This window comes from Gemmatimonas sp., from assembly GCF_031426495.1.
Taxonomy (GTDB): Bacteria; Gemmatimonadota; Gemmatimonadetes; order Gemmatimonadales; family Gemmatimonadaceae; genus Gemmatimonas.
On the sequence record NZ_JANPLK010000017.1, the window covers coordinates 57672 to 113530 of the forward strand.

At 64.8% G+C, this 55859-nt stretch carries 59 protein-coding genes and 2 tRNA genes (2 of these 61 cut by a window edge); 57 read left to right on the top strand and 4 right to left on the bottom strand.

Going from position 1 to position 55859, the window contains the following annotated elements; translation table 11 throughout:
• The 3 genes in view from RMP10_RS05455 to RMP10_RS05465 are tightly spaced (at most 4 nt apart) and all read left to right on the top strand, a layout consistent with a single transcriptional unit that may run on beyond the window.
• Positions 1–567: the 3' portion of a CBS domain-containing protein gene (locus RMP10_RS05455; protein ID WP_310569380.1), read on the top strand. The gene continues 381 nt to the left of window position 1, outside the view; 567 of the gene's 948 nt are visible here — the last part of the coding sequence; the start codon falls outside the window, past its left edge; it ends in the stop codon at positions 565–567.
• A 2-nt stretch (positions 568–569) separates the two neighbouring features.
• On the top strand, positions 570–1685 hold the full coding sequence (meaB, locus tag RMP10_RS05460; RefSeq protein ID WP_345785776.1) for a methylmalonyl Co-A mutase-associated GTPase MeaB: 1116 nt from the start codon (positions 570–572) through the stop codon (positions 1683–1685).
• A gap of 4 nt (positions 1686–1689) precedes the next feature.
• Positions 1690–3384: a methylmalonyl-CoA mutase family protein gene (locus RMP10_RS05465; RefSeq protein ID WP_309669810.1), complete on the top strand. Its 1695-nt coding sequence runs from the start codon at positions 1690–1692 to the stop codon at positions 3382–3384.
• Positions 3385–3391: 7 nt separating this feature from the next.
• On the opposite strand, the gene RMP10_RS05470 is transcribed toward RMP10_RS05465, so the two are convergent.
• Positions 3392–3829, bottom strand: coding sequence for a BLUF domain-containing protein (locus tag RMP10_RS05470; RefSeq protein ID WP_310569382.1), 438 nt, complete (start codon positions 3827–3829; stop codon positions 3392–3394).
• Positions 3830–3932: 103 nt separating this feature from the next.
• Here RMP10_RS05470 and RMP10_RS05475 point away from each other — a divergent pair, with 103 nt between their 5' ends.
• The 14 genes from RMP10_RS05475 to RMP10_RS05540 all read left to right on the top strand — a co-directional run bounded on the left by RMP10_RS05475 (position 3933) and on the right by RMP10_RS05540 (position 18049).
• Positions 3933–4688 (top strand): methyltransferase domain-containing protein, encoded by a 756-nt coding sequence (locus RMP10_RS05475; RefSeq protein WP_310569383.1) that lies wholly within the window; start codon positions 3933–3935, stop codon positions 4686–4688.
• Positions 4689–4765: 77 nt separating this feature from the next.
• Positions 4766–5179, top strand: a complete 414-nt coding sequence (locus RMP10_RS05480; protein WP_309669807.1) for a cobalamin B12-binding domain-containing protein — start codon at positions 4766–4768, stop codon at positions 5177–5179.
• Entirely contained in the window at positions 5176–6810 is a 1635-nt protein-coding gene (locus RMP10_RS05485) for an acyl-CoA carboxylase subunit beta (protein WP_310569384.1), read from the top strand. Before RMP10_RS05480 ends, RMP10_RS05485 begins: the two co-directional genes overlap by 4 nt.
• Entirely contained in the window at positions 6810–8180 is a 1371-nt protein-coding gene (locus RMP10_RS05490) for an acyclic terpene utilization AtuA family protein (protein ID WP_310569385.1), read from the top strand. The genes RMP10_RS05485 and RMP10_RS05490 overlap by 1 nt, the downstream gene beginning before the upstream one ends.
• 5 nt (positions 8181–8185) lie before the next feature.
• A complete protein-coding gene (locus tag RMP10_RS05495; protein ID WP_310569386.1) occupies positions 8186–8539 on the top strand; it encodes a hypothetical protein in 354 nt (117 codons plus the stop codon).
• Positions 8536–8691: a hypothetical protein gene (locus RMP10_RS05500; protein ID WP_309669804.1), complete on the top strand. Its 156-nt coding sequence runs from the start codon at positions 8536–8538 to the stop codon at positions 8689–8691. Before RMP10_RS05495 ends, RMP10_RS05500 begins: the two co-directional genes overlap by 4 nt.
• Positions 8692–8897: 206 nt before the next feature.
• On the top strand, positions 8898–11408 hold the full coding sequence (locus RMP10_RS05505; RefSeq protein WP_310569387.1) for a U32 family peptidase: 2511 nt from the start codon (positions 8898–8900) through the stop codon (positions 11406–11408).
• Position 11409: 1 nt separating this feature from the next.
• The gene (locus tag RMP10_RS05510; protein ID WP_309669802.1) at positions 11410–11607 is read left to right on the top strand and encodes a hypothetical protein; all 198 of its coding nucleotides are present in this window, start codon (positions 11410–11412) and stop codon (positions 11605–11607) included.
• Between the two features lie 71 nt (positions 11608–11678).
• Positions 11679–13472, top strand: coding sequence for an ATP-dependent DNA helicase RecQ (locus RMP10_RS05515; protein WP_310569388.1), 1794 nt, complete (start codon positions 11679–11681; stop codon positions 13470–13472).
• Between the two features lie 14 nt (positions 13473–13486).
• Positions 13487–14704 carry an acyl-CoA dehydrogenase gene (locus tag RMP10_RS05520; RefSeq protein WP_310569389.1) on the top strand — a complete coding sequence of 406 codons (1218 nt, stop codon included), beginning with the start codon at positions 13487–13489 and terminating at the stop codon, positions 14702–14704.
• A 472-nt stretch (positions 14705–15176) separates the two neighbouring features.
• The gene (locus tag RMP10_RS05525; protein WP_309669799.1) at positions 15177–16748 is read left to right on the top strand and encodes an Rne/Rng family ribonuclease; all 1572 of its coding nucleotides are present in this window, start codon (positions 15177–15179) and stop codon (positions 16746–16748) included.
• A gap of 129 nt (positions 16749–16877) precedes the next feature.
• Positions 16878–17195, top strand: coding sequence for a 50S ribosomal protein L21 (rplU, locus tag RMP10_RS05530; RefSeq protein ID WP_310569390.1), 318 nt, complete (start codon positions 16878–16880; stop codon positions 17193–17195).
• Positions 17196–17245: 50 nt separating this feature from the next.
• The gene (gene rpmA, locus RMP10_RS05535) at positions 17246–17539 is read left to right on the top strand and encodes a 50S ribosomal protein L27 (RefSeq protein WP_171224440.1); all 294 of its coding nucleotides are present in this window, start codon (positions 17246–17248) and stop codon (positions 17537–17539) included.
• Positions 17540–17674: 135 nt separating this feature from the next.
• Complete coding sequence (locus RMP10_RS05540; RefSeq protein WP_310569391.1) at positions 17675–18049, top strand: hypothetical protein; 375 nt, start codon at positions 17675–17677, stop codon at positions 18047–18049.
• Here RMP10_RS05540 and RMP10_RS05545 read toward each other — a convergent pair.
• Positions 18040–18738, bottom strand: coding sequence for a glycerophosphodiester phosphodiesterase (locus tag RMP10_RS05545; protein WP_310569392.1), 699 nt, complete (start codon positions 18736–18738; stop codon positions 18040–18042). The genes RMP10_RS05540 and RMP10_RS05545 overlap by 10 nt on opposite strands.
• A 146-nt stretch (positions 18739–18884) precedes the next feature.
• Here RMP10_RS05545 and RMP10_RS05550 point away from each other — a divergent pair, with 146 nt between their 5' ends.
• The 33 genes from RMP10_RS05550 (at position 18885) to RMP10_RS05710 (ending at position 48082) form a co-directional block, all read left to right on the top strand.
• A complete protein-coding gene (locus RMP10_RS05550; protein ID WP_310569393.1) occupies positions 18885–19439 on the top strand; it encodes an RNA polymerase sigma factor in 555 nt (184 codons plus the stop codon).
• Positions 19432–20151, top strand: coding sequence for a zf-HC2 domain-containing protein (locus tag RMP10_RS05555; RefSeq protein ID WP_310569394.1), 720 nt, complete (start codon positions 19432–19434; stop codon positions 20149–20151). Before RMP10_RS05550 ends, RMP10_RS05555 begins: the two co-directional genes overlap by 8 nt.
• Positions 20148–20738 carry a hypothetical protein gene (locus RMP10_RS05560; RefSeq protein WP_310569395.1) on the top strand — a complete coding sequence of 197 codons (591 nt, stop codon included), beginning with the start codon at positions 20148–20150 and terminating at the stop codon, positions 20736–20738. The genes RMP10_RS05555 and RMP10_RS05560 overlap by 4 nt, the downstream gene beginning before the upstream one ends.
• A gap of 63 nt (positions 20739–20801) precedes the next feature.
• Positions 20802–20885: transfer RNA gene (locus RMP10_RS05565), tRNA-Leu, on the top strand.
• A 120-nt stretch (positions 20886–21005) separates the two neighbouring features.
• A tRNA-Asn gene (locus tag RMP10_RS05570) sits at positions 21006–21077 on the top strand.
• Positions 21078–21286: 209 nt separating this feature from the next.
• Positions 21287–22774 (top strand): leucyl aminopeptidase, encoded by a 1488-nt coding sequence (locus RMP10_RS05575; protein ID WP_310569396.1) that lies wholly within the window; start codon positions 21287–21289, stop codon positions 22772–22774.
• Positions 22771–24708 carry a Plug domain-containing protein gene (locus RMP10_RS05580; protein WP_310569397.1) on the top strand — a complete coding sequence of 646 codons (1938 nt, stop codon included), beginning with the start codon at positions 22771–22773 and terminating at the stop codon, positions 24706–24708. Before RMP10_RS05575 ends, RMP10_RS05580 begins: the two co-directional genes overlap by 4 nt.
• A 43-nt stretch (positions 24709–24751) precedes the next feature.
• Positions 24752–25633: a YicC/YloC family endoribonuclease gene (locus tag RMP10_RS05585; RefSeq protein WP_310569398.1), complete on the top strand. Its 882-nt coding sequence runs from the start codon at positions 24752–24754 to the stop codon at positions 25631–25633.
• Positions 25630–26277, top strand: a complete 648-nt coding sequence (gene gmk / locus RMP10_RS05590; RefSeq protein WP_310569399.1) for a guanylate kinase — start codon at positions 25630–25632, stop codon at positions 26275–26277. Before RMP10_RS05585 ends, gmk begins: the two co-directional genes overlap by 4 nt.
• A gap of 3 nt (positions 26278–26280) precedes the next feature.
• The gene (locus RMP10_RS05595; protein WP_171224451.1) at positions 26281–26487 is read left to right on the top strand and encodes a DNA-directed RNA polymerase subunit omega; all 207 of its coding nucleotides are present in this window, start codon (positions 26281–26283) and stop codon (positions 26485–26487) included.
• Positions 26488–26578: 91 nt separating this feature from the next.
• Positions 26579–27784: a bifunctional phosphopantothenoylcysteine decarboxylase/phosphopantothenate--cysteine ligase CoaBC gene (gene coaBC / locus RMP10_RS05600; RefSeq protein WP_310569400.1), complete on the top strand. Its 1206-nt coding sequence runs from the start codon at positions 26579–26581 to the stop codon at positions 27782–27784.
• Positions 27774–28901: a uracil-DNA glycosylase gene (locus RMP10_RS05605; RefSeq protein WP_310569401.1), complete on the top strand. Its 1128-nt coding sequence runs from the start codon at positions 27774–27776 to the stop codon at positions 28899–28901. The genes coaBC and RMP10_RS05605 overlap by 11 nt, the downstream gene beginning before the upstream one ends.
• Positions 28898–30394, top strand: a complete 1497-nt coding sequence (gene dnaB / locus RMP10_RS05610; RefSeq protein ID WP_309669273.1) for a replicative DNA helicase — start codon at positions 28898–28900, stop codon at positions 30392–30394. The genes RMP10_RS05605 and dnaB overlap by 4 nt, the downstream gene beginning before the upstream one ends.
• A 10-nt stretch (positions 30395–30404) precedes the next feature.
• Positions 30405–31802, top strand: a complete 1398-nt coding sequence (gene radA / locus RMP10_RS05615) for a DNA repair protein RadA (protein WP_310569402.1) — start codon at positions 30405–30407, stop codon at positions 31800–31802.
• Positions 31799–32575, top strand: a complete 777-nt coding sequence (gene ispD / locus RMP10_RS05620; protein ID WP_309669275.1) for a 2-C-methyl-D-erythritol 4-phosphate cytidylyltransferase — start codon at positions 31799–31801, stop codon at positions 32573–32575. The genes radA and ispD overlap by 4 nt, the downstream gene beginning before the upstream one ends.
• Positions 32576–32581: 6 nt before the next feature.
• Complete coding sequence (locus RMP10_RS05625) at positions 32582–33259, top strand: L-threonylcarbamoyladenylate synthase (RefSeq protein ID WP_310569403.1); 678 nt, start codon at positions 32582–32584, stop codon at positions 33257–33259.
• Positions 33260–33283: 24 nt separating this feature from the next.
• On the top strand, positions 33284–33748 hold the full coding sequence (locus RMP10_RS05630; RefSeq protein ID WP_310569404.1) for a low molecular weight protein arginine phosphatase: 465 nt from the start codon (positions 33284–33286) through the stop codon (positions 33746–33748).
• A gap of 10 nt (positions 33749–33758) precedes the next feature.
• Positions 33759–34640: a shikimate dehydrogenase gene (locus RMP10_RS05635; RefSeq protein WP_310569405.1), complete on the top strand. Its 882-nt coding sequence runs from the start codon at positions 33759–33761 to the stop codon at positions 34638–34640.
• Positions 34637–35506, top strand: a complete 870-nt coding sequence (locus tag RMP10_RS05640; protein ID WP_310569406.1) for a phosphoribosyltransferase family protein — start codon at positions 34637–34639, stop codon at positions 35504–35506. Before RMP10_RS05635 ends, RMP10_RS05640 begins: the two co-directional genes overlap by 4 nt.
• 5 nt (positions 35507–35511) lie before the next feature.
• Positions 35512–36522: a type I glyceraldehyde-3-phosphate dehydrogenase gene (gap, locus tag RMP10_RS05645; RefSeq protein WP_310569407.1), complete on the top strand. Its 1011-nt coding sequence runs from the start codon at positions 35512–35514 to the stop codon at positions 36520–36522.
• Between the two features lie 137 nt (positions 36523–36659).
• The gene (locus tag RMP10_RS05650) at positions 36660–37856 is read left to right on the top strand and encodes a phosphoglycerate kinase (RefSeq protein ID WP_310569408.1); all 1197 of its coding nucleotides are present in this window, start codon (positions 36660–36662) and stop codon (positions 37854–37856) included.
• A gap of 49 nt (positions 37857–37905) precedes the next feature.
• Positions 37906–38661, top strand: a complete 756-nt coding sequence (tpiA, locus tag RMP10_RS05655; protein WP_310569409.1) for a triose-phosphate isomerase — start codon at positions 37906–37908, stop codon at positions 38659–38661.
• A gap of 137 nt (positions 38662–38798) precedes the next feature.
• Positions 38799–39179 (top strand): preprotein translocase subunit SecG, encoded by a 381-nt coding sequence (gene secG, locus RMP10_RS05660; protein ID WP_309669427.1) that lies wholly within the window; start codon positions 38799–38801, stop codon positions 39177–39179.
• Positions 39180–39186: 7 nt separating this feature from the next.
• Positions 39187–40299, top strand: coding sequence for a glutamine-hydrolyzing carbamoyl-phosphate synthase small subunit (gene carA / locus RMP10_RS05665; protein ID WP_310569410.1), 1113 nt, complete (start codon positions 39187–39189; stop codon positions 40297–40299).
• A gap of 121 nt (positions 40300–40420) precedes the next feature.
• Positions 40421–40765 (top strand): HU family DNA-binding protein, encoded by a 345-nt coding sequence (locus RMP10_RS05670; protein WP_309669425.1) that lies wholly within the window; start codon positions 40421–40423, stop codon positions 40763–40765.
• A 125-nt stretch (positions 40766–40890) separates the two neighbouring features.
• Complete coding sequence (locus RMP10_RS05675; protein ID WP_309669424.1) at positions 40891–41133, top strand: MoaD/ThiS family protein; 243 nt, start codon at positions 40891–40893, stop codon at positions 41131–41133.
• Positions 41130–41579: a molybdenum cofactor biosynthesis protein MoaE gene (locus tag RMP10_RS05680; protein WP_310569411.1), complete on the top strand. Its 450-nt coding sequence runs from the start codon at positions 41130–41132 to the stop codon at positions 41577–41579. Before RMP10_RS05675 ends, RMP10_RS05680 begins: the two co-directional genes overlap by 4 nt.
• Positions 41576–42571, top strand: a complete 996-nt coding sequence (gene moaA, locus RMP10_RS05685) for a GTP 3',8-cyclase MoaA (RefSeq protein ID WP_310569412.1) — start codon at positions 41576–41578, stop codon at positions 42569–42571. The genes RMP10_RS05680 and moaA overlap by 4 nt, the downstream gene beginning before the upstream one ends.
• A gap of 192 nt (positions 42572–42763) precedes the next feature.
• A complete protein-coding gene (mdh, locus tag RMP10_RS05690) occupies positions 42764–43693 on the top strand; it encodes a malate dehydrogenase (protein WP_310569413.1) in 930 nt (309 codons plus the stop codon).
• A 62-nt stretch (positions 43694–43755) separates the two neighbouring features.
• Positions 43756–44478, top strand: a complete 723-nt coding sequence (locus tag RMP10_RS05695; protein WP_310569414.1) for a succinate dehydrogenase cytochrome b subunit — start codon at positions 43756–43758, stop codon at positions 44476–44478.
• Position 44479: 1 nt separating this feature from the next.
• On the top strand, positions 44480–46393 hold the full coding sequence (locus RMP10_RS05700; RefSeq protein WP_310569415.1) for a fumarate reductase/succinate dehydrogenase flavoprotein subunit: 1914 nt from the start codon (positions 44480–44482) through the stop codon (positions 46391–46393).
• Positions 46393–47163, top strand: a complete 771-nt coding sequence (locus tag RMP10_RS05705) for a succinate dehydrogenase/fumarate reductase iron-sulfur subunit (protein WP_310569416.1) — start codon at positions 46393–46395, stop codon at positions 47161–47163. The genes RMP10_RS05700 and RMP10_RS05705 overlap by 1 nt, the downstream gene beginning before the upstream one ends.
• 82 nt (positions 47164–47245) lie before the next feature.
• A complete protein-coding gene (locus tag RMP10_RS05710) occupies positions 47246–48082 on the top strand; it encodes a c-type cytochrome (RefSeq protein WP_310569417.1) in 837 nt (278 codons plus the stop codon).
• A 39-nt stretch (positions 48083–48121) separates the two neighbouring features.
• Here the strand turns inward: RMP10_RS05710 and RMP10_RS05715 are convergent, their stop codons facing one another.
• Positions 48122–49480 carry a TonB-dependent receptor gene (locus tag RMP10_RS05715; protein ID WP_310569418.1) on the bottom strand — a complete coding sequence of 453 codons (1359 nt, stop codon included), beginning with the start codon at positions 49478–49480 and terminating at the stop codon, positions 48122–48124.
• 153 nt (positions 49481–49633) lie between these two features.
• Between RMP10_RS05715 and RMP10_RS05720 the strand changes: the two genes are divergently transcribed.
• Positions 49634–50254: a twin-arginine translocation signal domain-containing protein gene (locus tag RMP10_RS05720; protein WP_310569419.1), complete on the top strand. Its 621-nt coding sequence runs from the start codon at positions 49634–49636 to the stop codon at positions 50252–50254.
• Between the two features lie 21 nt (positions 50255–50275).
• Here RMP10_RS05720 and dcd read toward each other — a convergent pair whose 3' ends face one another.
• Entirely contained in the window at positions 50276–50830 is a 555-nt protein-coding gene (dcd, locus tag RMP10_RS05725; RefSeq protein WP_309669414.1) for a dCTP deaminase, read from the bottom strand.
• 273 nt (positions 50831–51103) lie between these two features.
• On the opposite strand from dcd, the gene ndhC reads away from it, so the two are divergent.
• The 6 genes from ndhC to nuoF form a co-directional block, all read left to right on the top strand.
• Positions 51104–51508, top strand: a complete 405-nt coding sequence (gene ndhC, locus RMP10_RS05730; protein WP_310569420.1) for an NADH-quinone oxidoreductase subunit A — start codon at positions 51104–51106, stop codon at positions 51506–51508.
• Positions 51505–52125, top strand: a complete 621-nt coding sequence (locus RMP10_RS05735; protein ID WP_345785777.1) for an NADH-quinone oxidoreductase subunit B family protein — start codon at positions 51505–51507, stop codon at positions 52123–52125. Before ndhC ends, RMP10_RS05735 begins: the two co-directional genes overlap by 4 nt.
• The gene (locus RMP10_RS05740) at positions 52122–52892 is read left to right on the top strand and encodes an NADH-quinone oxidoreductase subunit C (protein WP_310569421.1); all 771 of its coding nucleotides are present in this window, start codon (positions 52122–52124) and stop codon (positions 52890–52892) included. The genes RMP10_RS05735 and RMP10_RS05740 overlap by 4 nt, the downstream gene beginning before the upstream one ends.
• Positions 52893–53029: 137 nt before the next feature.
• Entirely contained in the window at positions 53030–54199 is a 1170-nt protein-coding gene (nuoD, locus tag RMP10_RS05745) for an NADH dehydrogenase (quinone) subunit D (RefSeq protein ID WP_171227564.1), read from the top strand.
• The gene (locus RMP10_RS05750; RefSeq protein ID WP_310569423.1) at positions 54196–54747 is read left to right on the top strand and encodes an NAD(P)H-dependent oxidoreductase subunit E; all 552 of its coding nucleotides are present in this window, start codon (positions 54196–54198) and stop codon (positions 54745–54747) included. The genes nuoD and RMP10_RS05750 overlap by 4 nt, the downstream gene beginning before the upstream one ends.
• Positions 54747–55859, top strand: partial view of an NADH-quinone oxidoreductase subunit NuoF gene (nuoF, locus tag RMP10_RS05755; protein WP_310569424.1) — the 5' portion only. It continues 216 nt past the right edge of the window; only the first 1113 of its 1329 coding nucleotides appear in the window; it begins with the start codon at positions 54747–54749; its stop codon lies off the right edge, out of view. Before RMP10_RS05750 ends, nuoF begins: the two co-directional genes overlap by 1 nt.

Genomic DNA, 55859 nt, shown 5'->3' on the forward strand with positions numbered 1-55859 from the left:
TTGCTGCTCACACCATTTCATGTCGTAGCCGATCTCGTGCGGCGCGTACTGGCGTCGGGACCGGCGTCGGCCACCGACGAAGATGGACGTGAGGGGCTCGAGGAACTGCTCCGCGACGGCGCGTTCGACGACATCAGCACGACGGAAGAGATGGCGATCATCTCCGGCGTGGTGCAGTTCGGCGACAAAGTCGTGCAGGACGTGATGTCGCCGCGCGCCAAGATCTTCGCGTTGCCCGACGGCCTGCCGGCGGCAGAATTGGCCCTGCGTGTGGCGCAGGCCGGGTACAGCCGGGTGCCGATCTATCGCGACACGCCCGATCAGATCATCGGGATGGTGCATGTGTTCGACGTGTTCGTGCGGAGTGGTGAGACGTTACCACCGATTCGTCCGGTCACCGTCGCCACGTCCACGAAATCCGCGAAGGAATTGCTGTTCGAGCTGCTGCGCTCGCGTCGACAGTTGGCGATTGTTCAGGACGACGGAACGGTCGTCGGGCTGGTGACCCTCGAAGACCTGCTCGAGGAGTTGGTGGGCGACATCCGCGATGAACACGACGACGAGTGATGATGACTGAAGCGATGGCTCGACTGATGGTGCAGTTTCGTGCGGGTAAGCCGGCTGCGCTCGCGCGTGCGGTGAGCATTGTGGAGAATCACCGTCCGGGCTTCGAGCAGATTCTCTCGACGGTGCATCCCACGCTCGGTCGCGCGCGCCGCATTGGCATCACCGGCCCGCCGGGCGCCGGCAAGAGCACACTCACCACGCGCTTAGCCAGACGCTATCGCAACGCGGGTTTGCGCGTCGGCATTGTGGCGGTCGATCCCACGTCGCCGTTCACCGGGGGAGCACTGCTGGGCGATCGCATTCGGATGGAGGAAGTCGCGCTCGACCCTGGTGTGTTCATTCGTTCCATGGCGACGCGCGGATCACTCGGCGGATTGGCGACGGCCACACGAGAAGTGTGCGACGTCCTCGATGGCTTCGGTATGGACGTGATTTTGCTCGAGACTGTGGGCGTGGGACAGAGCGAACTGGATATCTCGCGGGCCGCCGACACCACGCTGGTGGTACTCGTGCCGGAGTCGGGCGACTCCATCCAGACACTCAAGGCCGGCGTGATGGAGATCGCCGACGTGTTCGCCGTGAACAAGGCGGATCGCCCGGGCGCGGATCGCCTGCGAAACGACATCGAACTCATGCTCGGCCTCCGGGCCGGTGCGACGATGCAGAACGTTCCGGCCCACCATGGCGTAGATCTTCGGCACCTGCCGGACCGTGACGCCCTTCGGGACGCCATGAATCCGGCGCGCGCCGCTCGTGCCGCCGCCCAAGCCGAACAGTCCGAGCAGTGGACCCCGCCAGTGCTGCGCGTCATTGCCGCTCAGAACGAAGGAATTGACGAGGTCGTCGACGCTCTCGACCGTCACGTGCGCTATCTTGAGAGCAGCGGCGAGCTTCGGTCCCGTCGACGGGCTCGCCTGCGTGAGCGGGTGATGGAGGTGGTGGAGCAGCAGCTCCGTCGGCGGTTGTGGCAGGATGACGACACCCTCGCCTGGGTGGATGAACGACTCGATGCGCTCGAGGCTGGCACGCAGGTTCCCTTCGCGGTTGCCGATGCCCTCCGGGCTCGCAGTGTAGCACTTCTCACCGGCGCCGAGTACGCGCCGCTTCAGGATGGATGAGCGCATGACGACCATTCAAGAACTCGAGGATGTAGTCCGCCAGCAGCAGGAAGAGCTCGACGGATTGCGCCGTGAAGTCGGTCAGTGGCGGCAGCAGTACGACACGGGCCGCAAGCGCGACATCGCGTTCACCAATTCCGCGAACGAAGTGCCGCCGCTGTACACGGCGCTCGACCTCGAGGACACTGCGGGTTCCGCCTTCGAGTTGCCCGGACAGTGGCCGTTTACGCGCGGTATTCATCCCACCGGCTATCGCGGCAAGCTCTGGACCATGCGCCAGTTCGCCGGCTTCGGCACGGCGCGCGAGACCAATCAGCGCTACAAGTTCCTGCTGTCGCAGGGGCAGACCGGTTTGTCAGTGGCGTTCGACTTTCCCACGTTGATGGGCTATGACGCCGACCATTCGCGCTCGGAAGGCGAAGTCGGCAAGTGCGGAGTGTCGATTTCGTCGATGGCCGACATGGAGACGCTGTTCGAGGGCATTCCGCTCGACAAGGTGTCGACGTCGATGACCATCAACGGCCCGGCCATCATTCTGCTGTGCTTCTACATCGCTGCGGCTGAGAAGCAGGGCGTCAGTGCCGAGAAGCTGCAAGGCACCGTGCAGAACGACATCCTGAAGGAGTACATGGCGCAGCACGCCTGGTGCTTCCCGATCGAGCCGGCCCTGCGTCTGATCGTCGACGGCTTCGACTGGTGCGCCAAGCACACGCCGAACTGGAATACGATCTCGATTTCCGGCTACCACATCCGCGAAGCCGGTGCGACCGCCGCGCAGGAACTCGCTTTTACGCTGGCCGACGGCTTCACGTACGTGGAGCGCGGTGTCGCCCGCGGCCTCGACGTCGATGAGTTCGCACCCCGCTTGTCGTTCTTCTGGGACATCCACAACGATTTCTTCGAGGAGATCGCCAAGTTGCGCGCCGCGCGTCGCATTTGGGCGCGACATCTCAAGGAACGGTTTGGCGCGAAGAGTCCCCGCTCGTGGATGATGCGTTTCCATTCGCAGACAGCCGGGGTCACGCTCACCGCGCAGCAGCCGACCAACAACGTCGTGCGCGTCGCCTATCAGGCCTTGGCTGCGGTGCTGGGCGGCACGCAGTCGCTGCACACGAACTCGATGGACGAAACGCTTTCGCTGCCGACGGAGGAGGCGGTGCAGATCGCGTTGCGTACCCAGCAGATTCTGGCGTACGAGACGGGTGTGCCCAACGTCATGGATCCGCTCGGCGGTTCGTATTACGTGGAAGCGCTGACCGACCAGCTGGAGCGGGAGGCCGAAGCGCTCTTTGCGCAGATTGACGAGTTCGGCGGCGTCGTGAAGGGGCTCGAAGAGGGTTGGTTCCAGAAGAAGATTGCCGAAAGTGCTGCCCGACAGCAGTGGGAGATCGAGCAGCGTCGCAAGCTGGTAGTGGGCGTGAACGAGTTCGTCACCGACGAACCTGAACTCACGATTCCGATTCTGCGCATCGGCGAGTACGCCGAGACCGAGCAGCGCGAGCGTCTGGCGGCGCTGCGGGCCTCGCGGGACAACGCGCTTGTCACGGAGCGGCTGGATGCCCTCCGGAACGCAGCACGGGGCACCGAAAACGTGGTGCCCCGCATTCTCGACTGCGCGCGCGCCTACTGCACGTTGTATGAGATTCGCGCCGCGTTGGAAGATGTGTTTGGCGCGTACCGCGAACCGGTCTTTTTCTGAACGGGCACTACTCGCTCAGCAGGCGCTCCACCGTGGCCAGGTCGCGCAGAAATGCTGTGGCCTGCTGACCGCTCATTTGCGCCGGATCGAAGCGCCGCGATCCGGAGTGCTTAAGCAGCACCGTCTGTCGCGCCGCAGTGACCGCGTCGTTCCAGTCCACGATCTTCATCGACCACTCGGCGAAGTCGCGCGTGCTGATCTCGTCGACGCTCATCAACTGACAGTTCGAGTGTCGGGGATCCTTCGCGATATGATGGTACAGCGAGTTGACCGCAAGCCGCTCGCCTTCGAGCGCCTGCAGGAACTGGCCGCCGCCATAGCAGAGTATTCCCGTGATCGCGCGTTCGCGGTTGGTCTCGGCCGCCGTGTCCATGATCGTCATGAAGTCGCGGTAGCGAAGATCCTCGCGCGCATCGCTCGCATAGATCAGACGGATTGTATGCATGGCATTGCCACTCGCGTTCGAGATGGGTCCTTCCCGTCGGCGACCCCGGCGGCGGGATGGCTGGCGACTTGTGTGAGACCGTGGGGGTATCTAGCGTGTCCGGATGAAGACGACCAGTCCTTGGTGGGCAACCCACTTTGACGCGCAGTACCTTCACGAGTACGAGCCGCTGTTTGATCTCGTACAGGATCGCCGGGAGGTCTCACGGCTGCTCGACGTGCTCGAGTTGCCCTCGGGCGCGCGCGTGCTCGACTGCCCCTGCGGCCAGGGCCGCCACGCGCACCTGCTCGCGGAAGCCGGCTTCGACGTCGACGGGCTCGACTATTCCAAGCCACTGCTCGAGGTCGCCAAGCGCCGAGGCATCGGCAAGACGCTACGATACACGCAGGGCGACATGCGAGAACTCCCGGCCAAGTGGACCGGGCGCTTTGATGCCGTGGTGAACCTGTTCACCTCGTTTGGCTTCTTCGACGATCCGTACGACGACCGGAAGGTGCTCGCCCAGTTTGCGCGCGTTCTCAAGCCGGGCGGCCTCTTGATTTGGCACGGCGGCAGTCGAGATGGGGTCGTGGCGCGCTTTCTGGCCCGCGACTGGTGGAGCACCGAGGACGGTACCGTGTTCGGCCAGGAACGCCGCTTCGACCCACTGTCGGGTTTCCTCGAAATTACGTCCACCTGGCGCGGGCCAAAGGGTGACGGGGAGCGGACGCACCGCATCCGACTGTACTCCGCCTCGGAGTTGGCAGCCCGCATGCAGGAGGTGGGCTTGGTCGTCGAACAGGCGTTCGACGCGTGGACCGAGCGCCCGCTGACGCGTAAATCCAGCGAAATGCTGCTGGTGGCGCGTAAGGACGGGTGAGTAGCTTGAAGGGCGGCCGCGCGGAATCCTCGCGTCGGCAGCGCCCGACCCCCGGGTCCTTTCCCGTTTGCCCTCCGATGACTCGACCGATTCGCGTGCTCGTGGCCAAGCCTGGCCTCGACGGCCATGATCGCGGCGCCAAGGTGGTGGCTGCCGCGCTGCGTGACGCCGGCATGGAAGTGATCTACACCGGTTTGCACCAGACTCCCGAAATGATCGCCTCGGCGGCCATTCAGGAAGACGTAGACGTCGTGGGCCTCTCAATTCTGAGTGGCGCCCACATGACGCTCTTTCCGCGCGTCCGTGATCTGCTCGTTGAGGCGGGACGCGACGACATCCTGCTTACTGGTGGCGGGATCATCCCGAAGGAAGACATGGATACCCTCCAGCAGCGCGGCGTGGCCCGGCTGTTCGGACCGGGGACCAGCACGCAGGACCTCGTCGAGTACATCCGCGACTGGTTCGCGTCCCGTCAGCAGCAGGACGCGTGAGCGGGCGGCTACGCCAGCTCGCTGACGACGTTCGCGCGCTGGAAGCCCGCCTCCGACTCGGGGGCGGACCGGACAAGATCGAGAAGCAGCACAAGCAGGGAAAATTGACCGCCCGCGAACGTGTCGAGCGCCTCGCTGATCCGGGAACGCCCTTCCTCGAGATCGGGCTGCTCGTCGCGTACGATCGTTACGAAGGACAGGCCCCGGGCGCCGGCGTGATCACCGGCATCGCGATCGTTGACGGTCGTGAAGTGGTCGTCGTCGCGAACGACGCGACCGTGAAGGCTGGCTCGTGGTGGCCCGAGACCATCACCAAGATTCTGCGCGCGCAAGAAGTCGCGATGCGCTGCCGGCTCCCCATCATCTATCTCGTCGACTCGGCGGGCGTGAACCTGCCGTATCAGGGTGGCGTCTTCCCCGGCCAGTTCGGTGCTGCGCGCATTTTCTACTACAACTCCATCATGCGTCGGTACCTGCGGATTCCGCAGTTCTCCGCCGTGATGGGGCAGTGTGTGGCTGGCGGTGCATACCTTCCCGCGCTCAGTGATGTGATCCTGATGGTGAAGGGCACGTCGTTCATGGGATTGGGCGGACCGAATCTCGTGAAGGGCGCGACGGGACAGACGGTCGACGGCGAGACGCTGGGCGGCGCGATCACGCACACGGAGATCTCCGGCGTGGCGCACTACGCGCTCGACGACGACACGCAGTGCCTCGACAAGCTGCGCGAGCTCGTGGCACGGCTGCCGAAGCCGTTTCGCAGTGTGCCCGCGACATATCGGCCGCCGGCCGTGCCGCCGTCGGCGCTGTACGATGTGCTGCCCGCGGATCACCGCATGTCGTACGACATGCACGCGGTGCTCAAGGCGGTGCTCGACGACGGCGCCATCGACGAGTTCCAGCCGCACCTCGCCAGGGAAATGATCTGCGGCGATGCGCGCATCGAAGGCATCCCGGTGGGCATCGTGGCCAATCAGCGTGGCCTCATCAAGGGGCGGGCCGGTGAACGCCCGCGGTTTGGTGGCATCATCTACGCTGAGAGCGCGGAGAAAGTCGCGTACTTCATCGAGCGATGCGATCGGCAGGGCTTGCCCATCATCTTCGTGCAGGATGTCTCGGGTTTCATGGTGGGTCCCGATGCCGAACACGAGGGCATCATCCGGGCTGGCGCGCGCTTTGTCGAGGCGATGGCCTGCGCCCGCGTCCCCAAGATTGTCCTCACGGTCAACCACGCGAGCGGCGCCGGGTATTACGCGATGGCCGGACAGGGCTTCGATCCCGACTTCATCTTCAGCTGGCCGACCGGCCGCATGGCGGTGATGGAGGGAGAAGCGGCCGTCGGCGCCGTGCATGGCCCGGCGCTCGACGTGGCGAAGAAGGCCGGCGTCGATCCGTCGGCTGAAGTGCTCGAGTCGGCCGCGCAGATGCGCGCGGACTACGAAACGCAACTCGACGCCCGCTATGCCGCCGCGCGTGGCTTCGTCGATGCGATCTGCTATCCCGAAGACACCCGCACGATGCTGGCGCTTGCGCTGCGTGCGGCGGCCCAGAATCCGGGGCCGCATCTCGGTGCCTTCGTCCTGCCCCCCATGCCGACCTACGGCGCGCCGGTTCCCGGCACGGAGTACTGATGTCCGATTCATCGCGCGTCGTGCGCGTCGCCAGCGGTCAGGGCTTCTGGGGCGACTGGCTGGAAGCGCCGCGTCGTCAGGTGGAAGGTGGTCAGGTGGACTACCTGATGCTCGACTACCTCGCGGAAGTCACGATGTCGATTCTACAGAAGCAGAAAGAGCGTGATCCCCGCATGGGCTACGCACGCGATTTCATCGGGGCCATGGAGAGCGTATTCCCGGCCGTCGCTGAACGTGGCGTGAAGGTGATCGCGAATGCCGGCGGTGTGAATCCCGTCGCCTGCGCCGAGGCGCTGCTCGATGCCGCGGCGAAGCACGGTGTGCGCGGTAAGATTCGCATCGGCGTGGTCACGGGCGATGACATTCTCGCGCGGCTCGACGATCTCATGGCCGCCGGTCATGAGCTCAACAACATGGACACCGGTGAACCGTTGTCGACGATTCGCGATCGCGTGATGTCGGCGAACGCCTACATCGGATCCGAGCCGATCGTCGAAGCGCTGGCACAGGGGGCCAACGTCGTCGTGATCGGGCGCAGCACCGATACCGCGCTCACGATGGCGCCGTTGCGTCATGAATTCGGATGGGCGGCGGACGACTGGAACAAGATGGCCTCGGGCATCATCGCCGGACACATCCTGGAGTGCGGCGCGCAGTCTTCGGGCGGCAACTGCATGCACGAGTGGCGCACGATCCCCGACATGGCGAATGTGGGCTACCCGATCGCCGAAGCCGCTGAAGACGGAACGTTCGTCATTACGAAGCACGCGGGTACGGGTGGCCGCGTGAGCGTGCCGAGCGTCTCCGAGCAGCTGGTGTACGAGATGGGCGATCCGCACGCGTACATTACGCCGGATGTCGTCGCCGATTTCACGAGCATTCAGCTGGCGCCTGATGGTGAAAACCGCGTCCGCGTGCATGGCATCACCGGCGGTCCGCCGACGCCGTTCCTCAAGGTGTCGATCGCGTATCGCGCCGGCTACAAAGCGGTGGGGTCGCTGGTGTACTCGTGGCCCGACGCGATGGAGAAGGCCCAGATGGCCGATCGTATTCTCCGCGAGCGTCTCGACAACCTCGGACTCAAGTTCGATCAGGTGCTGACCGAGTTCGTCGGAGCGACATCGACGCACGGCGCGCTGGCCGGCGACGGCCAAGATGCACCGGAAGTGATGTTCCGCATCGGCGTGCGCGGTGAAAACCGCGCGGATGTCGAGCGGTTCACCCGTGAAATCGTGCCCTTGGTGCTGAACGGCCCGCCGAGCGTGACCGGCTTCGCCGGTGGTCGCCCCAAGGTTGAGGAGATTGTGGCCTACTGGCCTGCGCTGCTCGACAAGCGAGCCGTGTCCACCGCTGTCACCATCGTGGAGTAACGGCCATGCAGGTTCGTTTGCTCGATATCGCACATGCCCGCAGTGGCGACAAAGGCGACACGGCCAACGTCGGCGTGATTGCGCTCAAGCCCGAGTGGTATCCGACCCTCGTGCAGTACGTGACGCGCGACCGTGTGGCGCAGCATTTCTCCGGTCAGATCAACGGGGGCGTGGACAGATTCGAACTGCCTAACCTCCATGCCGTGAACTTCCTGCTGCATGGCGCGCTCGACGGCGGCGGAACACTGTCGCTCAAGACCGACGCGCAGGGCAAGGTCTATTCGACCGCGCTTTTGCGCATGGTGATCGACGTGCCCGACGCCGAGGCCGTCGCGGCAGGGCTTCCGGCCTTCGCATGATGGCCCTGCGCTTGGCCCTGATCGGTGCCGGTGTCATGGCGTTTGTCTTCGCCCTTCGCACCGGGACGGAATGGGTCCGTTGGGTCGGCATCGGCTGCCTGGCCGGCGCGCTGATCATTCGCTTGGTGGAGCGCCTCCGAACGCGGCGGTAACCGCGGGATTTCCCACCGGAAGCCGTTTAGAGTGCAACGTGTGTGGGACGGGGGAAGTACCGCTTTGAGAAGTTGGGTGCTTAGCAACCGTTGGTTCCCGAGTCCCGCCCCGTAGCCACCGGTACTTCCCCCGCCGCCCACACGTTCGCCACCGCCGATATTCCGGTCGGAAATCACGCGTTGGCCACCGTGGTTAGGTTTGAGGGATGTCTCGCACCCCCGTCCCTGAACTCCTCGCCCCGGCCGGCACCCTCGACGCCGTGCGCGCTGCGGTCGCCAATGGCGCCAATGCGGTCTACCTCGGCGCCTCGATGTACAACGCCCGCGATGAGGGCGCCCAGCTTTCGCTGGATGAGCTCGAGTTGGCCTGTGCGATCGCGCATTCCCGCGGCGCCCGGGTGTACCTCACGTTCAACGTGCTCATCAAGCCCGAGGAACTCGGCGAGGCGCTCGCCTATCTCGGCGAGTGTGTCGACCGCGGGATCGATGCGGCCATCGTGCAGGACCTGGGCGTGGTGCGGCTCATTCAGCAAGTGTACCCGCAGCTCGAGGTGCATGGCTCGACGCAGATGACGGTACACGACGCCGCCGGCGCGCGGGTGATGCAGCGACTGGGCGTGGAGCGCGTGGTGCTGGCGCGGGAGAACACGCTCGAAGACATCCGGGCGATCCGGGCGGCGGTACCGGAGCTTGGCCTCGAGACGTTCGTGCACGGCGCGCTGTGTATCTCGTACTCCGGCCAGTGCTTCATGTCCGGCATGATCAGCGAGCGCTCGGCGAACCGGGGCTCATGCGCGCAGTCGTGCCGCAAGGACTACACGCTCACCGACGAGGCAACCGGAGCCACACTCGACAGCGGGTATCTCATCTCGGCAAAGGATCTCGCGGCGCATGATCACCTCCAGCAGCTCGCTGAGCTCGGGATCGGCTGCCTGAAGGTCGAAGGGCGAAAGAAGAAGCCGGAATACGTCGCGACCGTCACGAAGGCGTATCGCGGATGGCTCGATGCGCTGGCACGCGGAGAACGCGCACTCGCGCCGTCGATCGAAGAGGTCGAACCGCTCGTCCAGATCTTCAGCCGCGGCAACACCGGCGGCATGTATGGTGGACGCGAGGGTCGCGAGTACATCACGCGCACACAGCCCGACAATCGTGGATTGCCCATCGGTAAGGTGGTCGGTCACGAGGGCGCAGAACTGATCGTCGAGACTACGCACGCGATAGCGGTCGGTGATGGACTCGGCTTCGAATCGCCGGAGCCGACATCGGCGGCCACGATGGGCGGTTCCGTGCAGGGTGTTCGCAACGTGTGGACGCGCAACGGCACCCATCGTCAGGTCGTAAGCGTCCGGTTGAGCGCCGCGCGATCGCGCGTGCCCGAAGGATGGCGCGTGGTGCGCACGAGCGATGCCACGCTCTTGCGGCAGGCGCAGGCATCGTTCGCCACCGTGGCGGTGCCCGAGCGTGTCGGCGCGTTGCGCATCGACGTACGTGTGTTCGGCCATAGCGGCGGCCCGCTCAAGACGATCTGGCATGCCGGCGAAATGGAAGTCACCGTGCGCGGCGAAGTCCCGCTCAGCGTAGCCAGCAAACGCTCACTCGATGTTCCGCAGCTTCGTGAACAGCTCGGACGACTGGGGGGGACGGCCTTCAAGTTAGGCACGGTCGACGTGGCCGGTCTTGCCGATGGCCTGTTCCTGCCGGTGAGCGAATTGAATCGCATCCGTCAGGACGCGGTGGCGCAACTCGAGGAGCAGCTCGGCTGGGCGCGTCAGAGCGATCTGGCGGTGCGTGAAGCGCGCATCGCCGAGGCGGTCGACACGGTTGCCTCATCGGTCCCATCGGCGGTCAGGGATGCCTCCTTCGCGCTGCGGGCCATCGTGTGCGATCTCGATACCGCGCGTGAAGCCGCCGCTGGTGGTGCGACGGAGATTGTGCTGGATCCGTTCCTACGCCATCCCACGCCACCACTCGCCCGCGTGAACGCGCTGCGCGAAGAACTCGCCGCGGCCGGCGTCAGCCTGCGTCTGCGCACGCCGACCATTGTGCGCCCCGAAGAGCGCAAGCGCCTCGACAAATGGTTCGCGCTCGACCTGCCGTTGCTCACCGGCCATCTGGGCCTGCTCTCCGAGTTCGGTGGGGCAGGGCGCGACGTCATCGCGGATTACGCGACCAACGTGTTTAACCAGCACACCGCGCAACTGCTGTTCGAGCTCGGGGCATCACGACTGGTCGCGTCGATCGAACTGACGACGGAGGAACTCGGTCAGCTCACCGATCCGTGGCGCGGACGCAATTTTGACGTACTCGTGTACGGGCGCACCGAGGGGATGACGATCGAGCATTGCGTGCTCTCGGCGGCATTCGATCGCGAGCCGACCACGTGTCGTGATCTCTGCGTGCAGAAGCACACCAACGTGTCGTTGACGGATCCGGCCGGTTACACCTTCGCGGTGGCCACCGACTCGGCGTGCCGCAACCGGCTGCTGCATTCGCGCCCCATTGACGGGTCCGAGTATCTTCCCGATCTGTGGGCGCAGGGCGTGCGCGGCTATCAGATGGTCTTCAACGTTCCAGGTGATCCCGTGCAACAGATTGTGCGTTCCTATCGCGACATGCTCGATGCGCTTGCCGGCGACGTGTTGCCGGAGTTGACGGCGACCCGCCGCCTGTTGGACGGCGCATTTACGCGCGGCCATTTCTCGAGAGCGGTCTGACATGAAGCGTCTGTTTCGTACGCTCATGCCGCTCCTGCCGATCGGGCTGGCAGTCCTCGCCATCATCGACGCCGTCACGGCGTTCCAGACCCAACGCATTGGACGTGGCGCATTCAAAGTTGTGAGCGTGCTGGTGTGGCTATTCATCGCGTACATGCTCTACGAAACCAACAAGCGCATTCCGGCCGACGAGAAGTAGGCGGCGTTCGCATAAGGGCGCGCGCATCCTTTCGATGACGGGCGCGCGAAGCGGAACGACTAGCGTGCGGCATGCCGATCGCACGCACCACATCCGCCGGTTACGGCACGCTGGAACTCGCCCGCGCCACACTGCGTGACACGTTCGGCTATCCGGATTTCCGGCCGCCGCAGATTCGTGCCGTGCAGTCGGTGGTTTCCGGGCGCGATTCGCTTCTGGTGCTCCCCACCGGCGGTGGCAAGTCACTCTGCTACCAAGTACCCGCGCTCATTCGCGACGGACTGACCGTGGTGATCTCGCCGCTGATCTCGCTGATGAAGGATCAGGTCGATGCGCTGCAGCGCAAAGGCGTCTCGGCGGCGTTCATCAACAGCACGCTGAGCGTGAGTGAGGTGGCCGAGCGTATGGCACGGGCGCGCGACGGCTCGTTGAAACTGCTCTATCTCGCGCCCGAGCGACTGGAGGCCGGCCGCACCCTTCAGCGTCTCGTCGACGTCGGGGTGCGGCTGTTGGCCGTCGACGAAGCGCACTGCATCAGCGAGTGGGGGCACGATTTCCGGCCGAGCTATCGGCGAATCGGACTGATTCGCGAGCGACTCGGCATGCCGCAAACCGTTGCCCTCACGGCAACCGCGACACCCGATGTCCGGAGGGACATCGTGCGGCAGCTCGCGCTGCGTGACGTCGAGGTGGTCGTCGCCGGCTTCGATCGCATCAATCTCACGTATCACGTGACACCGGTGCGCACGCAGCCCGACAAAGATCGTTCCGCCATCACACTGCTGCGCGCCACGGATGCGCCGGCGATTGTCTACGCACCCACGCGCAAGGCGGTCGAGCGCGTCACTTCCGTGCTGGTGCGCGGACGCATCAGAGCCGTCGCGTATCACGCCGGCCTGGACGACGCGCTCCGCCAGCGCGCGCAGGATGCGTTCATGCAGGAGCGCGCGCGGGTGATCGTGGCCACGAGCGCGTTCGGCATGGGTATCGACAAGCCCGATGTCCGACTGGTAGTGCATCACTCCATGCCCGGTTCCCTCGAGGCGTATTACCAGGAGGCTGGACGCGCCGGTCGCGACGGCCAGCAGAGCACGTGTGTCCTGTTGCATGCGTATCCCGATCGCTTCACGCACGAATTCTTCAGCGACTGTGCGCACCCTGAGCGCTCCGTCATCGAACGCACCTGGCACGCGTTGCGGTCACTCGCCGACCGGCAGGGCATGGTGTCACTTTCAGTCGAGGAGCTGGCGCACCGCCTGCCCACGTCGCTCGGCGAGCGAAAGATCGGGGCGGCGCTTCGCGTCCTGATGGCGGCCGGCGCCTGTACGAGTGAGGCGCCCGCGCCGGGTCGCGTCGCGGTCCGGCTCCTCGCGTGTCCGGAGCGGGTCATTGGCGAGCTCACGGGCGATCGTGCGTTTGATCGGGACGTGCTCCGAGCGCTGTGGCGTGCGGTCGGCAGCAAGCTGGAGCTCGGCGCCACCATTGATCTCGACTCGCTACCTCGTGCGCTCGGTGGATCGATGGCGCTCGTCCCTGTTTTGGAGCGGTTGGCAGCGCAGCAGTTCGTCACGTGGACGCGAACGGGGGCGGGCGTGCGCCTCGATCCGCGCGCCCAACACGGGAAATGGCTGCCGGTTGATTGGTCCGCGATCGACCGACGACGCAAATCCGATCTGAACCGACTCGACGCTATGCAGGGATATGCGCAGACGCGCTATTGCCGAAGAGCGTTCGTCCTGCGCTATTTCGGAGACCCCGAAGTGCGCTCCCAGTGCGCTGCCTGCGATCGATGCTTGGGCACCACTGAAGTCCTTCTACCGGCCAGTACGAAGCAGTCCGTTCGTGGCCGGTCCCGCCCGCTCTGACCTCGACGTCTTCCATGGACGATAGTCTTTATTTCAACGAGCAGCATCTCGCCGTGCGTGACATGGTCCGCAGTTTTGCGCGAGAGCAGGTTGCCCCCGTCGCATCGCAACACGATGAGGACTCGACGTTCCCCTGGGTGAATGTGAAGGCCATGGGCGAACTCGGACTCCTCGGTATCCCGTGGTCCGAGGATGTCGGTGGCGCCGGATTCGATACGATCAGTTTCATGATCGCGATCGAGGAGCTCGCGAAAGTGTGCGCATCGCATTCCATCACGATCAGCGCGCACACCACGCTCGGCACGTCGCCCATCGTGAATTTTGGCACGAAGGCACAGATCGAGCAGTACGTGCCGCTGCTGGCCAGCGGCAGGGTGCTCGGCGGCTTCGGCCTCACCGAAGAAAGCGCGGGCAGCGATGCCGGTGGCACGCGTACAACGGCCGAGAAAAAAGACGGCTACTATCTGCTGAACGGCTCCAAGCGTTTCATCACCCACGCCGGTGTCGGTGAAGTGTTCGTCGTCACCGCAGTGACCGACCCGTCCAAGGGTACGAAGGGCATCTCGTCGTTCATCCTGAACAAGGAGAGCTGCGATCTCGCGCAGTGCCGTGTACTGGGGGTCGGCCACGATGACTCGTTGACGCCGATGAAGGGCTTCACGTCGGGCAAGAAGGAGAACAAGCTCGGATGGCGTGCGTCCGATACGCGCGAGCTGCTGTTCGACAACGTCGAAGTACCGGCGGAGAATCTTCTGGGCACCGAGGGCCTCGGCTTCATCAACTTCATGAAGACGCTCGACGCCGGCCGTATCGGCATCGCGTCGCTCTCGATCGGCATCGCGCAGGGTGCGCTGGAGGAATCGCTGAAGTACGCGTCGGTCCGCAAGCAGTTCGGGGCGGCCATCGCGACGTTCCAAGGGATTCAGTTCCAGCTGTCCGATATGGCGACCGAGATCGAAGCTGGCCGTCACCTGGTGTATCACGCCGCCTGGCTGGCGCAGCAGGGCAAGCCGTTCGGCAAGGAAGCCGCGATGGCCAAACTGTTCTGCTCGGAGCTGGCCATGCGCGCCACGATCAAGGCCATTCAGATCCACGGCGGGTACGGCTACACGAAGGACTACCCGGTCGAGCGCTACATGCGCGATGCCAAGATTTGCGAAATTGGCGAAGGGACAAGCGAGATCCAGCGCATGGTGATCGCGAGGCACCTGCTGAAGGGACTGATGGACTGAGTCACCGGGACGGACCGCCGTGGGTGTATTGCGGGAGACGTTCGGTCCCGTGTACTCTTCCTTGGTAGTCCGTTTTGGTAGGACCCCGCAGTTTCCGTAGCCGTCGCTTCCGGCGCCGGCGGCCCGTGCGACTCACGGGCCGTTTGCGTTTGTGGCGGGGGCGGATTGGCGCCAGCGTGCAGCCATCCGACGCCCTCCACACGTCCCACCGCATGACACGCCCTGTGTGTCGATCGCGGGTAATCGCGTTTCTCCTGAGGCCTGCGCCTCCCGCCGCTACCGAAGCGCGGGACGGTCCGCGGTGTTCGGGCGCGACTCGCCCGTCCGATCAGTCGTGCTGGTTGGGGGAGCCCCGTGACGTCGTCCGTGTCGCCGCCGCCTGGCGCGCTCGGGCAGCCTCTGTTCGATCACCGTGTTTGTCGCCGCATCGGTCCAGTGGAGTCGCCACCGCCGAGACGCGCGGCAGGTCAGAATGAAGCGAGAAATCCTGGTGAACGCGACGCCGCGCGAGACGCGCGTCGCCATTCTCGAGGACGGCCAGTTGGTGGAGCTGCTGGTAGATCGACCCGATGCCCGTCGCATGGTTGGCGACGTGTATCTCGGGAAGGTCGAAGCCGTGCTTCCAGGTATTCAGGCCGCCTTCGTGAACATCGGCACCGAGAAGTCCGCATTCCTGCACGCCGCCGATGTGGTGGTTGAGGATGCGCCCGTGGCCGATGATGAAGACGACGACGAGGACGAGGCCGGAGATGACGCTGGCGGCGGAAGCGCCGGCGGTGGGCGTCGTGGGCGCCGTGAAGTCCGCCCGATTCAGGACCTCTTGAAGCGCGGGCAGGATATCCTCGTCCAGATCACCAAGGAACCCATTTCCACGAAGGGGCCCCGCGTGACCGCGCAGGTCTCCCTCGCCGGGCGGTTCCTGGTGTATATGCCGTTTGCGTCGAAAGTCGGCGTCAGCCGCAAGATCGACGAGCGCTCCGAACGCCAGCGTCTTCGGGCGATGGTGTCCGAGATGCTCCCCGACGACGTCGGCGGCGTGATCATCCGCACCGTGTCCGAGGACGCGACCAAGGAAGTGTTCGAGCGTGAGCTCAACACGCTCATCAATAACTGGAAGCGGATCAAGCGGAAAACGCAGTTCACGCGCGCGCCGGCCCTGGTGCATCGCGAGACCAATGTGACCCGCGGACTCGTGCGCGACCTATTCAGTGCGAAGGTCGAGGGCGTTACCGTTGACTCGCGCCAGGTCTTCAACGAGATCACCGAGTACCTCACCGGCATCGCCCCCGAGCTCGTCGAGCGGGTGAAGCTGTACGAGGACATCGTCCCGCTGTTCGACAAGGCCGATATCGAGACGGAAATCCGCGACCTCTTCAAGCGGCGCTGCGATCTGCCCAGCGGTGGCTACCTGATCATCGAGCCAACCGAGGCGCTCGTCTCGATCGACGTCAATTCCGGGCGGTACACCGGCAAGCGCGATCCCGAAAAGACCGTGTTCAAGACGAATACCGAAGCCGCGCGCGAAATTGCGCGACAGCTGCGCTTGCGTGACGTCGGTGGCATCATCGTGTGCGATTTCATCGACATGGAAACGCAGGGGAATCGCGACAAGGTGATCCACGAGTTGCGGACCCATCTCGGTCGTGATCGCGCCCGGACGAAGGCCCATGCCGTGTCTGACCTGGGGTTGGTGGAGATGACCCGCCAGCGCGTGCGTCAGAGCCACTGGCAGAGCATGACCGAGTCGTGCCCCACCTGCAGCGGAACGGGCCGGGTATTCACGCCGGAAACGATCGTTCGTCGAACCGAGCGGGCCGTTCGTCGCATGTCGGCCGAGGGGCGCCGAGAGCCGGTGATCTTGCGGCTCCACCCGGAGGTCGCGCTGCACGTGCTGGAGCAGGAGCACGACTTCGTGAAGCGCCTCGAGAAGTTGGCTGGATTCCCCTTGGAGCTGCGCGACGATCCGCTCCTGCGCCCGGATGAAATCAAGCTCGTTATGCGGGGCGCCCAGCGGGATGTCACACAGCAGTACGCCTTGGCCTGAACACGGCCGGAAATCCACGTTCCCACAGGCGCCTGAGGCTGGTCTCAGGCGCTTGACAGCTAAAGCGAAGCCGGATAAGCTTTAAGGCTACGTTTGAAGCCTGCAGAATACGATTTAACAGATAGAGCCATGAGCTACGCGATCATTCGCACCGGCGGCAAGCAGTTCCGTGCCGAGCCGGGCAAGTCCCTCAGGATTCCCTCGTTGCTCGGCGATGCCGGCACGGCCGTCGAGTTCAACGACGTCCTTATCGGCAATGTCGGCACCGGTGTCCGCATGGGCGTGCCCACGCTCAGCGGTGCCAAGGTCACCGGCGAGATCGTGAAGCACGGCCTCGAAGACAAGATCATCGTCTTCAAGTTCAAGCGCCGTAAGAACTACGCCCGGAAGCAGGGTCATCGGCAGAAGTTCACGGAAGTTCGCATTAACGAAATCACCCTCGGCTGATCGCCGGCGGCGCGCCTCACTGGCGCGCCTCCTTTTCCGGAGTAAGAGCAATGGCACATAAAAAAGGCGTCGGCTCATCACGCAACGGTCGCGATTCGAATCCGAAGTTTCGCGGCATCAAGAAGTACGGTGGTGAGTTCGTAACGGCTGGCAACATCATCGCGCGTCAGTGCGGTACGAAGTGGCATCCCGGCAGCAATGTCGGCATGGGCACCGACTACACGATTTACTCGCTCGTCGATGGAGTGGTGCAGTTCCAACACCACAACAAGAAGAAGTACAAGATCAGTGTGCTCCCCGTCGAGTTCGTCGAAATGATCGTCGAGGAAGTAGTCGAGGCCTAACCCTCGCCAGACGATCGTGGTATTCAAAAAGCCTCCGCCGTGCGCGGGGGCTTTTTGCGTTTGTCCCGCCGTAACTTCCGGGTGTCGGTTCACGTAGGTTCTTTGCATCACTCACACTTTTCGGAGAAGCGAGCCATGGCGATCTGGGATAAGGTCAAGCAGGGGATCGATAAGGCCGGGAAGGCGGCGCAGGACGTCTTCGACGAGGGCAAGCTGCGCCTCGACGCCTATCGGGCCCGCGAACAGGCGGACAAGGCCGCCGAGGCGCTTGGATACGCCGTGTTCCGTGCCGCAGATGCCGGTGGCGAGTTGGCGGCCGACGCACGCGATCGGCTCATTGTCGCCTTGCGGGCGCAGGACGCCGAGGCACGTCGCCTGGAGACTGAGCTGGCCGCGGCGCGCGCCGCCAACGGCACGACGGAGGCCGAGACGGCCGCCGGTTCAGTGCCGACCGCGCCCGTGCAACCGCCGGTGCAGCAGTCCGCGCCGCCGACGGATCCTCAGGGATAGAACGCCGCGCGAATGGTCGCCGGTACATCCGTGCAGAGGCCGTCTACGCCCCATGCGGCGAGGAGATGCGCGCGCACCGGATCGTTTTCGGTCCACGCGATCACCTTGGTGCCACGGTCGTGAGCCGCGATCACGAGCGCTTCGTCGATCAGGTGGGTGTATTGCCAAAGCGCGTCCGGCGCGGTGGGGTGAAGCATGCCCACCGGGTCAATGAGATACGAGTCGGATAAGAACCCGATCGCCGTGGTCGGGCGAGTCACCCTGACCGTGGCGGGAATGCGATGGTCGAATGAGTGCACCGCCGTCCGCACGGTGGGGTGGCGGTCCAGCACGGCAGCGACCGCCGCCTCGATGCGTGCAGCCTTCACCTCGACGTAGACCGTCGCCTGCGTCCCGACCAGCGCCAGCACATCGTCGAGAAGCGGCAGCGGATGCCCGCCGTGCAGCCGCGCGGTACGGATCTCCGACAGCGTCAGGTCGCGAATCGCCGCAGTGCCTCCGGCGTTTCCACCCCGTTCCAGAGAAAGCACCGAGTCGTGATGCACCACCACGTGGCCGTCGGCCGACCCATGCACGTCGAGCTCGATGCCGTCTGCCTGTTGTTCGAGGGCTCGGCTGAAGGCGGCGAGAGTGTTCTCGAGGCACTCGCGCGACGAGCCGCGATGGGCGATGATGTCTGGTATATGCATGTCTGCGCTCCCCGTCGCGTCGTCGTTGCCCGATTCCCAGCCCGAACCGCTCTGGCGGCCAAGCTTCGGTGCCCGACCTCGTCACGTCAATGGCGCGGCACGGCCTTAACGATGCCCCCGGCGCGTCGTCCAATAGGTCGAAGCGTATGATCCAAGCCGAACAGACCGATGACGCGTCCGTCGATAGCGCCCTCATTGCGCAGTGGATGGCGGGTGACGAGCGGGCCGCCACGGCGATAGTCGAGCGGCACGCGGGCGCGCTGGCGCGTTTTGCGGTCCGTTTGGGGGTCGAGGAGGATGTCGACGAGTTGGTGCAGGACACGTTCATCAGGGCATTTTCGGCGCTCGAGTCGTTCCGGTCGGACAGTTCGCTGCGCACGTGGTTGTTTACCATCGAACGTCGGCTCGTCATCGATCGGCGACGATCGTCGGCTCGGCGGGGGCGTGAGGTCGAAGTAGACGACGGTTATGCGGCTACCGAATACGACGCGCTCGACGCCTTGGTGGCGGATGAAGCCGCGCAGCGGATGGCCTCGGCGATTGGTCGTCTAACACGCATGCAGCGTGAGGTGTTTACGCTTCGTGTGCAGGAAGGGCGGAGTTACAGGGAGATCGCGGAAATCCTCGACAGTTCTGAGGGCGCCGCCCGGGTGCACTACCACAACGCGATGCGAGCCGTGAAGGAGTTTCTCGATGACTGAGTGCCGGACACCGGAGATGCAGGACCTGTTGCCCGACTATGTGTCGGCGTCGCTTGATGCGGCCGCCGCGGCATTGGTGGAGCAGCACCTGTCGATCTGCGACCCGTGTCGCGACGACATCGCCGTGCTGCGCCTGGCGCGCGCGGTTCGGTCAAAGGCCGTGACCGTCGATGTCGCGAAGATCGTGGCGAACCTGCCGCGGCCCACGCCGACGTTGAGACTTCTACGATCGTCCAGTGACACATCGCCGGATGCCGCGCCGTCGCGAGCCGCCGCGCCGACGAGCGCGCCGGTGAGCGCGCTGCGTCCTCGGCGCAACTGGTCGGGATCCGTCTGGCAAGTGGCGGCGGCGGTCGGCGTGATGATCGTAGGTGGCACCTCGCTCATCGTGTCGCGAAACAGTCCGAATAGCCTTACAGGTGCTCGTTCGAACGAGGCCCGGCTGGCGGAAGCCGCCGAAAGCGCATGGTCGCGGACGCCGGCGCCTGGCGTGCAGCCGTCGGCGACGATCGCGGCACTGGATTCGCCCGCGAACATCGGCAGCGCCGGTCGCGAATCGCGGGTGTCCGTGTCGTACGGCGATCTTGGCGACTACTCCGAAGCCGAGCTGCAGCGCATGCTCGATCGCCTCGAGAAATGGGATGGCACGAGCTCCACTGAGCCGTTGCCGACGCTACCTGTTGTATCGACGTCTGGAGGGTCCGCACCATGATGACGCCGCGATTTCGATGGATGGTCGCCGCCGCGCTCGTCATGACGATCGGTTCGCCGATCGGTGCCGTCGCGCAGGGGACACCGCCGCACGGGACCGGTCGCTCGGGCGCGTCGCGCATGAATGATCCACAGCGTGACGTCCTCGAGAAGCGCTTTAAGCAACGCATCGACGCCATCGTTAAGGAGCGACTGCGTCTCACCGATGATCAGCAGAGCAAGCTGCGTGAGGTAGCGTCGCGTACGGAAGAATCGCGGCGCGTGCTGCGCCGAGAGGAGTTCGTGCTGCGCACGTCGTTGCGTGAGGAGATGAAGGCGGGGAAGAACGCCAACGAGGTCAGGGTCGGCGAACTACTCGACCAGATGCCTCGCCTCGAGCGTCGCAAGCTCGATCTGTTGGAGTCCGAACAGCGTGAGCTGGCCAAGTTCCTCTCGCCGACGCAGCGGGCGCGCTACTTCGGGCTGCAGGATGAGCTTCGCCGGGGAATGCATGACCTGCAGCGTCGGCGCATGGGAATGGACGATTCGACGGCCGGCTCATCGGATGCTCGGGACATGCGGCGACGCGGGGCACCGCCGCCGATGTAATGGCTCCCCCCGTGGCGTCGCTTTCGCCAACCGTGTACACTTGTCTAGGTATGGATGGTGTACGCCCAGATGGCGGAACTGGCAGACGCACGGGACTCAAAATCCCGCGCCCGCAAGGGCTTCCGAGTTCGACCCTCGGTCTGGGCATTGGTTGAGCGCCTATCGTGATGTCGTACGGCGCGCTAGGCGTTTCGCACAACGCCGTTGAGTTGTCGTGCGTAGTTGTCGATGTTGAGTGCAGGGCAGCGGCTGTACATGGGCCACTGATGGGGTGTAGCTCAATGGCAGAGCACTCGACTGTTAATCGAGCGGTTGTAGGTTCGACTCCTACCGCCCCAGTCTTCGCAGCATAGAACGCTCGGTTTTCCCCTCGGAAAACCGAGCGTTCTATGTTTCCGGCACCATTCGTCGCTCGTGGCCGCTCGCCTCGCTTGCCGCGCCCGCCCGTGAATGCCTAGCTTCCCGTAATCTGATGGTGCACGCTCCACGACTCATGGGCGATCCGCGACCGTGCGGCATCGCCTATTCCCTCTGCGCCGATTGCGTCCATGCCCTTTTCGCTCCAGCTCAGTCATGCCGCTCCCGCCTCGGTCGACTCACCGTTGCTGGCGATCGTGCTGTCTCAGGACCTGACACTCGACGACGCCCTGCGCGCCGTGGATTCGCCGCTCGCCGGCGCGATCCAGCGGTCGATCGCCCGACGCGATTTCCGTGGCGGACGCGATGAGACCATGTTGTTCGTCGGTGGCGACACGGGTGCTCATCGTGTCCTGCTGGTTGGTCGCGGATCGGCGCCGCTCACGCGCGCTACCGCCCGACGTGCGGCGGCCATCGCGGCGCGGCAGGCGGGCAAGCTCGGTACCGGTGCAATGCACCTCGTACTCGCCGGTGGGGACGCGAACGCCGACGCCATCGAAGGACTCGCGCTTGGAGCGGCCGCCGGGAGTTGGGCCTATCCCGATCTGCAGGCTCAGCCGCCCGAGAAGGATCGGCGGGCGCGCCTGGAGTCGGTCACGGTGCTGGGCGCCGACACTGATGCCGTGCGGGCGGGCTTCGCGGCCGGTGCGGCGGTGGCGGAGGGGCAGGCGATCGCCAAGCGGCTCGGCATGATGCCCGGCAACGTGTGTACGCCCGAGACGTTTGTCGAAGTGGGGCGCGAGATCGCCGCGCGCCACGGGATGACGCTCACCGTGCTCGGGCGCGCCGAGATGGAGCAGGAAAAGATGGGTTCGTTTCTGTGCGTGGCGCAGGGGACGCCGGAGGAGCCTCGTCTCGTCGCGCTCGAGTATCGCGGCGGCGCGCCGGATCAGCAGCCCGTGGTACTGATTGGCAAGGGCCTCTGCTTCGACACCGGTGGCATCTCCATCAAGCCGGCACCGGAAATGGAGTGGATGAAGTTCGACATGTCGGGCGCGGGCGGGGTGATGGGTGCGATGGACGCCATCGGTCGTCTCAAGCTGCCCGTGAACGTGGTGGGCATCATCGGGTCGACCACCAACATGCCCTCCGGCACGGCCGTGAAGCCCGGTGACGTCGTACGGGCCTCGAACGGCAAGACGATCGAAATCATCAACACCGACGCCGAAGGTCGTCTGGTGCTGGCCGACCTGTTGGTGTTCGCGAAGCGGTTCAACCCGGCGATCGCCATCGATGCGGCGACGCTCACGGGTGCCATCGTGATTGGTCTTGGTGCGAATGCGGTCGGCGTGTTCGGAAAGGACCAGTCAGCGGTCGACGAAGTCCTGGCCGCCGGAGCGGCTTCAGGTGAGCCGGGATGGCCCCTTCCGCTGTGGGATGAGTACAAGGAGCAGATCAAATCCGATGTGGCCGACCTGAAGAATACAGGCGGCCGCGCGGCGGGCTCCATCACCGCTGCTCTCTTCCTGCAGGAATTCGTGGACGGTTATCCGTGGGTGCATCTCGACGTGGCCGGGACGGCCTATTCGCAGGTCGATCTGGGCTGGATTCCGAAGGGACCGACGGGGACGCCCGTGGGCACGTTCGTCGAAATCGTACGGGCGCGCGCGCGTCGGTGATCCGCTCCGTTCGGCTTATGGCCGCCAGCCTGCTGGTGGCCATCGCGGTGCCGGCGTTCGCGTCGGCGCAGGTTCGTCCCGACTCGGTGCGGAAGGACACGGTACGGGTGTCGGTGCCCGTGCCGCCGCCGCCGGGTGTCGACACGCTTCCCAAGCGCATCATCGCCAGCGACTCGGCCGTCTTCAAGCGTGAAGTCGCGCGCACGGACAGCATCAAACGCGCGATCGCGGCCGATACGATCAAGGCGCCGCTCGCGCGCTTCGAACGACCGGATGATTTCGAGACGTCGCCGCGACTGCGGTTTTCCCGCGAGGAGATTCTCTCGTCGGGGGCGGTCAACCTGGCGGATCTCCTCGATCGCGTGCCAGGCGTCACGACGTATCGCAGCGGATGGATCGCCGGCGTACACGCCGCGTCCTTCGCCGGAGATACCCGGCGCCTCCGTCTGTTCATCGATGGGGTCGAGATGGATGCCATCGAGCCGCGCAACGGCGGCACGATCGATCTGACCGACGTGCAGCTATGGATGCTCGATGAGTTGGTGGTGGAGCGGGCGGCCGGCGAGGTGCGCGTCTGGATGCGCACGTGGACCGTCGAGCGCACGACGCCGTACACTCGGGCCGATATCTTCACGGGTGACCTGAATACCAACGCGTTTCGCGGCCTCTTTGCGCGTCGGTGGCGCAACGGCGTGCTGCTGCAACTCGGTGGACAGCAAGTGGCGACGCAGAGTGGACGCGTGAATGCATTCACCGGTGCGGAGAGCTCGGCCGGACGCGGTGATGGAACGGTGCAGGGATTCATGGCCCGCATTGGCTGGTCGAAGCGTCGTGTGAGCGTCGATCTGTTCGCGAATGCGACCGCCCGTGAACGTGATCCGCATACGGCGCGCGAAGGATTCACCGATTTGCTGCCCTACAAGGGCTCGCGTCGCGATGCGTATCTGAGGGTCGGATACGGCGATACGCTGCGCGGTTTCTGGTCGCAAGCGATTGTCGGTGTCGTGCGCACGCGCCTTGAAGGAATCGGCGATGCCGTGGAGGCAACCGACTCGACGCCGGCCGTGGTAACGGACACGATTCGTGGACGCACCCAACAGCTGCTGGCGGCGGGGTATCGCACGTCGCTCTGGTCGGTCTCGCTCACAGATCGGGTGCGTCCGATCGACGGCGCGGCGTTCCACGCGCCAGCGCTGCGCGGACGACTTGGCGGCGCACGCTATGCGATCGGTGCGTTCGCCGAAGAGAACGGAGCGGACTCCACGCGCCGCATCGATCTGTCGGCACGGGCGCAACCCTTTTCGTGGCTGATCCTCACCGGCGCGCAGAGTACGCGCACCCCGGATTCGGCGACCGGTCGCGAGAGTGGCAACACGTTGCGCGCCGAGGCCGCGCTCAAAGTTGGCCGATTGTGGCTCGGCGGCGGCGTCATTCGGGACAACGGCAATCGCTTCGACTCGCCGGTGATTCTGGGAACGCCGGCGGCCGTGCTGTCGTCGGTCGATGCCCAGGGTGTCCTCGTGTCGGCCGCTGGTCGTGTGTACAAAGACGTGCGTGTCGATGTGCAGGCGATTCGGTGGGATGGCTCGCAGTACAATCGTCCGCAGCTGCACGTACGAACGGAGATCGCACTCATCAGCGATTGGCGCCGTCGATTCCCGCGTGGTGAGTTCTCGATCAACGCCCGCATCTGGCACGAGCTGCGCGATGGTGTGCCGTTTTTCTACGGCACGGCGGCGGGCAGCAGCACGCCGGAGGTCCGCATCACCGAGCGCGCCAATGTGATGACCGGGTTGCTCGAACTGCGCATCCAGCGCGCGACGCTTTTCTACCAATACCGCAATCTGACCGGCGGTGCGTACGAGCAGATTCGCGGTATCACCATGCCGCCCGCCGTCCAGATGTACGGCGTGCGCTGGGAGTTCTGGAACTGATGCGGTTGACCTCGTTCGACGTGCGCGCTTCATTGCCCATCGCATGATTCGCTCAATGACGGGCTTCGGCCAGGCGGAAGGCACAGTCGGCACCTCCCGGGTGTTGGTCGAAGTGCGTACGGTCAACCATCGGTTTTTCTCTCCGAGCATCAAGGTGCCGGGCGCCTACGGGCGCTGGGAGACCGAGGTGCGCGAGGCAATGCGCCTCAAGGTCAGTCGCGGGCACGTGACGTTGACTGCTCGGAGCGAGCGGCTGGCGACGCCGGCCATTGCCATCGACGACGAGCGTTTTGCGGCGGTGGTCGCACAGCTGCGCGATCTGCACGATCGGCATGGACTGTCCGGTGGCGTCGATCTCGCGACCGTGTTGCGCATGCCCGACGTCATGTCGGCGCCGCGCGAAGAGGAGGACACCGGCACGGCGGCGGACCTGGTCGCCATCGTGGAGCGAGCGCTCGATCACCTCGGGCGCGCCCGGGCCGAGGAGGGCGCGCGGCTCGCCACGGTCTTGCGCGAACGATTGGACTTGGTAGACGCCGCGCTGCAGCGGATCGCTATCCGGGCGCCGGAACGCCTGATGGCTCAGCGGGATCGACTCCGGGCGGCCGTGAAGGAGCTGGCCGAGGGCTTGGCCGTGGATGAGACCCGATTGGCGCAGGAGATTGCCATTCTGGCCGATCGAATGGACGTCAGCGAAGAGCTCGACCGGTTTCGATCGCACATCACCGCCTTTCACAGCGTCTTGGCGGACGCGGATGCGGGCGGGGAACCGGTCGGCAAGCGACTGGGCTTTCTCCTTCAGGAAATGCTCCGGGAGGCGAACACCACCGGCAGCAAGGCGGCCGACGCCGCGATTCTTCACGATGTGGTTGGCGTCAAGGAAGAGCTGGAACGCATCCGGGAGCAGGTCGAGAACCTCGAGTGAGCCCATTTCCGGTCATCCTGTCCGCTCCCTCCGGGGGTGGAAAAACCACAATTGCGCGTCGCGTGCTGGAGCGGCGGGCCGATGTGGGTTATTCTGTTAGCTGTACCACGCGTGCGCCTCGGGATGGTGAGGAGGACGGGCGTGACTATCGCTTTATCAGTCTCAAGGCATTTGCCGCCGCGCGTGACGCGGGCGAATTCGCCGAGTGGGCTGAGGTGCACGGGAATTTCTACGGAACGATGCGCTCGGAAATTCAGCGGGTGCTGAATGCCGGGCAGCACGTGCTCATGGACATCGACGTGCAGGGGGCGCGACAATTCCACGTCGCGTTTCCCGATACGGTGCTGATTTTCGTGTTGCCGCCGTCGGGCGAGGTGCTGAAGTCTCGGCTCTCGGCGCGGAAAAGCGAGAATCGTGAGCGGTTGCTCGTTCGCTTGCGGAACGCTCGTGCGGAATTGGGAGAAGTCGGACGCTACCACTACGTGGTGGTCAACGATGATCTCGAGCGCGCGGTCGATCAGGTGAGTGCGATTATCGATGCGGAAGGACTGCGGCACGACCGGGTACACGAAGTCGAGGCGCAGGTCGAGGCGCTCATTGCGCAGCTCGAAGAGGAAATTCACGTTTTCAGCAAGGGCGACTGACGCATGCAGGTTTTTACTCCGTCCGACGTGTCGAAGCACGCGGCCAACAAGTATCTGAGCGTGCTCATCGCGGCCAAGTTCGCGCGCGTGCTCAACGAATTCCCCCGCGATCGCTCGGCGCACGAGAAAAAGCTCACGACGCGCGCGCTCGAAGAGCTCGCCCACGGTGAGATCGAGTATCGCGTGGTACCGCGCCGCCGTCCGGGCTGAGTTCACGCCGCTTGCTGGACCCCGCGCCGCGCCGTGACGATCGTCCCGGCGCGGCGCCTTTTCTCCCCCCTCAGCGCCCTCGCCTGCTCCTGTGCGTCCCTTCGACCGTCAGCGCATTCTGCTCGGGGTCACCGGCGGCATCGCGTCCTACAAGGCCGCGTGGCTGGCGCGCCTGCTGACGCAGGCTGGTGCAAAGGTCGACGTCGTCCTCACGCGGGCCGCATCGGAGTTCATCGGCGCGATCACATTCGAGGCGCTCACGGGACGTCCCGTACACACGGCGCTCATCGCGTCGGGGCATGCGCTGGATCACATTACGCTCGCCCGCGCGGCGCAGCTCGTGGTCGTGGCACCGGCGACCGCTGATTTTCTCGCGCGCGCCGTCGGTGGGCACGCTGACGATCTGCTTTCGGCCTGCTTGCTCGCGACGACGGCACCGACGCTGCTCGTGCCGGCCATGAACGACCGCATGTGGGCGCATCCCCAGGTGACGCGTAACGCGGCGGCCGCGCGTGAGCTCGGCTATCACGTGCTCGATCCTGACAACGGCGCACTGGCGGCTGGCGAGGGCAGTGGCCCCGGGCGCATGCCCGAACCCGAGACGATTCTGGCGTATTGTGCGCGCCTGCTCGAGACGCCAACGGTGCTTGAAGGACGCTCGGTTGTGGTCACGGCAGGTCCGACCCGCGAGCCCATTGATCCCGTGCGCTTTCTGTCGAATCGCAGCAGCGGAAAGATGGGCGTAGCCATTGCGGCGGCCGCGTGGCGACGCGGTGCTGATGTCACGTTGATCGTCGGTCCGCTCGATGTCGCCACGCCGCCCGGTCTGCGCGTCGTCACCGTTGAGACGACGTCGCAGATGCGTGAGGCAGTGTTGCAGGCGCTGCCGGGCGCCGCTGCGCTCGTGATGGCCGCGGCGCCAGCTGATTTTACGGCAGCGGCGCCTGCGAGCGCCAAGATCAAGAAGGCGGACGCCGGCGACGCACTCGCACTCGTCCGCACCGATGATATTCTCGCCGCGACCAGGGCGTCGCGCCCCGCGTCGTGCGTCACCGTCGGATTCGCGCTGGAGACGGGCGATGCGACCAGTGAGGCACATCGCAAAGTGGCCGACAAAGGGCTCGACTTCATCGTCGCCAACGACGCTCTGGAAGCCGGTGCCGGTTTTGGCGTCGACACGAATCGCGTGACGATCGTACACGCGGACGGCCGCGAAGAGCATCTGCCGCTGCAGAGCAAGACGCAGGTGGCGGATCAGATTCTCGATCGTATTGAGGGGCTGCTGCATGGACGCTAAGGATCGTCTCCGTCGGTACCTCGAGCAGCGCCGGGAGCTTGGCGAGTCCGAGCTCGTGCTGGACAGCCTCTCGATCGAGGACGTCATGAAGATGGTCGGCGCGAAATCGTCCGCGCCGAAGGTCGCCGACGTTCCAGCGACGGCGAAATCGAAGGCGCCAGCGCTGGCGGATCGGGATGCGGATGCGCCGCCTCCCGACCAGACGCACGACATGACGTCGGCGCCCGTCACACCGCCGCCCGAGCCCGGCGTGCGCTTCGATCGCGGTGCGACCACCGATTGGCGTGAGGCGTTGCGCAATGCCGGCGCAATGCGCCCTAGTGACGCGTCGTCAGCGCCGCCCATCGTAGTTACGCCGTCTCCCGCTGCCGAGGCTGCTGCCGATGCCGCTAATACGGCGGCGGCAGCGAGCACGCAGGCCATGGCGGATACGCCGATCAAGAATCTGCCAGCGTGGTTGTCGGCGCTCGAACTCCCGCTCGGGATTGAAGCGGGCCGTTTGCGCGTGATCGATGCGGCACCGGACGTAGCCAGTCTGCCCACCCTCGAGGAAATCGCCGAGCACGTCGCCGGCTGTACGCGCTGCGCGCTGTACAAGTCGGCCAAGCATCACGTACTGGGCGAAGGCAATCCGCAGGCTGAATTGCTGTGCGTGGGCGAAGCGCCTGGCGTACACGAAGATGAGCAAGGCCGCCCGTTCGTGGGCGAGGCCGGCCAGTTGCTGACCAAGATTCTGGGGGCGATTCAGCTATCGCGCGAGGAAGTTTTCATCTGCAACGTGCTGAAGCACCGGCCGCCGGGAAATCGCGATCCGTTGCCGGACGAAGTGGTCGCTTGTCAGCCATACCTGCTGCGTCAGATCGAACTCGTACGCCCTCGTGTCATTCTCGCGCTCGGTCGCTTCGCGGCGCAGACCCTGCTACAGACCACCACCGGCATCGGCGCACTGCGCGGCCGCATACATCGCTTTCACGGCGTGCCGCTCATCGTGACGTATCATCCAGCGGCGCTGCTGCGCAACGAATCGTGGAAGCGTCCCACCTGGGAAGACGTGAAGCTCGCCCGCCGCATTCTCGACGCATCGCGCGCTGCCAGCGCGGACTCTACGGCTCCATGACCAGTCTCGTCGTTCCCAACGCTGCCGCCCCAGCCACGCGCGATCCGTTCAAGGAACGCCGGCCCCCTTGGTCCGAGGAGGCCGAGCAGGCCGTGCTCGGTGCCATGCTGCTCGACGCCGACGCCGTGATGCGTGCGGCGGAGCACGTCGATGACACGATGTTCTACCGCGAGGGACATCGCCGGCTCTTCCGCGCCATGATCTCGATCACGGAGCGCGGCGGCGTTATCGATCCGCTCACGCTCGCCGATGAACTGGAACGCCGTGGAGAGCTCGAGCACGCGGGTGGTCGCGAGTATCTCGGGTTCCTGCTCGATGCGGTGCCGACGGTTGCGAACGTGGAGTATCACGCGCGGATCGTGAAGGAGCGCGCACTGCTGCGCCGCCTCATCGAAGTGTCGACCGAAATTGTGTCGGAGGCGTTCGAGGGGCGCACCGCGGCGGCGGATCTGCTCGACTCCGCTGAGTCACGCATCTTTTCGTTGAGCCAAACGAGAGAACGGACCGGCTTCTCGCGCATTAAGGAGCTGCTCTGGCCGGCGATGGAGAAGCTCGAACTGCTCGCGCAGCGCGAGGCCGCGATTACGGGCGTACCGAGCGGCTTTAACGAGCTCGATTTCATGACATCGGGGTTCCAGCCGGCCGATCTGGTGATCGTGGCTGCGCGTCCCTCCATGGGTAAGACCGCCTTCACGCTCAACATCGCGCAGCACGCCGCCATTACGGCCAAGGTGCCAGTGGCCTTCTTCTCGCTCGAAATGAGCAAGGAGTCGCTGGTGCAGCGTATGCTCGCGTCGGAGGCGCTCATCGACGCGCAGGCGTTGCGTAAAGGCGGTAGGGCGCTCGACGAATCGATGCCGCGTTTGGCGCAGGCGGCTGGTATCCTGAGCCATGCGCCTATCTTCATCGACGACACGCCAGGCATCACGCTGCTCGACATGCGCGCCAAGGCGCGTCGGCTCAAGTCCGAGCACGACCTCGGACTCATCATCGTCGACTACCTGCAGCTCATGACGGGGCCTGCCGGCGTCGAGAACCGACAGCAGGAAGTCTCCCAGATTTCGCGTGGCCTGAAAGCCCTTGCGAAGGAGCTGGGCGTGCCAGTCGTGGCTTTGTCACAGCTGTCGCGTGCACCGGAACAACGCACCGGCGACGACAAGGGACGTCCACAGCTCTCCGACCTTCGTGAATCGGGCGCCATCGAACAGGATGCCGACGTGATCATGTTCATCTTCCGCCAGGAAGTGTACGCCGAGCGTGATGAGAACGGCCGGCTCAAGGATCCTGATCTCGAAGGCCGCGCCGAGATCATCATCGGCAAGCAGCGTAACGGACCGATCGGCAGTGCGCGGCTGTACTTCCACAAGCAGTACACGCGCTTCGACAACTTCTCGGCCCGGCAGGCGCCCAACGATTTCGGCGGACCGAAGTCGGATTTCGGCGGACCGAAGCTGGTGAAGGGCGCCGATGATTTCGGCGGGACGCCCTTCTGAGTTCGCGGTAATGGCCAAGGCGAAGACGGTTTATCGTTGCACCGAATGCGGCGCGGAGTTTCCCAAGTGGGCGGGACGCTGCGAGAGCTGTGACGCGTGGAATACCCTCGGCGAGGAGATGGTCTCCAACGCGCCGACCAGCAAGCGCACGGCAGCGCGGAGTGTGCCCGGCATCGCCGCCGCCACGGTCACCCTCGGTCGTGTCACGGCGGCCGATACCCCGCGGTGGACCACGCAGCTGAATGAGTTCGATTTCGTGCTCGGTGGTGGCCTTGTGCCGGGCAGCATGGTGCTCGTGGGCGGCGAGCCTGGAATCGGCAAGAGCACGCTGCTGCTCCAGGTGGCCGCCCGACTCGAAACCGCCGGCTTGGCCACCCTGTATGTGTCCGGCGAAGAGAGCGCGCTGCAGGTGCGTCTGCGCGCCGACCGACTCGCCGAGGATGCGTCGTCGGTTGCGCTGCTCACGGAAACGTCACTCGAAACCATTCTCGCCACGGCGTCGCAGCCGACGCCCGATGGTCGCCGCTTCAGTGTGCTGATCGTCGACTCGATTCAGACGGTGCACACCGAACTGCTCGAAGGCGCACCAGGTAACGTTGGGCAGGTACGCGAGTGCGCGGCGCGTCTCATGCGGTTCGCGAAGGACACCGGCACCGCCGTGTTCGTGATCGGTCACGTGACGAAGGGCGGCGGGATCGCTGGTCCGAAGACGCTCGAGCACATCGTCGACACCGTGCTGTACTTCGAAGGCGATGGTACGCTCGATCATCGCGTGCTGCGCGCCACGAAGAATCGTTTCGGCTCGGTCGACGAGATCGGTGTGTTCCGCATGGTCGGCACCGGACTGATTCCGGTGGAGAATCCGTCGGCGCTGTTTCTCGGCGATCGGCGCGATGTGGCAAGTGGCAGTGCCGTCTGTGCGCTCATGGAAGGCACTCGACCGGTGCTGGTGGAAGTGCAGGCGCTCGCCGCGCGGGCCGGCTTCGGCACACCGCAGCGCGTCGCGAACGGCATCGACGCCCGCCGGTTGGCGCTACTGCTGGCCGTGCTCGACAAACGCGGTGGGTTCTCGTGTGCGCAGCTCGACGTCTTCTGCAACATCGTCGGTGGCATGCGCGTGCAGGAGCCCAGTGTGGATCTTGCCATCGTGGCTGCGATCGCTTCGAGCGTGGTCGACAAACCGCTCCCGGCGCAGGCCATCTTTCTCGGTGAAGTCGGGCTGGGCGGCGAAGTGCGTCCGGTGTCGCAGGTCGAGCGGCGCCTGGCTGAAGCGGCCAAGCTCGGCATGACTCGTGCCTATCTCTCGGACCGCGCGATCCCGCGACGCGTGCCGGGCGACATCACGCTGGTTGGCGTGCGGACGTTGGCGGATGTGCTACAGAAAACGGTCGGCAAGGATGCAACATGAGTGAGTCGCCAACAGCACCGCGTCGCGTGATTCCCCCACCGGTGATCACGTCACGCGGGGACGAGTCGGCGACAGCCGACGGCGTCGTTCGCGACGTCGGCGTGGTCATCGTGGCCGGCGGCTCCGGCTCGCGCACGGGCAGTGCCGAGCTTAAGCAGTTTCGCTGGGTGGCCGGAAAGCCTGCGCTGCTGCACAGCGTGCAGGCGTTCATGGCGCGCCCCGATGTGGCGATCGTCGTGGTGGTGCTTCCCAAGGCGTACGCGGCCGATCCGCCACCCTGGTTGTTCCAGTGCGATGTCGATCGGCTGTTGGTATCGGTCGGTGGACGCGAGCGGCATGAAAGCGTTGTGAATGGACTCGAAGATCTGCCCGAGGACGTCGTCATCGCCGTCGTGCACGACGCCGCGCGTCCACTGGTGACCGATGCCACGATCGATCGAGTGATCGCCGAAGCACGGAAGGGCCACGGTGCCGTCGCGGCGCTCCCTGTGGTCGACACGCTAAAGGAAGTCGATGCCGACGGCCGCATCGTGCGCACGGTGGATCGCACGAGTCTCTGGCGCGCGCAGACACCGCAGGCGTTCCCGCGCACGATGCTCGAGCAGGCGCATATCGCGGCGCGCCGCGATGGCGTCGGCGCGACCGACGACGCCGGACTCTGTGAGCGCCTCGGTTTACCGGTCGTCGTGGTGCGCGGCAGCGAACGAGGAATGAAGATCACCGAGGACGTCGATTTCGCTCGCGCCGACGCCCTCAGCTTGCTACCGGAGTAGCCGCCCGTGTCCGTGCATCGCGAAGCGCTCACCGTACCGTTCTGGTCTCCCGTCGAGGTCGAAGCGGCGCTGCGTGATGCGATGACGCACCTGAGTGAGCGGCGCGTGCTCGCGTATCCAACGGAAACCGTCTATGGATTCGGCACGGCCGTCGATCACGAGTCCGTGGAAGCGCTGGTGCAGTTGAAGGGTCGGCCGCCGGGTAAACCGTTTTTGCTGCTCATCAATGATCCGGCGCAAATCGCGCGACTGGATTTACATCTGCCGACGTATGCATCGACGTTGGCAGCGCGGTTCTGGCCGGGACCGCTCACGTTGGTGCTGCGTGGGGGCGATCATCGCGTGTCGCCGCGTTTACGTGGTCCAGAGGGCGGCGTGGCCGTGCGGTGGACCCCACACGTCGGCCTGCAGCGCCTCCTCGCAGCCTACGGTGAACCGATCACCAGCACGAGTGCGAATCGCCCCGGGGTTCCGCCTGCGATGACGGCCGCTGAAATTGTACAGCAGTGGCCCGACGCCATTCACCGCGGACTGCTGCACGTGCTCGACGGCGGTCGGCTGGCGCCGTCGCGTTCGTCTACGGTGGTAGACTGCACCGGCCGTCGCGCGCGCGTGATCAGGCCCGGTGTGTTGACAGCGATCCAGCTGCGTGAATGCGTGCCGGATCTCGTGGGCGATACCTAGCATACGCCGAGGGGCGCGCAACGCATGCATCTGCTCTTCGTCTGTACCGGCAACACCTGTCGCAGTCCGCTCGCCGAGGCGATCGCGCGGCGGATGATCGACGGGCGCGGCATTCCCGATCTCACGGTGGGGAGCGCCGGCACCAGCGCGTGGGCCGACGCGCCCGCGTCTGACGGCGCGCTGCTCGTCGCGCTCGAACACGGGATCGACCTCGGCGATCATCGATCGCGGCCGCTGGCGCAGGAACTCGTAAGCAGCGCGCACGTCATTCTCACCATGGGCCCGCATCATCTCGATCGGGCCGAGGCGCTGGGCGGCACGGGGCGGTCGTGGTTGCTCACTGATTTTGCCGGTGGCACGCCGCGTCCGGTGAGTGATCCGTTCGGGGGTGACCTCGACGTGTACCGCGCCACGTTCGTCGAGCTCGAGCAGGCCATCGGCGCCGTGCTCGACCGGATCGTCGCTGATCGTTCCCGCAGCGCACCCTGAGTCGTCGCCCGTGACGGAGCAGCGTCAGGAGCGTGCAGTCCGTGCGGCGCAGCGTCCGTCGCGCCTGGTCATTCTTGGGCACCCCGTGGCGCACTCGCTTTCCCCGGTCTTCCAGAACGCGGCGTTGCTCGACGCGGGAATTCCCGTCGTGTACGACCGCGAGGATGTCGCGCCGGATGCGCTGACCGAGGCGCTGCGACGCCTCGCGGCGGAGGGCGCAGGCGGCAACATCACGATTCCGCACAAGGAGGCCGCGGCCGCGTTGATCTCGCGGTGCACACCGACCGCGCGTCGCGTCGGAGCGGTCAACACCTTCTGGACGGAGCAGGGCGAGCTCGTCGGGCACAACACCGATGTCGATGGTGCCGTCGCCACGATACGTGCGCTCGTTCCCGCCGAGGTCTCCGCTCCAGGCGACAGATCGGTTGTGTTGCTTGGTGCCGGCGGGTCGGCCGCCGCGACGCTGGTGGCGCTGTCCTCGCTGGGCTATCACCGCATCACGATGGTCGCGCGCACCACGGGGCGAGCGCACGCCTTGTCGGAACGACTCGCCATTCCGGCGCAGGTTGTTCGACCCGATGCGCTGGAGCGTGTCGTCGCCGACGCGGAGCTCGTCATCAACGCGACGCCGATCGGCTTGCGCGACGACGCGTTGCCGATGCTTGTCGCCATGATTCCCGCCCGCTGTGCCGTGTTCGATTTGGTATATCGGCGGGGACGCACACCGTGGATCGCGGCCTGCCGTGAGGCCGGACGTCGTGCCGAAGATGGCCTCCGCATGCTGGTCGAGCAGGGTGCCTCGGCATTCGAAGCGTGGTTCGACGTGTTGGCACCGCGTGCGGTGATGTGGCGGGCGCTCGACGCCGCGCCACCGACCCACGATGGTCGATGAGCCCTCGCGATGAACCGCGCGGCCGTGCCGCGCGCCCGGTCATGGCGATCGCGCGGGCGGCGCGTGACACGGCCCGCGGCATGGTCGACCTGCTGTTGCCATCGGCGTGCGCCATCTGCCGGGCGTTGCACCGGGCGGACGCCGATGGCATCGTCTGTCAGGCGTGCCTGGCGCGGGTGGTGCGCCTGAGTTGGCCCCAGTGTGGACGCTGCGGGCAGCCGCGGCTGTCGCCCTCGATTCCGTTACCGGTCGAAGCCACCCCCTCGGGCGTGATCCCGCCCTGTCGTTGGTGCGGCCGACTCGCGCCGACCATCCGTGCCGTGCGCTCCGTGTGCCGTATGGACGAGGGGACGGGCGCAGCGCTGGTCCATGCGCTCAAGTACGACGGCTGGCACGCCGTCGCGAAACCGATGGCCCGACGCATGGCGCGTCTGGAATGGCCGCCTGATGTGGTGCGCGAGCGCACGGCACTCGTCCCGGTACCGCTGTCGATCACCCGGCAGCGTGCACGCGGCTATAATCAGGCGGAACGGCTCGCCAGCGCCCTCTCGACCGAATGGCGGATACCAGTATGGGCCGACGTACTCGAGCGCAATCGCGACACCAGATCGCAGGTGCGGTTGACACCATCGGAGAGGGCAAGCAACGTTTCCGGTGCGTTCGTGGCCACAGGCCGCGCTCTCGCCCGTCTCAGGGGGGCACACATCGTGCTGGTGGATGATGTGATTACCACTGCGGCGACGATCAACGCGGCTGCCCAGGCTCTCGCCGATGGCGGCGCTCGCATCATCTCCTGTGTGACATTCGGACGGGCGCCTGAACCGGGTGACCGTGCCGTTTCTGACTACGACTTCATCCGGAACTGACACGAATGGCTATTCGCGTAGGCATCAACGGCTTCGGCCGCATCGGCCGCCAGGTGCTTCGCGCCGCCAAGCAGCAGGGCGTCGCTGACCTCGACTTCGTTGCCATCAACGACCTCACCGATACCGCCACGTTGGCGCACCTGTTCAAGTACGACTCGGTGCACGGGCGGTACGACGGTGACGTCAGTCATGATGCCGAGAGCATCACGATCGACGGCGATCGCATCCGCATTCTTGCCGAGCGTGACCCGGCCAAGCTGGGCTGGGGCGAAATGGGCGTCGACATTGTCCTCGAATCGACCGGCCGCTTCACCGTGGCCGCCGATGCCAAAAAGCACATGGACGCGGGCGCCAAGAAGGTCATCATCTCGGCACCGGCCACGAACGAAGACATCACGATCGTGATGGGCGTGAACAGCGACAAGTACGATCCGGCGTCGCATCACATCATCTCCAACGCGTCGTGCACGACCAACTGTCTCGTGCCGATGGTCAAGATCATCCGTGACAACTTCGGCTTCGTGCATGGATCGATGGTCACGATCCACAGCTACACGAACGATCAGTCCATCCTCGATCTCCCGCACAAGGACTTGCGGCGTGCCCGCGCGGCCGCGGTGTCGATGATCCCGACGACGACCGGTGCCGCGAAGGCTACGTCGCTCGTGATTCCGGAAGTAAAGGGCAAGATCGATGGTATCGCCGTGCGCGTGCCGACACCCGATGTGTCGCTCACCGACCTCACCTGCGTCGTCGAGCGCAAGGTCACGAAGGAAGAAGTCAATGCGGCGTTCAAGAGCGCTTCGGAGACCTCTCTCGTTGGCATTGTGGGCTACAGCGAGGTGCCGCTGGTCTCCATCGACTATGTCGGCGATCCGCATTCGTGCACTCTCGACGCGCTCAGCACGATCGTCATCGACGGCACGCTCGTGAAGATCTCCGGCTGGTACGACAACGAGTGGGGCTACTCGTCGCGCTGTGTCGACATGCTGCGCTTCGTCGGCGCTCGCCTCTAAGCGCTCCGGGCTTTAGCACGCGCTCGTTCGTTCAACCTGTTCGCGTGTTCGTTCACGAGCCCCGGTGCCTGCGTGCCGGGGCTCGTGCGTTGCTGGGCCGTTCGCTCGCGACATCACTTCCGTCGTAATTTCCCGCCATGACGACTCGCACCATTCGCGATCTCTCCGCTGCCGACCTTGCTGGCAAGCGCGCCCTCGTGCGCGTCGACTTCAACGTGCCGCTCGACGAGGCCGGTGCGGTCAGCGACGACACGCGTATCACAGCCGCGCTGCCCACGATTACGACGCTGCTCGATCAGGGCGCGAAGGTCGTGCTGCTGGCGCACTTCGGACGGCCGAAGGGAGCGCCCGAGGCCAAATATTCGTTGGCGCCGATTGCTGCTCGCTTGACGCGGTTGCTGCCGCGCCCCGTGCACTTCCTAGGCGAGACGGTCGGCGCCACTGCCGTGGCGGCCACGCATGCGCTTCCCAACGGGGAAGTGCTCTTGCTCGAGAACACGCGTTTCCTCGCCGGTGAAGAGCAGAACGATGACGCGCTCTCGCAGCAGCTTGCCGAGTTGGGTGATCTGTACGTGAACGACGCGTTCGGTGCGGCGCATCGCGCGCATGCCAGCACCGCCGGCGTGGCGAAATACTGCCGGCCGGCCGTCGCGGGATTGCTGATGGAAACCGAACTCGCGTATCTGGGCGGCGCGCTCGCGGCTCCCGCGCGTCCATTCGTGGCCATTCTCGGCGGATCCAAGATTTCGGGTAAGATCGACGTCGTGGAAGCCCTCCTGCCCAAGGTCGATCACCTGCTGATCGGCGGAGCGATGGCGTGTACCTTCTTTCGCGCGATGGGCTGCGAAACCGGCAACTCGCTGGTGGAGCCCGATCGACTCGAGATGGCGAAGGACCTGCTGGCACGCGCTGGACACAAGCTGGTGCTTCCGGTCGATGCCGTGATCGCGCCGTCGATGGACGCGGGAAGCGCCGCGCGCGTGGTCGGTCGCGAGTCTATTCCAGCCGGCGAGGCCATGTTCGACATCGGCCCGGCCAGCGTGGAGCAGTACCGCACCTTGATCGAGTCGGCGCGCACCGTGCTGTGGAACGGACCGATGGGCGTATTCGAAAAGCCACCGTTTGACGCAGGCACCTTCGCGGTGGCGCGGGCGATGGCGGTGGCCACCGATCATGGTGCCACCACGATCATCGGTGGCGGCGACTCCGCCGCGGCGGTGGCGGAGGCTGGACTCGAGTCGAAGATGTCGCATGTGTCGACCGGCGGCGGCGCCTCGCTTGAGTTCCTCGAAGGGAAGGAGCTTCCCGGCGTTTCCGCGCTCGATCGTCGCTGATCGTCGATCTGCGTTCCGTACTCACCACCTCACCGGTCACGTCCTGCCCATGCATCACAAGCCCGTCATCGCCGCCAACTGGAAGCTCAATCACGGCCCAACCGACGCGAAAGCGTTTCTCCAGCGCTTCCTCGCGCAGGCGCCGAAGATGAACGACCGCACGCTGATCTTCTTTCCATCGGCCCTCACGGTGACGACGGTCGCGGATGGATTGCGTGAACGACCGGACATCTGGGTCGGCGTGCAGAACGTGCACTCGGAAGCGCAGGGCGCGTTCACTGGTGAGAACTCGGTGCTCATGGCGCGCGACGTCGGCGCCCGTGTGGTGCTGGTCGGTCACTCCGAGCGTCGGCACGTGTTCGGCGAATCGGACGAGATGACGACGAAGAAGATGGCGTTGATCTGCCAGGCCCGTCTCGTGCCCATGCTCTGTGTCGGTGAAACGCTGGACGAGCGGGAGGCCGGGGCTACGGCGTCGGTGGTCGAGCGGCAGCTGACGGCTGGCCTGGCCGAGCTGGACGACAGTCAGGCGGCAGGAATCATGCTCGCCTATGAGCCCGTGTGGGCCATCGGCACGGGTCGTACCGCCACACCTGAGGACGCCAGCGCTATTCACAGCGTGCTCCGCGCCGCCCTCGGCAGCCGACTCGGAGAGAAGGCGGCGGCCGGCGTTCCAATTCTGTACGGCGGGTCGGTCAACCGCGGGAACGCGGCCACGTTGCTGGCGGCCCCCGACGTCGATGGGCTGCTCGTAGGCGGCGCATCGCTCGACGCCGACAGCTGGGCGAGCATCGTCCGCAGCTGAGTCCTGCCCGGTACCCCATCCAACCCGTCGCAACTGTTGGGTGGGGAAGGACTTGCCTCGACACATCCCCTCAGCCATGTTTGAAGACTGGCGCGGCTTTCGCGCACTCTGAACGCACTCGATTCCGGCTTCGTGATATGTACACGTTCCTGCTGACTCTGCTCATTCTCGACGCGATCATTCTCGCGATCGCCGTGCTCCTTCAGTCCGGTAAGGGCGGTGGGTTGGCGGCGAGCTTCGGCGGGGCCAGCTCGTCGTCTGACTCCGTGATCGGTACGCGTCAGGCGGGCAACCTGCTCACGAAGGCAAGCTGGTGGTGTGGCGGTGTGTTCCTCGGCCTCGCGTTCATCCTCCAGATCATGTCCTCGCGTGGCACAGCGCCCAAGTCGGTGCTCGACAAGCTGGCAACACCCACAGCGCCGTCGTCCGCCCCCGCCGGTGGCGCTGCTCCCGCCGCGCCGCTGACGCAACAGCCCGCCGCTCCGGCCGCGCCGACGGCACCCGCCAAGCAGCCGTAACCGACGCGTGAGCACGTTGCCTCCCAAGGGGTTCCTCCTCCTCGAGGACGGAACCCTTTTTCTCGGCCGACTCGTCGGACCGACTGCGCCGACTGTGGCGGAAGTCGTCTTCACAACCAATATGACCGGCTACCAGGAAGTCTTCACGGACCCCTCGTATCGCGGACAGACGGTCGTGCTCACGGCTCCGCAGATCGGCAATTACGGCGTGAATACCGAAGATCCCGAATCGGCGAAACCGCAGGTTGCTGGCGTCGTAGTTCGCGAGCTCTCACCGACCTACTCGAATTGGCGCGCCACCGGCGGTCTGCGCGAATGGCTCGAGGAGCATCAGGTGCCCGTGCTGACCGAGGTTGACACGCGACGCCTCACCAAGCATCTCCGCGCTGCCGGCGTCATGCGTGGCGTGATCGGGCTGGGTGAGACGCCCTCGCGTGAAGCGCTAGCGGTGCTTGAAGGCTGCCCGAGCATGGAAGGGCTCGATCTGGCGACCGTCGTGTCAACCCGTGAGGCGTACTCCTGGGGCAAGCCCGACGCGACGTATCACGTCGTGGCCTACGACTACGGGATCAAGCGGAATATCCTGCGCTTGTTTGAGGCGCATGATTGCCGCGTGACCGTCGTACCGTCGGACACGCCGGCAGACCGCGTGCTCGCGATGAACCCCGATGGGGTGTTCTTGTCCAACGGTCCCGGCGATCCGGACGCAGTGACCTATGCACCGGCCACCATTCGTGAGATCGCCGCGACCCAAACGCCGATGTTCGGCATTTGTCTCGGACATCAGCTGATCGGTTTGTCCTTCGGGGCGCGCACCGAGAAGATGCCGTTCGGACATCGGGGCGGAAACCAGCCGGTGAAGGATCTCGCGACAGGCAAGGTGCTGATCACGTCTCAGAACCATGGATTCGCTGTGGTCGGGTCGATCGAGGGGGTCGAGGGAGCGCCGGACCTTGCCATCACGCACATCAACCTCAACGATGGCACTGTCGAAGGGTTGCGTCATCGGACGCTACCGATCTTTGCGGTGCAGTACCATCCGGAGGCGGCGCCGGGACCACACGACGCGGTCCCATTGTTCGATCGGTTTCTCGAGGCCCTGAGAAATCGTCGGCAGTGAAGTGACCCAAACGCTTGACTGATAAGCACTAAGGTCCTACGTTCGCTTCCTTCGCTCGATCTTCGATGCGTGCCGGCTGCTCCCGAAACTGGGACGGCACGTCGACCCCTTGGTAGAGTCCATGACGAAAGCCGATCTGGTTGAGAACGTCACGGCGCGTATCGCGCGGACGGCCGGACCGACCATCTCTAAGAAGGATTGTGCGCGGGTGGTTGACGCGTTTCTTGATGCGATCAAGGAAGCCCTTCAAGAGCAGAAAAATATAGAAGTGCGTGGTTTCGGCACGTTCAAGATCAGGCAGCGCAAGACGCGGATGGCGCGCAACCCACGCACCGGCTCGCCGGTCGAGGTGTCAGCGCGTCCTGTCCCCGTGTTCAAGCCGAGCAAGGAACTGCGCGCCATGGTGGCCGGCGTGGACGAGAGCATGCTTGAGGACGAGGAAGGCGACGAGATGCACGAGGCGTAGTGCGGCCCTCGCGCTTGAGTTGCATCGTCTGGCAACGCCCCGCCGCGCGTTTCGCGAGCGGGGCGTCAGTGTATTGTGTCACTGACGGAACCGAACGCGGTACCGAAGGCTATCTTGTACACGACATGAGCATTCCCGTCCTTCTCTTCGCGTCGTACGCCGACGCCTTTGGCGCCCGCCGCCTCGAGGTACCTCTCGAGGCACCGTGTCAGGTGGCCGACCTCGTGCGTGTCATCCGCACCATGCCCGGCGGCGATCGTCTGCCGGCGGCGCCACTCGTTGCGGTGAATCGCACCTGGGTCCGCGAGGACGTCGCCGTGCAGGTCGGCGATGAGATCGCGCTGATTCCTCCGGTGGCGGGCGGATGACCATGGTCGAGAGCGGCGTCTTGCATGTGGCGATCGTGGCGGCGCCGATCGACGTGGGGGCGCTCCTGTCCCGTGCGCAGGCCCCAGGCGTTGGCGCCGTGTCGCTGTTCCTGGGTACGGTGCGCGACCTGAACGACGGGCGCCCGGTGAGCGGGATGGACTATGAGGCGTACGTGCCGATGGCCGAGTCCGAGCTGAGGGCGATCGCGGAGGAAACGTGTGCGCGTAGCGCGGGGTTGCGGCTCGTGGTCGAACACCGAGTGGGCGCACTCGAGATCGGCGAGGCCAGCGTTGCCATCGTCGCGGCGCACGCACACCGCGCGCAGGCGATGGACGCGGCCCGCGAGGTCATCGAGTCGCTGAAGCAGCGCGTGCCGATCTGGAAACGCGAGCACTATCTCAGCGGCGATCGTGAGTGGATCGATCCCACGAAGGTCCAGTCATGACGGCGCCGGTAAAGGGCGAGTCGCACGATCAGTTCGGTCGGAAGATCGAGTATCTGCGCATCTCCGTGACGGATCGCTGCAACTTCCGCTGCCAGTATTGCATGCCACTGGAAGGGCTCCCGTGGCTGCCGAAGGCAGAGATCCTGCGCTACGAGGAGATCGCCGAGGTGGTGCGACAGCTGGCGCCTATGGGGCTGCGACGGCTTCGCATTACCGGCGGCGAACCCACGATCCGACCGCAACTTGGCGACCTGGTGCGCATGTTGCGCGACATCCCCGGGATCGAGGATATCGCGCTCTCCACCAACGGCGTAAAGCTGCCGACCATGGCCGCTGAATTGGCCGCTGCCGGTCTCGATCGCGTGAACATCAGTGCGGACTCGCTGCGCCCCGATCGCGTGGTCAAGATCGCGCGTCGGGATTTGCATTTCGATCTCGTGGTCTCCGCGCGCGCGGCGCAGGCCGCCGGACTGGGCCCCATCAAGATCAACGTGGTCGTCATGCGCGGGATCAATGACGACGAAATCGCCGACTTCGCAGCGCTGACCCGGGACAATCCTTGGCACGTGCGGTTTATCGAACTCATGCCCGTGGGTGAGTTGCGCGAGCTGACGTTTGATCACGTCGTGCCTACGGATGAAGTTCTGGCCCGCATCCGTGCGGTCGATGCGCTGCTGCCCGATGACGGTCCGGCGCGCGGCAACGGGCCGGCCGTGTACTACCGGTATCCTGACGCGGCTGGCACGGTCGGCGTCATCACCCCGATGACGCACACCTACTGCGAGCGGTGCAACCGCGTACGCCTCACGGCCGACGGGCGACTGCGCACGTGTCTCTTCGGAGATCACGAGGTCTTACTGCGTGATGCGATCAGGAACGGCACGCCGCTCGGACCGTTATTCTTGCAGGCGCTGGCCGAGAAACCAAAGGCGCATGAACTGTTGCAGATGCGCGTCGGTGGACTCAAGGCGCTCAGTCAGGTCGGCGGCTGACTGCTCGGTGCACGATCTCGAGACGGGCGCAGCTGTTCGTGTTGCTCGCGTTGGTGCAGCCCTCTATGTTGCGATCGCTGTCCTCTTCGCAGCGACGATGTGCGACTAACCGTCTAACCGCGATTTAGCCCGCGCGTCGCCCTCCGCATTCTTTCACTTCGCTCGGACACCCGTTCGGAGAACCGGCACAACATGGTCAATAAGATCACGGTCGTTGGCGCGGGCAATGTCGGCGCCACGACGGCGCAGCGCATCGCCGAGAAGTCGCTCGGACGCACGGTGGTGATGGTCGACGTCGTCGACGGCATCCCGCAAGGCAAAGGCCTCGACCAGTGGGAGTCGGCGCCGGTCGAAGGCTTCGACACGCGCGTCATCGGCACGAACGGCTACGAAGAAACGGCCGGTTCGGACATCGTCGTCATCACGGCGGGCATCGCCCGGAAGCCGGGCATGTCGCGTGACGACCTGCTGAACACGAACGCGGGCATTGTGAAGTCGGTGTCGGAGCAGATCAAGGCCACGTCGCCGAATGCGATCGTGATCGTGGTCTCGAACCCGCTCGACGTGATGTGCTACGTCGCGAAGCAGGTGACAGGCTTCCCGCGCGAGCGCGTAATCGGCATGGCCGGCGTACTCGACACCGCGCGCTACCGTTCGTTCATCGCCGAAGCGCTCGATGTATCGGTGCGCGATATTCAGGCCATGGTGTTGGGTGGACATGGCGACACGATGGTGCCGCTGATTTCCTACACCACGATTAGTGGCATCCCGGTCACACAGCTGATGCCGCGCGAGCAGCTCGACGCCATCGTGCAGCGTGCGCGCGACGGCGGCGCCGAGATCGTGAAGTATCTGAAGACCGGTTCGGCGTACTATGCGCCGTCGTCGGGTGCGGTGGAGATGGTCGAAGCGATCGTGCATGATCGCAAGCGCATCCTGCCGTGTGCCGCGTGGCTCGAAGGCGAGTACGGGCTGTCGGGACTGTTCCTCGGCGTGCCCTGCAAGCTCGGTCGCAACGGTCTCGAGCAGATCCTCGAAATCGACCTCACTGACGACGAGCGCGCCGCGCTCGAACGCTCCGCACAGGCTGTGCGCGAGCCGATGTCCGTGATTTCCCTCTGATTCTGACGGGACCGGCGCGATCACTACGGTGAGCGCGCCGGTTTCTTCTTCTGACCCCGCCTATGTACGTTCTCTCGCGTTTCTGGCAAAGCACGATCGGCAAGAAGATCGTGATGGCGGTGACCGGGATCATCGGGATCCTGTTCGTCATCGGCCACATGTCCGGCAATCTGCTCATGTTCAAGGGGCAGGAGGCCATGTATCACTATGCGCTCCTGCTGCGCACGAGCATGCCGCTGCTGTACGCGGTTCGCGCCGCTCTGATCGCCGCGGTCGTGCTACATGCGGTGGCGGCCTATCAGCTTACCATGATGTCGCGCAAGGCGCGTCCACAGGGGTACGCCGAGCGCCGCCCGCAGGTCACCACCTTCGCCGCACGCACTATCCGCTGGGGCGGTGTGCTGTTGCTGGTCTTCATCGTCGCGCATCTGCTCCAGCTCACGCTTGGAACGATCCACCCGGACTTCACGCATCTCGATCCGTACAACAACGTGCGCATTCTGCTGTCGAATCCGCTGATGGCCGCGTTCTACGTGCTGGCGATGGCCGCCCTTGGCTTGCACTTGTATCACGGCAGCTGGGCCGTGGTACGCACCTTGGGGGTGGCTCGCCCGTCGGAAAATCCGCTCAAGCGACGCGTGGCGCTGGCGATCGCCATCATCGTCGCCGCTGGTTTCATGATCATTCCGATTGCCGCCGTGCTCGGCAAATTTGCGCCCGCACCACCGCTTGCCGAATCGTCGGCGGCGACTGCGCTGGCGACGCCCGCTGCGGAGGCCCACTGATATGCTCGACCTGAACGCGAAAATTCCGAGCGGTCCCCTTCAGGAAAAGTGGGATCAGCATCGTTTCTCGATGAAGTTGGTGAACCCGGCGAACAAGCGTCGTCATAGCGTCATCGTGGTTGGGGCTGGTCTGGCTGGTGCGTCGGCCGCCGCCTCGATGTCGGAGATGGGATACCACGTGTCGTGCTTCGTCTACCACGACACGCCACGACGCGCACACTCGATTGCCGCGCAGGGCGGCATCAACGCCGCGAAGAATTATCAGAATGACGGCGACTCCATCCGCCGGTTGTTCTACGACACGATCAAGGGCGGCGACTTCCGCGCCCGTGAAGCCAACGTGTATCGCCTCGCGCAGCTGTCGGTGAACATCATCGATCAGTGCGTCGCGCAGGGGGTGCCGTTCGCCCGTGAGTACGGCGGTCTGTTGGCGAACCGCTCCTTCGGCGGCGCCCAGGTCTCGCGTACGTTCTACGCTCGTGGGCAAACCGGACAGCAGCTACTCCTCGGCGCGTATTCGGCGCTCGAGCGTCAGGTGGCGCTCAAGGGCGTGCAGATGCACACGTTCGAGGAAATGCTTGATGTGGTGGTCGTCGACGGGCACGCGCGTGGCATTGTGACGCGCAACCTGCTCACCGGCAAGATTACGTCGCATGCGGCTGATGCCGTGGTGCTCGCCACGGGCGGGTACGGGAACGTGTTTTACCTCAGCACGAACGCCATGCTGTCGAACACGACGGCCACCTGGCGAGCGTACAAGAAGGGCGCCGCATTCGCGAATCCGTGCTACACGCAGATTCATCCCACGTGCATCCCAGTCAGCGGCGATCACCAGTCGAAGCTGACCCTCATGTCGGAATCGCTCCGGAACGACGGCCGCGTCTGGGTGCCGATCAAGCGTGGTGACAACCGGGCGCCAGCGGCGATTCCAGAAGCGGAGCGCGATTACTTCCTCGAGCGCAAATATCCGAGCTTCGGGAATCTGGCGCCGCGAGATATCTCGTCGCGTGCGGCCAAGGAAGCCTGCGACGACGGCCGCGGCGTGGGTCCCGGCGGACTCGGTGTGTATCTCGACTTCGCCGACGCCATCGAACGCCTCGGCAAGGACACGATCGCCGAGCGGTACGGCAATCTGTTCGACATGTACCAGCGCATCACGGACGAAAATCCGTACGAGCGTCCAATGCGGATCTACCCCGCCGTGCACTATACCATGGGCGGATTGTGGGTGGACTACAACCTGATGAGCACCATCCCGGGCCTGCATGTCGCCGGCGAAGCGAACTTCTCCGATCACGGTGCCAATCGTCTCGGGGCGTCGGCCCTGATGCAGGGATTGGCCGACGGCTACTTCGTGCTGCCGTACACGATCGGTGACTACATCGCCAGCACGAAGCTCGCGAAGGTCGACAACACGCACGCCGAGTTCAAGGCGGCGGAAGAGTCGGTGCGCGCGCAGACGAAGCGCTTCCTCGACATCAAGGGCAAGCGCTCAGTCGACTCCTTCCATAAGGAGCTCGGCAAGATCATGTGGGAGTACTGCGGCATGGCTCGCACCAAAGAGGGCCTCACCAAGGCGCTCGAGCTCATCCCGGCGCTCAAGGCGGAGTTCTGGAGCAACCTGAACGTGCCAGGCAGTGGCGATAACCTGAATCAGGCGCTCGAGAACGCTGGACGCGTCTCCGACTTCATCGAGCTCGGTGAGTTGATGTGCCGCGATGCGCTGGCCCGCGAAGAATCATGCGGTGGCCATTTCCGCGTGGAATATCAGGACGCCGGCGAAGCGAAACGCAATGACGACGATTACGCGTATGTCGCGGCGTGGGAGTTTGCCGGCGAAGGCAACGCGCCGATTCTCAACAAGGAACCATTGGTGTACGAGAACGTGCACCTCTCCACCCGGAGCTACAAGTAATGAAGCTCACACTGAACGTCTGGCGTCAGCCGGCCTCGCAGGCTCCGGGCAAGCTCGAGACGTACACGCTCGATGGTGTCAGCGCGGACATGTCGTTCCTCGAGATGTTCGATCTGCTCAACGAGCAGTTGACGGCCGAGGGCAAGGTGCCGGTCGCTTTCGCGCATGATTGCCGCGAAGGCATTTGCGGATCGTGCTCGATGATGATCAACGGGCAGGCGCATGGGCCGTGGGCCGGTGCGGCCACCTGTCAGTTGCACATGCGTGCCTTCAAGGACGGTGACATCATCACGGTTGAGCCGTGGCGCGCGTCGGCGTTTCCGATCGTGAAGGATCTGGTGGTGAATCGCGGATCGTTCGACCGCATCATCCAGGCGGGCGGATACGTCTCGGTGAATACCGGTGGGGCGCGGGATGCCAACTCGATCCTGATCGGCAAGGACATCGTCGAAGAGGCGATGGACGCCGCGGCCTGCATCGGCTGCGGAGCTTGCGTGGCGGCGTGCCCGAACGCGTCGGCGTCGCTGTTCACCGGTGCCAAGATCACGCACCTCGGGATGCTGCCGCAGGGTCAGCCTGAGCGTGATACGCGCGCGCTGGCGATGGTCGAGCAGATGGACATCGAGGGCTTCGGACACTGCACGCTGGTCGGTGAATGCCAGGAAGCGTGCCCGAAGGAAATCAGCATCGATGTGATCAAGAAGATGAATCGCGACTATTTGGTCGCGAGCGCCAAGCGGCAGGAGCCCAAGGCCGTCACGGCCAGCTGACCGAATTGGGGTGTTGCCAACGGGCGGATCGGGGGCGCGTTGCTCGCCAAACCCCCCCCCGATTTTTGTCGTATGTTGGAGTATGCGCGTACGCACTGCTCTCCGCTTGTTCGGCCTGCTTGTCGCCGCCCCGGTCACGCTGGCGTGCACGGAACGCGTGCCGACGCTCCACGCCGGTAATGCCGAGCGTGGTCTGGCACTCATGACCGCGTTTCGTGATTCCTTGCCGGCGAACAGCGGCAACGCGCTTCGCTGTGTCAGTTGTCACCTCGACAACGGTACGCGGCCTACGGCTATGTCATGGCTGGGAACCGCCGCGCGGTATCCGCGCTATCGCTCGCGTCCCGGCTACGAAGAGACCTTGGCGCGTCGGGTGAATGAGTGCATCGCCCGGAGTCTTGCGGGTCGCATGCTGCCGGAGGACGGTCAGGAGATGCGCGATATCCTGGCGTACTTCGAGACGATGCGAGCGTCGCCGCGTCCGGCGCCGGTCGACTCCGTGAAGCTGGTCGGCGCGGTGGCGCTCGGCGAAGTCGGCTATGCGGGGCAGTGTGCCCGCTGCCACGGCGCGAACGGGGCAGGCATAGCGGCCATGGCGGCGCCGGCGGTGTGGGGCAGTGACAGCTACGCGATCGGAGCCGGCATGGCGCGGCAGTACACCCTGGCCACCTTCGTCCGCCACAACATGCCGTTTGACCATGCGGATACGCTCACGGCGCAAGAGGCGGCGGACATTGCTGCGTATGTCCTCACGCATCCTCGCCAGGATCATCCTGGGAAGGAGCGCGACTGGCCGAAGGGGGATCCCCCGGTCGACGTGGCCTACACGACGACGGCTTCGGCCGCCGCGGGCAAACCGCTGCCGGCCGAACGCCCGCTGTTGCCGCGTCGTGTTTCTCCGGATTCGAGTAATCGATAACGTCGGGAACGGAACGATGGTCCGCGTAGTCGGCGGCGGTCATCGCCGTTTGGTCCAGATCAGAATCGTTCCGCATCCTGTCGATGAGGACAGGTCAAACTCCGGTGGAATACCCACTGGCGATGCGTAGACTTCGATAGCCAGTATCGATTCAGGCGGCACCGCAGCGTCCAGATCCGCGAACGTTCGAGATTTCCCCGCGGTGGGGACCACAGCCTCGACGACGAACGGCGATCCATCGACGAAATAGTTTGGAATGCAACGGCCGGCCTTGAATCCGCGAATGAACGGCATACTTCGACCCCTGATAGTACCGCCAAGCGTCACCCCTCTGGCTTGAGAGAGTAACGAGCCAAGCTCGATCCCTCCCAGTTGTTCGATGACATCCGGACCGAGAATGACGCCGAATCCGGCGCGTCGGCGCTCATCAAACCCTTCTGGCAGCGTTGAGCCGAATTGACCGACAATGCGTTTCGTCGTCAGCGCGACGGCAGCTCGCGGCATCGCGACAGTGACAATCGTGTCACGCACAACGTCGAGCAGCTGTATATGTGCCTCGTATCCTACTTTGAGAACGGTTATTGATTGCGTGCCCGCGGTGCTCATGAGCGTAGCGCGCCCCGTGGCATTCGACCGCGTTTTCTCTTGCGTGCCACTCGACGAGACGTCGGCATTCTCAATAGGCACCCCCGTGTTCGCCATCACTGAGAAGGTCAGCCGATGCTGCCCCTTCCGCACGTGGAGTGGGAGGTGACGAAACGCAAGATCAGAGAGGCTTATCTCGACCGGCGACGATGAACCCGACGACGTGGAGGCCTCAACTCGAATTGGTTGTCCAAGCGGTACGTCACACGCCACAAAGGTGGCGCCGGTGTGAAGCGCGAGTGAAGTCGTGCGCGGAACTCGCACCAGCTTCGACTGAACGATCTCCATCTCCGTCCATGAAAGGTTTACGGATCCGGAATCCAATCTCGTGTCATCGCCCAGCGAAACCCGGCCTATCAAAAGCCCCGACCCATCTCTCAGTGCTGCTCCGCACATCGCCGCATAGAGTGATCGCACACCGGGTGTCGCGAGCACCGTCGTCACTTCGCCGGTTTCCGGTACGTCGATGAACGAGGGGGGGAGTGCAACGTCGAGCGAATCGAGCGCCGCATGCAGCACGCTGATGGCGTGACGGCCCGCGGGCACGTTGTGAAACGTGAAGCGTCCGAGGCTGTCTGCATCGGCCCAACGCTGCAGGCCAGGCATCGTGACGATGGCCGAGCCAAGGGGACGCACGACACCGGACAGCGAGTCCAGTACCACGCCGGATACTCGGCTTTGCGCAGGCAGCGGAGTGAGCGGCGATAATAGAACGATGAGTAGCGTGCTGATCAGCGCGAACGAAGAACTCATAATCCAAACAATACTGGCCGTCTGCTCCGAGCACCACAATATTTCCACCGGTAAGATCAACGCCTCTTTACAGTTGAAGCCGATTGACGACGGCGTGCACGTCCGACGACGCCTCTTGGGTTGCAACGCGCGCCCCCTCACGATCACCTCGCCATGTCTTCCCATCCGTCTCGACGCCGCTTCCTGACCCGTCTTTCCGCGTTCGGCGCAGCACTGGGCTTGCTGTCGCCACGGCTCGCCGACGCTTCCGAGGCCGGGGCACGGTCTGCTGGGGACGATCCGTGGATCGCACGTCTCAAGGGCAAGAACCGCGTAGTGTTCCACTCGCATCTCGCCAGTGACGGCATCGCCCTGCGGTGGGCGCAGACCTATCTCGATACGCAGAAGAGCGCCTATGGCCTCACCGATGCCGACAGCAGCGTCGTGGTGGGCTTGAACGGCCGTGCGATCGGTCTGTTGTTCAACGACGCGATCTGGGGGAAGTATCCGATCGGCGAGACGCTGCAGATGCCGGGCTCACGCAACGCCAACGCCGCGCTGGTGGCTCAGCTCGTCTCGCGTGGCGTGATCATTCTGGCGTGCAATAACTCAATCCGCGCGGCGGGGCAGCGCTTCTTGCCCGAAGCCCAGCGGGGGGACGCGGCGTTGCGCACGGCCTTCTCCGACGAGGCCCGGGCGAATCTCCTGCCCGGCGTCGACGTGGTGCCGGCGATGATCGTCACGCTCCAGCAGGCCCAGGACCGCGGCTGCCGATACATCTACGGCGGCGGCTGAGTCAGCCGCCGCCGTCCAGAATCAGATGCGGGGCAGCGTGACGCCGTGCTGTCCCTGATACTTGCCCTTCTTGTCCCCGTATGACACCTCGGGCGGCTCGTCCCCCGTGAAGAAGACGACCTGCGCGATGCCCTCATTGGCGTAGATCTTGGCCGGGAGCGGGGTCGTATTCGAGATCTCGAGGGTCACATAGCCTTCCCACTCGGGCTCGAAGGGCGTGACGTTCGTGATGATGCCGCACCGGGCATACGTGCTCTTGCCCACCGTAAGGGTCAGCACGTTGCGCGGGATACGGAAGTACTCCACGCTGCGCGCCAGTGCGAACGAGTTCGGCGGCACGATGCAGACGTCACCTTCGAACTCCACGAAGCTCTTCGGGTCGAACGCCTTGGGGTCGACGATCGAGCTCAGCACGTTCGTGAAGATCTTGAACTCCCGGGCGACGCGCATGTCGTACCCGTAGGAGCTGACGCCGTAGGAGATCACGCCTTCACGGACCTGGCGATCCTCGAACGGTTCGATCATGGCGTGCTCACGCGCCATTTGCGTGATCCAGCGGTCAGAGCAGAGCCCCATGAGGCGGAAGGGAAGAGGGTAACCCGTGCGGGATAGGACCGGCCGGTCCGCTCCGTGGCGCACGATCGGGGCGAAACATACTCGAATCGCCGGCAGAGAATACGGCCGCTCCGCGCGACAGGCCAACGAGCGTTCGCCGGTTACTCGGTCCAAGTCGGGGAGCGGCTTGCAGTTGAGCGCGGGCGGTCCTTCTGGTAGCTTCCGAATGCTAGATTGTGAATTCTTTCACGAGCAAAGGGCGCGCCTCGGCGCGACCATCCGTTCGCACCTGCGATGCTACGAAATTATCTCCCGGTTCTGCTCCTGTTGGGCTTCGTGATCATCAACGCGGTGCTGATTCTCGGCATCGCGCATCTCACGGTGCGACCACAACCCACTGCCGTGAAGTCGCAGCCGTACGAGTCGGGCATGAGCCCCCTCGGTGACGCGCGCGAACGCTTTTCCGTCAAGTTCTACCTCGTGGCCATGCTCTTCATCGTCTTCGATATCGAGACGGTGTTCATGATTCCATGGGGCGTCTACTATCGGCAGCTCTCGTGCAAGGTCCCGATGATTGCCGGGGCGTGCCCGGCCGGGCAGCTGTCGTTCTTTGGCCTCGGTGAGATGCTCGTGTTCGCGGCCATTCTCGTCGTCGGTTTCGTCTATGTCTGGAAGAAGGGAGCGCTCACGTGGGATTGATCTCCCCCGCCGATAGCCGCCTCGTACAGGTCGATCCCGGCGCGCAGGACGGCTGGATCACGACCCGACTCGATTTCCTGGTGAATTGGGCGCGCGCCGGCTCCTTGTGGCCGATGCCGTTCGGCACCGCCTGCTGCGCCATCGAGTTCATGGCGACGGCCGCGAGCCGTTTCGACCTCGCGCGGTTCGGTATGGAACGACTCAGCTACTCGCCGCGCCAGGCCGATGTGCTGCTGTGTGCCGGTCGTGTGCCGCTCAAGCTCGCGCCCGTCATTCGGCGCATCTATCAGCAGATGCCGCAGCCCAAGTGGGTCATCTCGATGGGCGCCTGCGCGTCCACGGGCGGCATGTTCGACAACTATGCCGTGGTGCAGGGCATCGACACGATCATTCCGGTCGACGTGTACGTGCCGGGCTGCCCGCCACGTCCTGAAGCGCTGATCTACGGCATCATGATGCTGCAGAAGAAGGTGATGCAGGAGCGCCTCAAGGACACGACGCGCCACGTGGAGATCGTCCCCGACACCGAGAGCCAGCTCTACATTCCGCCGTCGCGCATCGATGAGCTCTCGGAGCCGTTTGGCAACTCGGTGCATCAGACCCGGTCGGCGCCGTGACCGCGCCGATCGTACCCGTGGTCGACAGCAGTACGCCAGCGGTCACGCTGCAGTCCGCGATCGCGTCCGACGCCAACGGCTCGCCGATCACGCCCACGCGCATCGCGCATCGCGGCGGTCCCGTGAATCCGACCGCCGCCGCGCTGGTCGCGCGGTTCGGCGCTGCGATCGTGCGTACCGAGGTCACGTGGGGTGAGACCACGGTGTTCGTCACCAACGAGGCGCTGCACGGCATCGTGCGCTGGCTGCACGACGAGCCGAGTGAGCGCTACGATTATCTCGTCGACGTCACGGCCGTCGAGTATCGCGATGCCGATCGTCCGATCGAAGTGGTGTGGCATCTGCGCGCGCTGGCCCATCGCCGCTTCCTGCGGCTCAAGGTCGAACTCCCGAAGCGCGTCACGTTGTCCGTCGCGTCGATCATGGACATCTACAGCGGCGCCGATTGGCTCGAGCGCGAGTGCTATGACATGTTCGGCATCCGTTTCGAGGGGCATCCGGATCTGCGACGCCTGCTGCTCTGGGAGACGTACAAGGAAGGCTATCCACTCCGGAAGGACTTCCCGCTACGCGGCCGGTTCAGCCGCGCCGAACAGCTCAAGCAGGCGCTCGCCGCCGATCCGGAAGCGCGCTATTCCATGGAAGAGCTGTCCATCGCTGATGCGTTCGATTCGCTGCCGGAAGACATGAAACGCCGTCTCGCCGAACGTGCCGAACGACACGATGTGAACGACGTGACCGCTGTCGGCGATGAGGTGGGCGAATGAGCTCACGTCGCACGATTGAATTCGCCCTCGGCACGAGCGGACTGGACGCGCAGGGCATGCCGCTGCGCGCGCCGCTCGTCGCACAGGGTGGCCAGGCGGTCGCGCTCGACACACCGGTGATGGTGCCTGAGCCCGAGATGGACTCCGATCACATGCTGATCAACATCGGACCGCAACACCCGGCGACCCACGGCGTGTTGCGTCTGGTGCTCGAGCTCGATGGCGAAACGGTGGTGCGCTGCATTCCGCACATCGGCTATTTGCATTGCGGCTTCGAAAAGATCGGCGAGTACCGCCAGTACAATCAGATCATCCCATGGACCGATCGCGAAGACTACCTCAACTCGCCGGGTAACAACGTCGCGTTCGTACTCGGCGCCGAGCGACTGTTCGGCGTGGGCATGACCGACCGTTGCAAAGTGCTTCGCGTCATCCTTATGGAGCTGTCGCGCATCATCTCGCACTTGGTGTGGTTGGGTACGACGTCGGTGGACCTTGGCGCGTTCACGCCGTTCCTGTGGCTGTACCAGGAACGCGAGAACGTGTACAACCTGCTCGAGGGGTGGGTCGGTGCGCGCCTCACCACCACCGCGACACGCGTTGGTGGGATGGCAGCCGACATTCCCGACGGCTGGCTCGACGGGCTGCGCGCATTCCTCCGCGGCTTCCCGAAGACGCTGGAGGAATCGGTGCGCATGCTCGAGACCAACGCCATCTGGGCCGGTCGGACGGTTGGATTGGGGGCGATGAGTGCGCAGGAAGCGGTGAACGCCGGACTCTCCGGCCCGATGCTTCGCGCGTCGGGCGTGGCCTACGATGTCCGCAAGGACTTTCCGTATCTCGACTACGAGACCTACGACTTCGACGTCGTGGTGGGGACCGCCGGAGACGTGTACGATCGCTTCCTCGTGCGCGTGGAAGAGATGCGACAGAGTGTGCGCATTCTCGAGCAGGCGCTGCAGCGGTTGCCCGACGGCCCGGTGAATATCAACGATCCGCGTCTGATTCTGCCGCCGAAGCACAAGGCGACGAGTGAGATGGAATCGATGATCCATCACTTCAAGCTCGTCATGGAAGGCCCGCGTCCGCCGGCCGGCGAATGCTACGTGCCGGTAGAAAGTCCGAAGGGTGAGAAGGGCTACTACATGGTCAGTGACGGCACGTCGAAGCCCGTGCGTTGGCGCATCCGTCCGCCCTCGTTCGTGAACCTGTCGGCTATTCCAAAGATGGTGGAAGGACATTTGCTGTCGGACGTGATCGCGATCAACGCCAGCATCGACATCGTGATGGGAGAGATCGACCGGTGAGTCATGGCCCTTCAGCCAGCGGCGGCGCGCTCGTCGCGGCCCCGCCGCACGGCACGCACCACGAGGAACCGCATGCGCCGGTCTTCGTCGGCGAGACGCGTGTCGAACTCGATCGCATTTTGTCGCGATATCCCACCAAACAGGCGGCGTTGCTGCCGGCCTTGTGGATGCTACAGGACGCCCGCGGCTGGGTGAGTGAGGGTGGGATCGAAGAAGTCGCCGCCGCGCTCGACATTACACCGGCGTACGTGAAGGGCGTCGTGAGTTTCTACACGATGTACCACCAACATCCGGTCGGTCGCCACTTCATCCAGGTGTGCACCACGACGCCGTGCAACGTGTGCGGGGCGGAAGACGTCGTGAGTTCGCTGCTCGAGCACACGGGATGTGGCGACCTCGGACTCACGAGCGCCGATGGCCGCTTCACCGTGATCGAGGTCGAGTGCCTTGGCGCCTGCGGCTTCGCCACGCCGATCATGATCAACAACGATTTTGTGGAGTCGGTGACACCGGAGTCGGTGCCGCGGATTCTATCGGAGCTGAAGTAATGGGGTACCCGCATCCGTCGCATGCACGTGAGACGCCGATCCTGTCGAAGTACTTCGGCGATCCCGAGGCGCGTACCCTCGCAGGGTGGCGCTCGCGCGGTGGTTACGAAGCGCTCGAAAAGGCGTTGAATAGCGATCCGCAGGAGTTGCAGACCGTCGTCAAGGACTCTGGCTTGCGCGGACGTGGGGGTGCCGGCTTTCCGACGGGCATGAAGTGGTCGTTCATGAAACCCGACGGCAAGACGCATTACCTCTGCTGCAATGCCGACGAGTCGGAGCCGGGCACGTTCAAGGATCGTGAGATCATGCGCTGGACACCGCACGGACTCGTGGAGGGCGTCGCGCTGGCCGCGCATGCGATCTACGCGCAAACGGCGTACATCTACATCCGCGGTGAGTTCACCGAGCCCTACGCCCGTGTGTGCGCGGCCGTCGAAGAAGCGTACGCCGCCGGCATTCTCGGGCCGAACGCGATGGGCTCGGGCAAGCACGTCGATGTGCACGTGCATCGTGGCGCCGGCGCATACATCTGCGGCGAAGAAACGGCGCTTATGAACTCGCTGGAGGGGCGCCGCGGCAATCCGCGTATCAAGCCGCCGTTTCCCGCTGTCGCCGGACTCTTCGGCAAGCCGACGACGATCAACAACGTCGAGACGCTTGCCACGGTCCCGTACATCATCAAGAACGGCGCCGAGTGGTACAAGCAGTTCGGTCGTCCGGACAATCCCAAGAGCATTGGCACGAAGCTGTTCTCCGTGTGCGGTAACATCAGCCGTCCGGGCAACTACGAAGTCGCGCTGGGATTTCCGTTCAAGGATTTCCTGTATGACCTGTGTGGTGGTCCGCTCGAAGGTCGCGAGATCAAGGCGGTGATTCCCGGCGGCTCCTCGGTCCCCATCCTCACGCGCGAGGAGGCCGAAGGGGCGATCATGGATTACGAAGGTATGGTCGCGGCGGGAACCATGCTCGGATCCGGCGGCGTGATCGTGTTCGACGATCGCCAGGACATGGTGCGCCAGATCGCGCGCCTTACGCGCTTCTACGCGCACGAGAGCTGCGCCCAGTGCACACAGTGCCGCGAAGGCACCGCGTGGATCACGCGGATCATGGAA

What these genes read in the sequence shown, in the direction of transcription:
- radA (WP_310569402.1), top strand. Translation starts at nt 30,405, where the DNA reads ATGGCCAAGGCGAAGACGGTTTATCGTTGCACCGAATGCGGCGCGGAG.
- RMP10_RS05715 (WP_310569418.1), bottom strand. Translation starts at nt 49,480, where the DNA reads ATGAGTTCTTCGTTCGCGCTGATCAGCACGCTACTCATCGTTCTATTA.
- RMP10_RS05720 (WP_310569419.1), top strand. Translation starts at nt 49,634, where the DNA reads ATGTCTTCCCATCCGTCTCGACGCCGCTTCCTGACCCGTCTTTCCGCG.
- RMP10_RS05515 (WP_310569388.1), top strand. Translation starts at nt 11,679, where the DNA reads ATGCCGATCGCACGCACCACATCCGCCGGTTACGGCACGCTGGAACTC.
- RMP10_RS05505 (WP_310569387.1), top strand. Translation starts at nt 8,898, where the DNA reads ATGTCTCGCACCCCCGTCCCTGAACTCCTCGCCCCGGCCGGCACCCTC.
- RMP10_RS05490 (WP_310569385.1), top strand. Translation starts at nt 6,810, where the DNA reads ATGTCCGATTCATCGCGCGTCGTGCGCGTCGCCAGCGGTCAGGGCTTC.
- RMP10_RS05480 (WP_309669807.1), top strand. Translation starts at nt 4,766, where the DNA reads ATGACTCGACCGATTCGCGTGCTCGTGGCCAAGCCTGGCCTCGACGGC.
- dnaB (WP_309669273.1), top strand. Translation starts at nt 28,898, where the DNA reads ATGACCAGTCTCGTCGTTCCCAACGCTGCCGCCCCAGCCACGCGCGAT.
- RMP10_RS05675 (WP_309669424.1), top strand. Translation starts at nt 40,891, where the DNA reads ATGAGCATTCCCGTCCTTCTCTTCGCGTCGTACGCCGACGCCTTTGGC.
- RMP10_RS05510 (WP_309669802.1), top strand. Translation starts at nt 11,410, where the DNA reads ATGAAGCGTCTGTTTCGTACGCTCATGCCGCTCCTGCCGATCGGGCTG.
- RMP10_RS05550 (WP_310569393.1), top strand. Translation starts at nt 18,885, where the DNA reads ATGATCCAAGCCGAACAGACCGATGACGCGTCCGTCGATAGCGCCCTC.
- RMP10_RS05495 (WP_310569386.1), top strand. Translation starts at nt 8,186, where the DNA reads ATGCAGGTTCGTTTGCTCGATATCGCACATGCCCGCAGTGGCGACAAA.
- RMP10_RS05560 (WP_310569395.1), top strand. Translation starts at nt 20,148, where the DNA reads ATGATGACGCCGCGATTTCGATGGATGGTCGCCGCCGCGCTCGTCATG.
- rplU (WP_310569390.1), top strand. Translation starts at nt 16,878, where the DNA reads ATGAGCTACGCGATCATTCGCACCGGCGGCAAGCAGTTCCGTGCCGAG.
- RMP10_RS05465 (WP_309669810.1), top strand. Translation starts at nt 1,690, where the DNA reads ATGACGACCATTCAAGAACTCGAGGATGTAGTCCGCCAGCAGCAGGAA.
- RMP10_RS05585 (WP_310569398.1), top strand. Translation starts at nt 24,752, where the DNA reads ATGATTCGCTCAATGACGGGCTTCGGCCAGGCGGAAGGCACAGTCGGC.
- nuoD (WP_171227564.1), top strand. Translation starts at nt 53,030, where the DNA reads ATGGACTCCGATCACATGCTGATCAACATCGGACCGCAACACCCGGCG.
- RMP10_RS05705 (WP_310569416.1), top strand. Translation starts at nt 46,393, where the DNA reads ATGAAGCTCACACTGAACGTCTGGCGTCAGCCGGCCTCGCAGGCTCCG.
- RMP10_RS05630 (WP_310569404.1), top strand. Translation starts at nt 33,284, where the DNA reads ATGCATCTGCTCTTCGTCTGTACCGGCAACACCTGTCGCAGTCCGCTC.
- rpmA (WP_171224440.1), top strand. Translation starts at nt 17,246, where the DNA reads ATGGCACATAAAAAAGGCGTCGGCTCATCACGCAACGGTCGCGATTCG.
- moaA (WP_310569412.1), top strand. Translation starts at nt 41,576, where the DNA reads ATGACGGCGCCGGTAAAGGGCGAGTCGCACGATCAGTTCGGTCGGAAG.
- meaB (WP_345785776.1), top strand. Translation starts at nt 570, where the DNA reads ATGACTGAAGCGATGGCTCGACTGATGGTGCAGTTTCGTGCGGGTAAG.
- RMP10_RS05540 (WP_310569391.1), top strand. Translation starts at nt 17,675, where the DNA reads ATGGCGATCTGGGATAAGGTCAAGCAGGGGATCGATAAGGCCGGGAAG.
- dcd (WP_309669414.1), bottom strand. Translation starts at nt 50,830, where the DNA reads ATGGGGCTCTGCTCTGACCGCTGGATCACGCAAATGGCGCGTGAGCAC.
- RMP10_RS05640 (WP_310569406.1), top strand. Translation starts at nt 34,637, where the DNA reads ATGAGCCCTCGCGATGAACCGCGCGGCCGTGCCGCGCGCCCGGTCATG.
- RMP10_RS05595 (WP_171224451.1), top strand. Translation starts at nt 26,281, where the DNA reads ATGCAGGTTTTTACTCCGTCCGACGTGTCGAAGCACGCGGCCAACAAG.
- tpiA (WP_310569409.1), top strand. Translation starts at nt 37,906, where the DNA reads ATGCATCACAAGCCCGTCATCGCCGCCAACTGGAAGCTCAATCACGGC.
- RMP10_RS05575 (WP_310569396.1), top strand. Translation starts at nt 21,287, where the DNA reads ATGCCCTTTTCGCTCCAGCTCAGTCATGCCGCTCCCGCCTCGGTCGAC.
- RMP10_RS05695 (WP_310569414.1), top strand. Translation starts at nt 43,756, where the DNA reads ATGTACGTTCTCTCGCGTTTCTGGCAAAGCACGATCGGCAAGAAGATC.
- RMP10_RS05650 (WP_310569408.1), top strand. Translation starts at nt 36,660, where the DNA reads ATGACGACTCGCACCATTCGCGATCTCTCCGCTGCCGACCTTGCTGGC.
- ndhC (WP_310569420.1), top strand. Translation starts at nt 51,104, where the DNA reads ATGCTACGAAATTATCTCCCGGTTCTGCTCCTGTTGGGCTTCGTGATC.
- ispD (WP_309669275.1), top strand. Translation starts at nt 31,799, where the DNA reads ATGAGTGAGTCGCCAACAGCACCGCGTCGCGTGATTCCCCCACCGGTG.
- RMP10_RS05525 (WP_309669799.1), top strand. Translation starts at nt 15,177, where the DNA reads ATGAAGCGAGAAATCCTGGTGAACGCGACGCCGCGCGAGACGCGCGTC.
- RMP10_RS05470 (WP_310569382.1), bottom strand. Translation starts at nt 3,829, where the DNA reads ATGCATACAATCCGTCTGATCTATGCGAGCGATGCGCGCGAGGATCTT.
- RMP10_RS05475 (WP_310569383.1), top strand. Translation starts at nt 3,933, where the DNA reads ATGAAGACGACCAGTCCTTGGTGGGCAACCCACTTTGACGCGCAGTAC.
- RMP10_RS05555 (WP_310569394.1), top strand. Translation starts at nt 19,432, where the DNA reads ATGACTGAGTGCCGGACACCGGAGATGCAGGACCTGTTGCCCGACTAT.
- RMP10_RS05545 (WP_310569392.1), bottom strand. Translation starts at nt 18,738, where the DNA reads ATGCATATACCAGACATCATCGCCCATCGCGGCTCGTCGCGCGAGTGC.
- RMP10_RS05500 (WP_309669804.1), top strand. Translation starts at nt 8,536, where the DNA reads ATGATGGCCCTGCGCTTGGCCCTGATCGGTGCCGGTGTCATGGCGTTT.
- RMP10_RS05700 (WP_310569415.1), top strand. Translation starts at nt 44,480, where the DNA reads ATGCTCGACCTGAACGCGAAAATTCCGAGCGGTCCCCTTCAGGAAAAG.
- RMP10_RS05520 (WP_310569389.1), top strand. Translation starts at nt 13,487, where the DNA reads ATGGACGATAGTCTTTATTTCAACGAGCAGCATCTCGCCGTGCGTGAC.
- RMP10_RS05680 (WP_310569411.1), top strand. Translation starts at nt 41,130, where the DNA reads ATGACCATGGTCGAGAGCGGCGTCTTGCATGTGGCGATCGTGGCGGCG.
- RMP10_RS05710 (WP_310569417.1), top strand. Translation starts at nt 47,246, where the DNA reads ATGCGCGTACGCACTGCTCTCCGCTTGTTCGGCCTGCTTGTCGCCGCC.
- RMP10_RS05605 (WP_310569401.1), top strand. Translation starts at nt 27,774, where the DNA reads ATGGACGCTAAGGATCGTCTCCGTCGGTACCTCGAGCAGCGCCGGGAG.
- RMP10_RS05670 (WP_309669425.1), top strand. Translation starts at nt 40,421, where the DNA reads ATGACGAAAGCCGATCTGGTTGAGAACGTCACGGCGCGTATCGCGCGG.
- mdh (WP_310569413.1), top strand. Translation starts at nt 42,764, where the DNA reads ATGGTCAATAAGATCACGGTCGTTGGCGCGGGCAATGTCGGCGCCACG.
- secG (WP_309669427.1), top strand. Translation starts at nt 38,799, where the DNA reads ATGTACACGTTCCTGCTGACTCTGCTCATTCTCGACGCGATCATTCTC.
- gap (WP_310569407.1), top strand. Translation starts at nt 35,512, where the DNA reads ATGGCTATTCGCGTAGGCATCAACGGCTTCGGCCGCATCGGCCGCCAG.